A 57,671-nucleotide genomic window follows, 5' to 3' on the forward strand; every position below is an offset into this window, starting at 1 on the left:
CTGGACCTGGTCCGCCGGATCGAGGGCAACGAGCCGCACGGGCAGGCGCACGGACTGACCACGAACCTGCTCACCAAGGCCGACGGCACCAAGTTCGGCAAGACCGAGTCCGGCACGGTCTGGCTCGACCCCGAACTGACCTCGCCGTACGCCTTCTACCAGTTCTGGTTCAACGCCGACGACCGCGACGTCATCCGCTACCTCAAGGTGTTCACCTTCCTCTCCCGCGAGGAGATCGAGGACCTGGAGCGCCAGACTCAGGAGCGCCCCCAGGCCCGTGCCGCCCAGCGCACCCTCGCCGAGCAGCTGACCACTCTGGTGCACGGTGCGGAGGAGACCCGCAAGGTCAAGGAGGCCAGCCTGGCGCTCTTCGGCCGGGCCGACCTGTCCGAGCTGGACGGGCCCACCCTGGGGGCGGCCCTGGCCGAGGTGCCCAGGGCCGAGGTCTCCGGACCGGTCGGCGACCTGCTCGTCGTGGACCTGTTCGCCCAGAGCGGCCTGGCCCCCAGCAAGTCGGCGGCGCGCCGCGCCATCCAGGAGGGCGGTGCCTACGTGAACAACGTGAAGGTGACCGACGTCGAGGCCAGGCTCAGCGCCGACGATGTACTCGGAGGCGGCTTCGTCGTGCTCCGCAAGGGCAAGCGCAACGTCGGCGGTGTCGTTCTCCAGGGTTAGGCGCACCGAACAGTCGGGCGGCGGGGTGGTCGAACGGCCGAGTGCACCGGGTAGGTGTACTGGCCTGATCGGCCGGAACCACGGGCCGGCCCCTTCCGGGGGCCGGCCCTCGCTGTATCCGGTGCTCCCGTGGAGGGACCTGGTGTGCTCGGGGCTCGCCCGGAGGGGTCGGCGCCCGGACGCGGGTATCGGAGCTAAAGATCTGGTTTGGTCCTGGAATGATGCGGGCAAGATGGCTGTTGTCTGACAACAGCCGACGTAACAGCGCGATCCGGGTGTGAGGACCGCGTACGTCAGGGCCTTGAGAAGCCACCCGAACAGGGATGACTGAGGCCCGGATCGCCGAGACGGCATCCGATCCGGGTCCTGACTTGACGTCCACCCCCGCCTTGCCTATAGTTGCACGAGTCGCTGCGGGACGGCGGGCGGAGCCACTTCGGGGTTCCAGTCCGGAACCGGGCCGCGATCACAGACACCTCTTCCGAAACACGGTGGTTCGAGCGGTGCTCGGGGCATGTAAACTTCGGAGAGTCGCTTCAAAAGCCCGGCGGAAACGCAAAGGCAAACGGAGCACACGGGCTTTACCCCGATAAGGAATGACACAAACCGCCGATTTGGCGGGGCGCGAAACACCTGATAAAGTAAAGACACAACACAGCGAGAAAGCCGCAACAGCGGCCGGACCGCGACAAAGCCTTCCACGGAAGAGCAGCCGCAACGCAAGTTACGGCGCTTGTACGGGAAAAGCGATTGTTTCTTGAGAACTCAACAGCGCGTGTTTGATTTTCTTTAAGCCATGTTTGTTTTGGCCCCGACGCACCACGGTGCGTAGGGTTCCTTTGATTAACCAACGCGAGTTGGTTGGTCAGGATTTCTTCTAGGTTTACCCGTCCCAGGCAGACCCCCGGGTCGCCGGGTAGGGTTGTTTGACCTTTATGGAGAGTTTGATCCTGGCTCAGGACGAACGCTGGCGGCGTGCTTAACACATGCAAGTCGAGCGGTAAGGCCCTTCGGGGTACACGAGCGGCGAACGGGTGAGTAACACGTGAGCAACCTGCCCCTGACTCCGGGATAAGCGGTGGAAACGCCGTCTAATACCGGATATGACACACCATCTCCTGGTGGTGTGTGGAAAGTTTTGTCGGTCAGGGATGGGCTCGCGGCCTATCAGCTAGTTGGTGGGGTAAAGGCCTACCAAGGCGATTACGGGTAGCCGGCCTGAGAGGGCGACCGGCCACACTGGGACTGAGACACGGCCCAGACTCCTGCGGGAGGCAGCAGTGGGGAATATTGCACAATGGGCGAAAGCCTGATGCAGCGACGCCGCGTGGGGGATGACGGCCTTCGGGTTGTAAACCTCTTTTACCACCAACGCAGGCCCCGGGTTCTCTCGGGGTTGACGGTAGGTGGGGAATAAGGACCGGCTAACTACGTGCCAGCAGCCGCGGTAATACGTAGGGTCCGAGCGTTGTCCGGAATTATTGGGCGTAAAGAGCTCGTAGGCGGCGTGTCGCGTCTGCTGTGAAAGACCGGGGCTTAACCCCGGTTCTGCAGTGGATACGGGCATGCTAGAGGTAGGTAGGGGAGACTGGAATTCCTGGTGTAGCGGTGAAATGCGCAGATATCAGGAGGAACACCGGTGGCGAAGGCGGGTCTCTGGGCCTTACCTGACGCTGAGGAGCGAAAGCATGGGGAGCGAACAGGATTAGATACCCTGGTAGTCCATGCCGTAAACGTTGGGCGCTAGGTGTGGGGACTTTCCACGGTTTCCGCGCCGTAGCTAACGCATTAAGCGCCCCGCCTGGGGAGTACGGCCGCAAGGCTAAAACTCAAAGGAATTGACGGGGGCCCGCACAAGCGGCGGAGCATGTTGCTTAATTCGACGCAACGCGAAGAACCTTACCAAGGTTTGACATCACCCGTGGACCTGTAGAGATACAGGGTCATTTAGTTGGTGGGTGACAGGTGGTGCATGGCTGTCGTCAGCTCGTGTCGTGAGATGTTGGGTTAAGTCCCGCAACGAGCGCAACCCTTGTTCCATGTTGCCAGCACGTAATGGTGGGGACTCATGGGAGACTGCCGGGGTCAACTCGGAGGAAGGTGGGGACGACGTCAAGTCATCATGCCCCTTATGTCTTGGGCTGCAAACATGCTACAATGGCCGGTACAATGGGCGTGCGATACCGTAAGGTGGAGCGAATCCCTTAAAGCCGGTCTCAGTTCGGATTGGGGTCTGCAACTCGACCCCATGAAGGTGGAGTCGCTAGTAATCGCGGATCAGCAACGCCGCGGTGAATACGTTCCCGGGCCTTGTACACACCGCCCGTCACGTCATGAAAGTCGGCAACACCCGAAACTTGTGGCCTAACCCTTCGGGGAGGGAATGAGTGAAGGTGGGGCTGGCGATTGGGACGAAGTCGTAACAAGGTAGCCGTACCGGAAGGTGCGGCTGGATCACCTCCTTTCTAAGGAGTCTTTTGAAGGCCAACTTTTTCCTATCGTTGGTCGGACTCGAAAGTGGACCCGAGCGTGCTGGTCTTGATGGCTGGCAGGTGTTCGGGAGTGGCTGAAGGAAATGAAACTTAACCCCTGGTGACTAGAAGCATCGGGGGGCGCGCTGTTGGGTATCTGAGGAAGCAATCGTGGCCATCGGTCTTCACCATGGGTGGGGGCGGGTGGTCTGGTTGGTTCCCTGGACCACCCCTGAGAACTCCCAGCTGGTGCTGGTGTTGAGGTATCGGGGTTTGTGGTTGGTGTTTTGACTTGTGAATAGTGTGCGCGAGCATCTTATTATCTGTAGTGGCCAAGTGATAGTGGCACACGGTGGATGCCTTGGCATCAGGCGCCGATGAAGGACGTGGGAGGCCACGATAGGCCGCGGGGAGCTGTCAACCGAGCTTTGATCCGCGGGTGTCCGAATGGGGAAACCTAGCCCGAGTTGTGTCGGGTTGCCGCTACCTGAATGTATAGGGTAGTTGGTGGTGACGCGGGGAAGTGAAACATCTCAGTACCCGTAGGAAGAGTAAACAACAGTGATTCTCCTAGTAGTGGTGAGCGAACGGGGAAGAGGCTAAACCGTATGCGTGTGATAGACGGCAGTCGTTGCGTGTGCGGGGTTGTGGGGTGCATCTTTCCAGGTCTGTCGGCCTGGAGCGCTGATGGTTCTTCTAGCTGAATCCGTTGGGAAGCGGTACCGGAGTGGGTGAGAGTCCCGTAGGTGAAGGAAGAGTCTAGGTGTTGGTGTGTTCCCGAGTAGCGCGGAGCCCGAGAAATTCCGTGTGAATCTGGCAGGACCACCTGCTAAGCCAAAATACGTCCTGATGACCGATAGTGCACTAGTACCGTGAGGGAAAGGTGAAAAGTGCCCCGGTGAGGGGTCGTGAAATAGTACCTGAAACCGTGTGCTGTCAAGCCGTCAGAGCTGGGGCTTGTTCCTGGTGATGGCGTGCCTTTTGAAGAATGAGCCTGCGAGTCATGGTGTGTGGCAAGGTTAACCCGGGTGGGGTAGCCGTAGGGAAACCGAGTCTGAATAGGGCGGTTGAGTCGCATGCTGTGGACCCGAAGCGGAGTGATCTACCCATGTCCAGGGTGAAGCGGGGGTAAGACCTCGTGGAGGCCCGAACCCACCAGAGTTGAAAATCTGGGGGATGAGGTGTGGGTAGGGGTGAAAGGCCAATCAAACTCCGTGATAGCTGGTTCTCCCCGAAATGCATTTAGGTGCAGCGTCACGTGTTTCTTGCTGGAGGTAGAGCTACTGTTTGGCTGATGGGCCCGACAAGGTTACTGACGTCAGACAAACTCCGAATGCCGGTGAAGTGAAGCGTGGCAGTGAGACTGCGGGGGATAAGCTTCGTAGTCGAGAGGGAAACAGCCCAGATCATCAGCTAAGGCCCCTAAGCGTGTGCTAAGTGGGAAAGGTTGTGGAGTTGCCCAGACAACCAGGAGGTTGGCTTAGAAGCAGCCATCCTTTAAAGAGTGCGTAATAGCTCACTGGTCAAGTGGTTCTGCGCCGATAATGTAGCGGGGCTTAAGTACACCGCCGAAGCTGTGAAGTTCAGCCCGCAAGGGCTGGGTTGGTAGGGGAGCGTCGTGCATCCAGTGAAGCTGCCGAGTGATCGTGTGGTGGAGGGTGTGCGAGTGAGAATGCAGGCATGAGTAGCGAAAGCAACGTGAGAAACGTTGCCGCCGATTGACTAAGGGTTCCTGGGGCAGGTTAATCCGCCCAGGGTGAGTCTGGACCTAAGGCGAGGCCGACAGGCGTAGTCGATGGATAACGGGTTGATATTCCCGTACCCGTGCACGAGCGTCCAATACTGAATCAGGTGATGCTAACCACGCTGGATCTTGCAAAATCCTTCGGGAGATTGTTTGTATCTGGTCTGGGACCCGAGCTTGTAGTAGGTAAGTGATGGGGTGACGCAGGAGGGTAGCTCTACCCGGCGGTGGTTGTCCGGGGGTAAGCGTGTAGGCCGGGGGGTAGGTAAATCCGCCTCTCATCAGGGCTGAGACGTGATGCCGAGCCGTTTTTGGTGAAGTGAGTGATCCCATGCTGTCGAGAAAAGCCTCTAGCGAGTTCGTGTGTGGCCAGTACCCTAAACCGACGCAGGTGGTCAGGTAGAGAATACCGAGGCGTTCGGGTGAACCATGGTTAAGGAACTCGGCAAATTGTCCCCGTAACTTTGGGAGAAGGGGAGCCCTGTCTGGTGACGGTCTTTACGGCCTGAGCTGGGTGGGGTCGCAGATAGCGGGGGGAAGCGACTGTTTATTAAAAACACAGGTCCGTGCGAAGTCGTAAGACGCTGTATACGGACTGACGCCTGCCCGGTGCTGGAACGTTAAGAGGACTGGTTAGTTGGGGTTCGCCCCGGCGAAGCTAGGAATCTAAGCGCCAGTAAACGGCGGTGGTAACTATAACCATCCTAAGGTAGCGAAATTCCTTGTCGGGTAAGTTCCGACCTGCACGAATGGCGTAACGACTTCCCCACTGTCTCAACCATGGGCCCGGTGAAATTGCACTACGAGTAAAGATGCTCGTTTCGCGCAGCAGGACGGAAAGACCCCGGGACCTTCACTATAGCTTGACATTGGTGTTTGGGATGGTTTGTGTAGGATAGGTGGGAGCCGGTGAAGTCGTCACGCTAGTGGCGGTGGAGGCGTTGGTGAAATACCACTCTGACTGTTTCGGGCATCTAACTTTGGACCGTGATCCGGTTCGGGGACAGTGTCTGGTGGGTAGTTTAACTGGGGCGGTTGCCTCCCAAAGAGTAACGGAGGCGCCCAAAGGTTCCCTCAGCCTGGTTGGTAATCAGGTGTTGAGTGTAAGTGCACAAGGGAGCTTGACTGTGAGACGGACGTGTCGAGCAGGAGCGAAAGCTGGGACTAGTGATCCGGCACCGGCGTGTGGAAGCGGTGTCGCTCAACGGCTAAAAGGTACCCCGGGGATAACAGGCTGATCTTCCCCAAGAGTCCATATCGACGGGATGGTTTGGCACCTCGATGTCGGCTCGTCGCATCCTGGGGCTGGAGTTGGTCCCAAGGGTTGGGCTGTTCGCCCATTAAAGCGGCACGCGAGCTGGGTTTAGAACGTCGTGAGACAGTTCGGTCCCTATCCGCTGTGCGCGTTGGAGACTTGAGAAGGGCTGTCCCTAGTACGAGAGGACCGGGACGGACGAACCTCTGGTGTGCCAGTTGTCCTGCCAAGGGCATGGCTGGTTGGCTACGTTCGGGAGAGATAACCGCTGAAAGCATCTAAGCGGGAAGCTTGCTTCGAGATGAGGTCTCCTGCCTCCTTGAGAGGGTAAGGCTCCCTGTAGACGACAGGGTTGATAGGCCGGGTGTGGAAGCCTTGTGAGGGGTGGAGCTGACCGGTACTAATAGGCCGAGGGCTTGTCCGCTGCAGATAATTGGATGTTCGCGCACACTAGATTCACACGAAGCTTGCTCGTGGTCATCGTTCCCTCTTTTTGGGGTTGAGTGGTGGTTGTGGGTGTTTGGTTTCCGTGGTGGTTGTAGCAGGAGGGTCACACTCGGTCTCATTCCGAACCCGGTCGTTAAGTCTCCTTGCGCTGATGGTACTGCCCTGTGGTGGGGTGGGAGAGTAGGTCGCTGCCACGGTTTTTCTTGAAGAAAGAGGGGGTTGCTGTTATGGCGGCCCCCTTCTTTTTTGTGGTGGTTTGTGAACATGTGAAAAGCGGGGGTGGGGGAGGCCCGCTGTGGTGCGGGGCGGGTTCCCCGCCTGGCTGCGGTGGAGGGTTCTGCCCGGGTGGTGCCTTCAAACGGTTGGTGGTGGGGGTTCAGGACACCCCCCTTGGGGTGCTTGGGCCCGGTGTTCGTCCGGCTGGGCCCTGTGGGGGTTGGTGTGGGGCGTACTCGGAGGCCGCTACGCACCTCGCGGGACGTGTTTGATCTTGCTACGTCTGGGTCTGGAAAAGGGCGAGGCCCGTAGCTCGCCAACCCCCTGGACTACTGGTGTGTTCTGGAGACACGTGTCCCCACGTCTGGCGAAAACCCCCTGTGTCCGGGCGCCGCCCACCGTCCTACGGCCAACCCCCACCACCAGGGGAGGACAAGCAAGGTGCACGTTCTGTGACCCCCTGGGGTTGAGGGGGTTTGCGCCGTGCGGGTCACAACAGCGCCCAACGGAGGTTCACAACCCCCTGGGGTGCTGTGCTGTGGACAAGCACACCGTGGTGGGTTGCGGCTTTGGTGATGTGTGGACACACCATGTCGTAAGCTGGAGGATACGAGTACTTCTACGCGCTGCTACTGCTCAGGTGGCAGCGCTTTTGAATGTTGACGGACGGGTTGGATGACTGAGGACAGCCGATCGGGAGACCGCGAGGACTCCGGAGCAAACGACCACAGCGGTAACCGCTCCGGTGGGCCTGGCGGTCGCGGGCGCGGTGACGAATCCCGTCCCCGGTCTGGCTACAGGGGCTCCCGGGACGACAGGGGCAGCGGTGACCGACGCGAGCACCGTGGGAGCGACGACCGTCGTGGCGGGTTCCGTGGTGACCGCAACCGTGGCGAGGGCCGGCCGGGCGGCGACCGTCGAGGGGCTCCCGGTGGGGACCGTCGCGACGACCGTGGTGGGTTCCGTGGCCGCGATGACCGCCAGGGTGGTGACCGTGGCGGGTTCCGTGGTGACCGCAACCGTGGTGAGGGCCGGCCGGGCGGCGACCGTCGAGGGGCTCCCGGTGGGGACCGTCGCGACGACCGTGGTGGGTTCCGTGGCCGCGATGACCGCCAGGGCGGGTTCCGCCGGAATGATCGTGGCGGGCAGCGCGACGACCGTGGTGGTTACCGCGGCCGGGACGACCGTGACCGGCGTCCTCCGCGTGAGGACCGCGACCCGGCCGACATCGCTCCGCCGTTGCCCGACGAGGCCACCTACGGCCAGTTGGACAAGGAGACCAAGCGCGACCTGCACTCGCTGCCCAAGTCCCTGGCTGAGCTGATCGGCAAGCACATCGTGGCCGCGGGGCTGTTCGTGGACGAGGACCCGGAGCGGGCCTACAAGCACGCCGCCTACGCCCGTCGCAAGGCCTCCCGTCTGCCCAGCGTCCGTGAGGCCTCCGGCATCGCCGCCTACACGGTGGGCAAGTGGCAGGAGGCCCTGGCCGACCTGCGGGCGGCCCGTCGTATGAGTGGAAGGGACACCTTCCTGCCGGTCATGGCCGACTGCGAGCGCGGCCTCGGCCGCCCCGAGAGGGCCCTGGAGATCACCAACGACCCGGCGGGCAAGGAGCTGGACGCCGAGGAACGCATCGAGCTGCGGATCGTCGCGGCCGGCGCCCGTCGTGACATGGGCGATGTCAAGGCGGCCCTGGCCGAGCTCCAGGTACCGGAGTTGAAGGAGCGCCGGGCCCGGCCGTACGTGGCCCGGCTGTTCTACGCCTACGCCGACGTCCTGGCCGAACTCGGCCGTACCGAGGACGCCCGGGAGTACTTCGCGCGCGCCTCCTCGGTGGACCGCGAGGGTGTGACCGACGCCGATGAGCGCCTCGCCGCGATCGAGGGCGTCGAACTGGTCGACATCGACGTCGAGGACGGCATCGTCTGGACCGACGTCGAGGCGGAGGCGGACGAGGCCGCGGCCGAGGCTGCTGAGGACCGTAGCCGTCGGGAGGGTCGGGACTGACCCCCTCGGAACACGCGCCGTCGAGTGGCCCGGAGCCGCTCGGCGGCGCTGCCGTGTACCTGGGTGAGCTGCCCGAGGAGTACGACTCGGTGGTGTGCCTGACCTATGAGGGGGGACGCCTCCTGATGGTGCGTCACCGAAGGCGGGCCTGGGAGTTCCCGGGAGGGCACCGGGAGCCCGGTGAGGACCTGTACGCCACCGCGCGGCGCGAGGCACACGAGGAGGCCGGAGCCACCCTCGGCGAGGTCAGGGCCATGGGCTACTACGTGTTGTCCAGCGGGCACACCACCGTGGTCACGCACGCCGAGGTGAGTCGGCTGGAGCCCCTGAGCGGGGAGTTCGAGACCGTTGAGGTGCGGACTTTCGATTGTTTGCCCTCCGACCGGGAACTGTCCTGGGCGGACGGCCTGTACGCCTACCTGATCCGCGCCCTCGGGCTGCCCGGGGCGGACCCCAGCCGCTTGACGTAGGTGCTCTCGGTCCCGACGAGGCTGTATCCGATCCGGTTGTTGATGGCGAGCATCGGCTCGTTGGTCTCGTGGTTGCCGGTGTAGGCGTGGGTGAAGCCCCGTTCCCTGGCACGGTGCAGCGCCACGGCCTTCACGTAACCGCCCAGGCCGCGCCCGCGGTGCTCGCGTAGGGTGCCGGTCATCGCCGACTCCATGCGGGTGTCGTGGTCGGACATGTAGCGGGAGATCGCCACGGGGACGCCGTCGAGCAGGAGGGCGAGGCTGATCTCCGGGTCGGCCATCGGATTGTGCCACACCGCCTCGAGCCAGTCCCCGTAGGACATGAACTCCTCCGTCTGCTCGCCCGGCTCGTCCTGGTCGGCGGCCCTGTCGATCTCGTAGAGCGGCCGGGGGTCCTCGGCGAACCCCGACCACCGGCGCAGTTCGACCCCCTCGGGCGCCTTCGGGGGGTCGGGGAGCCTGTTCAGGTCCATGCCGAGGACGTGGTGGCTCTCGACCAGCTCGTAACCCCGGTCCAGGGCCGCCGCGCGGAACAGTTCGCCGTCGGCCTGGACGCCCTGTTGCGCGGCGGCGGTGCGCAGGACGGTCGCCCCCCTCTCGACCAGGCCGGCCTCGGAGGCGGCCAGGAGCCGGGCGGCGAGGTCCCCGCTCCGGTGCCGTTCCGCCATGGCCCCCAGGTAGGACCGGCCGTTGTCCGTGCGCAGCCTGCCCAGGACGTACCCGACCACGGTGTCGCCCTCCACCGCGACGAGGCGTGTGTCGTCGGCCCCGGGAACCGGGTGGTCGAACCGCCACCGCATGAGCTCCTCGGTGAGGACCATGCCGGGGAAGGCGTTTCTGAGCAGGGAGTGGGCCTGGGGGATGTCGTTCCTGTGCAGGGGACGAATCTGGGGAGCCATGTCCGGAGGCTACGGGGGCGGCCCCGGCGGCGCAGGTGGTTTTTCCGTTGCCGTCAGCTCCGCTCCCCGGCTTCCTTTCTGGCGTCCGCCTGCTCCTGGGCGAGCCTGTCCAGCCAGTGCACGATCCCGCCCACGTTGGCCTCCGGGCCGCTGAGCGTGTCCAGGACGGCCGCGGCCTCGGGGGAGGCGTCCGGGGGGAGCGGCCTGTACCGGGAGACCACCTTGTCGCGCACCATCGCGATGGCGTGGTCCAGGTCCCCTCCGGTGTCCCGGGAGTCGCGCACGGTCTCCACCCACAGGCGGAGCTCGCTCTCGGCGCGGTCGATGGTCTCGGCGACGAGGTCGTGTGCGCCGAAGTGGGAGAACATCAGCCGCTGGGCGCCGATGTCGCCGAACAGGCGCAGGGTGCGCAGGCAGGCGTCCATGTCGAAGTCCGGTGGCGGGGTGGCCGGGCGCAGGTCCCCGGTGAGCGGGTTGTACACGCCCAGGGCGTCACCGACGTACAGGTCGCCGGTCCCGGTGTCCACCAGGCCCATGTGGTGTTTGGCGTGCCCGGGGGCGTAGTGGGACACCAGTTTGCGGCCTGCGCCGAGGTCGATCTCGCCGGTTCCGGCCACCGAGCGGATGCGGGCCGCCTCGGTGGGGTGCATGTGCCCGAACAGGGTCTCCAGCCGGTCGCCCCACACCATCTTCGCGCTGGCCATCAGACGGCTGGGGTCGGCCAGGTGGCGGGCGCCGCGCTCGTGCACGACGATCTCCGCGTTGGGGAACAGCGCCGCCATGTCCCCGGTGCCGCCCGCGTGGTCCAGGTGGATGTGGGTGACCACGATGGTGGCCAGGTCCTCGGGCGCCAGTCCGAGCCGGACGACGGCGTCCCGCAGGACCGGGGCCGAACCGGCGGTGCCCACCTCGACGATGCAGGGCCGTTCGGTGCGGATCAGGTAGGCGGACACGACCCCGGGGTACCCGGCGAGCATCGTGTCGATGGCATAGATCTCGTCGCCCAGCGGGGTGATCCCCTCGGGCAGACCGCTGACGTCCACATCGTCGTGCACGGCAGACACCCCTCTTCCTCGCGTGGTGCGGTCCGGTCAGGACCGAACCCGACTCTAGGACAAGGATGTCATGGCAGCGTGTGGTGGGGGTCACCTAACCGTTTGGGGGTCTACCAGCCCAAGCCGGCCAGCGCCTCCGCCACGGAGGCGCTCCGGGGGTCGACCGAGCCGTCGGACCAGAGCGCGGTGCACAGGGCGCGCAGACCGTCCAACCGGTCACCGGTACCGGACAGGTGCACGGCGCCCGCGGTGACGGTGGCGGTCCAGTCGCCGCACACGGTCCGTGCCGTGTCCCCGTCGGTGCGGCGCACCGGGCCGGGGTGGGTCTCGTTCATCCCGGACAGGTCCCACGACAGGTAGCGGGGGCGCCGGTGGGCGGGGGCGGCCAGTACGTCCCTCGGGGTGGCGACCCCGGACAGGACCAGCAGGCCCGCGGCGCCGTGCGTGGCGGCCCCCTCGATGTCGGTGTCCAGGCGGTCGCCCACGATGAGCGGGTCGGCCGCGCCGGTGCGCAGCATCCCCTCCTCGTGCAGCGGGCGCATCGGCTTGCCCGCGATCACCGGTTCCACCCCGGTGGCGTACGCGATGACGCGCACGAAGGAACCGTTGCCGGGGGTGTTCCCCCACTCGGTGGGCGCGGTCGCGTCGGAGTTGCTGGCGACGAAGAACGCGCCGGCCGCGACCGCCAGGGTGCCCTGGTCGAGGAGGTCGCGGGAGACCGTCCGCGAGTAGCCCTGGACCACGGCCACCACCGACTCCCCGGCCACGGTGACGGGCCGCAGCCCCATCCTGCGGACGGCCTGGCGCAGCCCGGTGTCGCCGACCACCAGCACGTCCGACCCCTGCGGGTACCGGGCGGCGACCAGGCGGGCGGCGGCCTCCGCGGAGGTGACGACGTCCGCGGGGGCGGCGGGTACGCCCAGGTGGGTGAGGTGTTCGGCGATCCTGGCGGGGGTGCGTCCGGCGTTGTTGGTCACGAAGGCGACCCGGGCTCCGGCGGCGCGGGCCTTGGCCACCGCCTCGGGGGCGGCCGGGACGGCCTCGGCGCCGATGTAGACCACGCCGTCCAGGTCGAGGAGCATCGCGTCGTGGAGCTCGTTGAGCGGGCGGTCGGCGGCCTGCAGGGACATGGCGGAAGGTCCGATTCGGTGTGGCGGGAGAGGGTCCTCCCCAGATTAGGGCGCCGTGTCGTCCTGCGGGGTGTGGGCTCCGTCCCAGGGCCGGGGCGGACGGTTCCGGGCCAGCCAGGAGGTGGCGAAGGCGACGGCCTCGGCCAGGGGGAACAGGCGGGCGGTCGCCGACCCCACCGGGCCGGTGGTCACCGCGCCGGTGGCCTCGAAGGCCGTGCCCAGGGCGGGGAAGTCGGACTCGTCGAGGGCGACGCCGGTGTAGGTGACCCACTCCCGGCCGCCGTCGGGGGTGCGGACCGCGCAGGAGGAGGGTTCGGTGGGCGGGTCGGGTACCCGGTACTCGGCCAGGTGGAAGGCGGTGCAGGAGTCGTACCCGGCGCCCAGCAGCAGGACGCGGGCGCCCTCCTCCTCCAGCCGGGCCAGCGGGGAGCCCTCGCCCAGGGCGGATTCGAGGGGGTGGGGGTGCATGAGGCGGGCCGCGTGCGGGCCGAGCGCGGCGAAGGAGGTCTGCGGGTGGGCGCTGCGCACGGCGCCCGGCCAGGTGCGGATCCGCTCGGGTACGCGGCCCATGCGGACGCTGGGGGTGGTCGCGGGGTCGAAGGCGGGCGTTCGGGCGCGGATGGTCTCCCACCACGACTCCGGGACGGGCGGGTCGGCCCAGCCGGAGGGATCGCTGTTGTCGCCGGTCTGGGTGGGCACCACCAGGGTCCCGGCGGGGCCGACGGCGTCCAGGAGGGCATGGACCACCGTCTGGTCGCAATGCTGTTCAGTTAAGGGTTGTGGTGGTCCGTCAACCCTGACCCAGACGAAGAAGGGGCTCCCTGGTAGGACAGCTGTATCTCACCCCAGCTGTTCCCAAGGAGCCCCTTGCCCGACCATTGTGTCACGACCCGACAGACCCACCACGCACCCGGCGCCCTGGCCCCCGGCCACCTGGGAGAACTCACCCAGATCGTGCCTTTTGAGATGGTCGATTCCGTCCTGGAGGAATCCAACAGCCACCAACGACGCTCACGCCTGCTTCCCTCCCGCGTGGTCGTCTACCTCCTGCTCACAGCCGGACTCTTCACCCACTGCGGCTGGCCCGCCCTGTGGCGCAAACTCACCGCCGGGGTGAGCCTGTGCACCCAACCGGCCGCCTCCGCACTGTTCTACGCCCGCAAACGCCTGGGCCCAGCACCCCTCAAAGCTCTGTTCGAGCTGCTCTCTGGCCCCACCCACAGCGCCCACCGCTTCCACGGGCTGCTGGTGTGCGCCATCGACGGCACCCTGCTGGACGTACCCGCCACACAAGCCAACCGGGCCGTGCACCGCTCCAGCGGAGCCACCCGCTGGGCCGGGGCCGGCTACCCCCAAGTACGGTTGCTCGCCCTGGTCGCCACCGGATCCCGGGCACTGCTGGGCGCGGTCTTTGGACCCGTCACCCAGGGCGAGACCACCATGGCCGCCCGTCTGCTCCCAGCCATGGGTCCGGGCCAGCTCATCCTGGCCGATCGCGGGTTCGACGCCGCCGACCTGCTCAAAGATCTTCATACCAGCGGGGCCCAGCTCCTGGTTCGGATGGGCTCGCAGAGCAAACCCCGCCGCCTTCGTCGTTTGGGCGATGGCACCTGGCTGGTGCAGCGCGGCAAGGTACGGATGCGGCTCATCCAAGCCCAGATCACCATCGCCACAGACCAGGGCGAGCGCACCGGCTCCTACCGGCTGGCCACCACTCTGACCGATCCCGACCTGTATCCGGCCACGGGTCTGGTGGCGCTCTACCACCAGCGGTGGGAGATCGAGACCGCCTACTGCGAGCTGAAGTCGGCCCTGCTCGGGCGCCGGGTGCTGCGGGCCAAGGACCCCGAGGGGCTGGAACAGGAGGTGTGGGCGCTGTTGGCCACCTACCAGGTGGTGCGGTGCGCGATCGCTGACGCGCTGACCGCTACCGGGCACAGCCCGCTGCGGGCGAGTTTCGCGGTGGCGGTGGAAAGCGCCCGCGACCTGCTGGTGCGGGCCGAGAACGTCATCGCTGGCGAGCGCATCGACGTGCGGGGGTTGCTCGGGCGGCAGGTGTTGGCGAACCTGCTGCCCGAGCGGCGTCTACGCACAGTGCCTCGGGTGGTCAAACGCGCGATCTCCAAGTACCACGCCCGCTCCAACGGGGTGGATCGGACCACGTACAAGGCCACCGTGGACATCGCGGTGTTGACAGACCCTTGAACGCCTTAACTGAACAGCATTGCGTCTGGTCGGCGCCGCACACCCAGCCGAGCGAACGCAGGGAGGTGTGCACCAGGAGGGTGTCGCCGGGGGCCACCCCGAGCCCGGTCAGGTCCTCGGCCAGGTCGGGACGGGTCCGGGGGCGGTGCGTGTTCGGGAACGCGGCGGGCACGGGGCCTCCTCTCGCGGGTCGGGCCCGTCAGTATGGCGGGCGGGGCCGGGGACGGTCACCCGGTTTTCGGTTCCCGGACCGGAATCGCCGGGGAAAACGCCACCGGTCCTTCCGGGACGGCCCGCGAGGTGCTTGCATGGCGGTATGGGTGCCCACGAGTTCCTGACACTGGCCCTGGTGCTCGCTGTCGTGGCGGCGCTCGGCCTGGTGGGCAACCTGCTCCGCCAGCCCCTGATCGTCGTCTTCATCGCGGTCGGGATCATCGTCGGGCCGGTCGGGCTCGGTTGGATCTCCCCCTCGGGGACACTGGAGCTGTTGGCCCAGGTGGGTATCGCCCTGCTGCTGTTCCTGGTGGGTCTGCGGCTGGACCTGCACCTGATCCGGGCCACCGGTCCGGTGGCGTTGGCCACCGGCCTGGGGCAGATCGTGTTCACCTCTGCGGTGGGCTACGGGCTGGCCCGCCTGCTCGGTATGGACCCGCTGCCCGCCCTGTACGTCGCGGTGGCGCTGACCTTCTCGTCGACGATCATCATCGTCAAGCTCCTGTCCGACAAGCGTGAACTCGACAAGCTCCACGGGCGGATCGCCATCGGTTTCCTCATCGTCCAGGACATCGTCGTGGTCCTGGTGATGATCGCGCTGACCGCTTTCGGCCGGGCCTCCGGGGATTCGGTTCCCGCCGAGATGCTGCAGGTGCTGTGGGCCGGCGGCGGTCTGCTGCTGGGGTTGGCCCTGCTCTCCCGCTACGTCCTGCCCCGCCTGGTCCCCCTGGTGGCGCGTTCCCAGGAACTCCTGGTCCTGTTCGGGGTCGCCTACGCGGTGTCCGTGGCCGCGCTGAGCGAGTCGTTGGGTTTCAGCGCCGAGGTCGGCGCGTTCCTGGCCGGGGTTTCGCTGGCCTCGACCGAGTACAGGGACGCGCTCGGGGCCCGTCTGGTGAGCCTGCGCGACTTCATGCTGCTGTTCTTCTTCCTGGAGCTGGGCGCCAACCTGAACTTCGCGGACGCCGGGCGCCAGATCACCGAGGCCGCTGTTCTTTCGGTGTTCGTGCTCGTGGGCAACCCGCTCATCGTGCTGGTGATCATGGTGCTGATGCGCTACCCGGCCCGGGTCGGTTTCCTGGCGGGGCTCACCGTCGCCCAGATCAGTGAGTTCTCGCTGATCTTCGCGGCCCTGGGGCTGGGGCTGGGGCACATCGACGCCGGAACCGTCAGCCTGATCACGGTGGTCGGTCTGATCACCATCGGCGGCTCCACCTACATGATCCTCTACTCGCACCAGGTCTACCGGTGGCTGGGCCGCTGGCTGGACCCCCTGGACCGGCTCTTCCCCGACCGGCGCCACCGCGCCGAGCACTCCGCCAGGGACGTCGACGTGATCGTGTACGGGCTGGGGCGGTTCGGCAGGGAGGTCGTCACCCGGGTCGCCGCGGCCGGTTACCGCGTCCTCGCGGTGGACTTCGATCCGCAGAAGGTGTCCGCGGCCACCGAGCAGGACAACGTCACCACGGCCTTCGGGAGCGCCGAGGACCGGGACTTCCTGGAGACGCTCCCCCTGGGCCGCGCCCGGATGGTGCTCAGCGCGATCCCCTCCTCGCGGGCGGACCTGGTGCTCATCCACGGTCTGCGCCAGCACGGGTACGAGGGGTCGATCGTGCTGACCGCGCTCGACCCCGCCCTGGCCGAGCAGCTCCGTGAGGCCGGCGCCGACCACGTGGTGGAGCCCTACCGTGCTGGGGCCGAGAACCTGGTCGGGGAGCTGCGCGAACACATGGGGCCGCCGGGCCCGGCCGGGCCCGCGTGAGGACGGTTCACCGAAGGGCCCGCATGACCAGGCCGGTGCGCGGTTTGGGGCCGAAGGAGGTGGACTTGCGCGGGGTGAGCTCCCCGCGGTCGGCGACCGCGTAGACCTGGTCCACGCGCAGCGGCGGCACGATGACGGCGGTGCCCTTCTCGCCGCGGGCGGCGGCCGCGGCCTCCGCGGGGTCCTCGTGCACCATCCGCACCCGCTCCTCGGGGTAGTCCCACAGCGGCATGAGTACCTCGTGCAGTGCCGCCGTGGCCAGGTGGCGCCAGTCGGGGGAGCGGTCGGGCATCGCCCGTTCCAGGGCTCCCTCGTCGAACCCGCTCATGAGGTGGGCGTCGCCTCCGGCGGAGACCAGCAGCAGGGCCGGGGCGTCCACCCCGGCCAGGACGGCGGGGTCGGCGTTCGGGACCGGTTCCACCTCGGCCACCTCCCGGGCCGCCCTCAGCGCCCGGTCGGTGTCCAGCCCGGGCAGGACGCGGTGGATCGCCCCGAGCCGGGGCGGGTGGGTGTCGCTGTCCACGAGCAGGGCCAGGCCGTGGCTCCAGCCCGGATCGGTGTTCTCCCTGCGCAGGCGCAGGTAGGCGGCGTAGCGGTGGTGCCCGTCGGCGATCAGCGCGGAACGCGCGGCCAGGTCGGCGCGGACCTCCCGCTGCAGTTCGGGGTCGGTGATCGCCCACAGGCTGTGCCGGGCGCCGTCGCGGGTCCGGGCGCTGACCAGGGGTGTGTCCCGGGTGCCGGTCGCCTCGGTGGCGGCGGAGGCCGCCCCGCCCGCGCCGCGGTAGACGAGGAAGATCGGTTCGAGGTTGGCGCGGGCCACCTCCATCAGGCGGAAGCGGTCGCGTACCGGCGGGTCGGCGACGTCCTCGTGCGGGCGTACCGCCGGGGTACCCGCCTCGGGGCCCTGTTCCGGAAGTCCGAGGGCGCCCACGAGTCCCCTCTGGACCCGGCCGTCCGCCGCGGTCTGCTCGTACACGTACAGGGCGGGGGCCTCGTCCAGGGCGAGCACGCCCTCGTCGATCCAGTCACGCAGCAGGTCGGCGGCGGCGCGGTAGCGGCGGGAGGCGGTGTCCCCGCCCTGGGGCGCCTGCCGGGAGAGCTCGAAGGGCAGTGTGACCCTCGCCGCGTTGTGCGGGTCGGAGCGCTGGAGTTCGCGTGCCTCCTCCGCGTCGGGGATGTCGTAGGGCGGGGCCAGGAGGCGTGCGAGGTCGAAGCCCCCGTCGATGAAGCGGTCGACGTCGGGGGCCACGTAGCGCAGGCCGCGGAAGGGGGCCAGGTCGAGAGGTTGGCGGGGCATCCCAGCAAGGTACCCGCCGCCCGGCGGTGCCGGTGCGTTCCGGCCGGGGCGGGCGGTGGTCGGGCGGGGTCAGAGCAGGCGCCGCATCCGCAGCAGGTCACCGATGCTGGCGTCGACCTTCAGGCGCCGGCTGAACAGGGCCCTGGCCGGATCCAGCCGGTCCTCGGCCAGTTCCACCAGGTCGTCGCTGGAGACCGTCACCCGGACCTGGGGGGCGGCGGGTGCGTCCAGCGGTCGCGGGGTGACGTCGGTGAGGCCGTCGGCGGTCAGCCGCATGTCGAAGGCGGTGTCCAGGTCGGGGACGATCACGCGCACCGTGCGTTCGCGGATGTGTTCGCGGCGTTTGTCCAGCGGTTGGGCGAGGAGGCGCTCGTTCGCCCGGGCGATGCCCTCCAGGCAGGCGTTGATGCTGCTCATGGGCACATGATGCCCTATCCGACGGTATCTGTCCGAGCCGGGGCCAAGGGGGCGGGCGCGGACCAAGGGTGCGGTTCCGTCCGGGCGGGAGGTGCGGCGGGGCGAGCTCCGCCGTTTGCGTGCCAGGGGCGCCCGGTCCCCGGTAGCGTTGGCGTCGAACCCCCTGGAGCACGAGACCCCTCCCGCTCCGCGCCCTCTTCGTCATTTCCTCCTGCGGTCCCATCAAGGAGCACTTCATCATGGTCGTCGACGCGGTACGCACCTATCTGGACGCCGCCAATGGCCTTACCGAACTCTCGCGTAAGCAAGCCGTCGCGGCTGCCAAGACCCTGCTCAGGGCCGACGGGGCGGTGGCCCCCGCTCCTGCGGCCGCAGGAGGCGAGGCGCCTCCGCGGGTGGGGCAGAGCATCCAGACCCTGGCCGGGGAGCTGATCGAGACCAGCCAGGCCAACCGGGCGGCCGTCGCCGAGCTGGTCCGGGCCGAGGTCGGGCGCGCCCTGGAGCAGATGGACGTGGTGCCGCGCGCTGAGTACGAGCGGATGGCACGCCGGGTGGCGGAACTGGAGCGCCGGATGGCGGCCCGGCACGCGGTGGAGCGGGTGCTGGCGCCCCGGGGCGGGGCCTCCTCCGTGTTGCCCGCCGGGCAGGAGAGCGCTTCCGGGGCGGCCTCCCCGGAAGCCGGGCAGGTGCAGGAGGTGCCCGGGGGTGAGCGGCAGGGTGCCGGCGACGCGGAGTCCGGGGAGCGGCCCGAGGCCGAGGGCCCCGACGCGACGGGGGCCGGAGACGCCGACGGGGCCGGACCGGAGGCGGAGGAGTCCGCCCCGGCCGGGGACGCCGAGGAGAAGGGCGCTGACGGGGCCGCTGCCGCCGGGGCGGGCGCGGACACCGGGGACGGGCCCGAGTCCGGCACCGCCGCCAAGCGGACGGCCTCCCGTGGCAAGGGGAAGACCGCCGTCAAACCGCCCAGGTCGCGTTCGACGGCCAAGCGCCCCGCCAAGGGCAAGGGCGCGAAGAAGTAGGGTCCGTCCCGGCGGCCGAGTGAAGGGAGGAGGCTCCATGGACCGGAGCGAACAGGCCGAGGCCCTGGCTGAGCGGACCCTCGACGCCACGAGGGAACGGCTGGCCGGCCTGGACGCGCTGCCCACCGCGGAGCACGTCGCGGTGTTCGACACGCTGCACCAGGAACTCTCCGGTGTTCTGGGCGCTCTGGGGCAGAGCCCCCAGAGTCCTCGATAGCGGCCGGTACCCTAGGTGACCATGGCAAAACGTAGTCGGCTCGACGCGGAACTGGTCCGCCGCGGTCACGCACGCTCCCGGGGCCACGCGGCCGAGATCATCGAGAACGGTTTCGTCCGTGTGGCGGGCATGGTGGCCTCCAAGGCCGCGACCCAGATCGGAACCGACCAGCCCATCGTGGTGCGCACCCCCTCCGAGGAACCGACCTACGTGTCCCGGGGCGCCCACAAGCTCGTCGGGGCGCTGGACGCCTTCGGGCTGGCGGTGCGGGGACGCCGGGCGCTGGACGCCGGGGCCTCCACCGGGGGCTTCACCGACGTGCTGCTGCGTCGCGGTGCGGCGCACGTCACGGCGGTCGACGTCGGGTACGGGCAGCTCGCCTGGGCGTTGCGCAGCGACGAGCGCGTACGGGTGATGGAGCGCGTCAACGTCCGGGAACTGACCCCGGAGCAGATCGGTGAGCCCCGCCCGGACCTGGTGGTCGGCGACCTGTCGTTCATCTCCCTCAAACTCGTGCTCGGCGCGCTGCGCGACTGCACGGCCCCTGACGCCGACTTCGCGATGATGGTCAAACCCCAGTTCGAGGTCGGTAAGGCGCGTGTCGGCGCGGGTGGTGTGGTCCGCGAACCCGCCCTGCGGGCCGAGGCCGTCTCCGAGGTCGCGGCGCACGCCCTCACCCTGGGGCTGGGTGTGGTGGGGGTGACCGCGAGTCCCCTGCCCGGGCCCTCGGGGAACGTCGAGTACTTCCTGTGGATGCGGGCCGGCGCCCCGCCCCTGGACCCCGCCGCGTTGGAGCGTGCGATCCAGGAGGGGCCGTCCTGAGCGCGTGGCCTCCTGTCGCAGGAGTCCGGTAACGTGACCCGGCCGGGTGCGGTCGAGTACCCGGTCAGCAGCAGGCTTCCCGCGGGGGAGTGAACGTAAGGGGACGGCGATGACCAGCGGACGCAGTGTTCTCCTGCTGGCCCATACCGGCCGGCCCGCGGCGGTGCGCAGCGCGGAGTTGGTCCACGGCCGCCTCAGTCGGGCGGGGCTGACCGTGCGCATGCTCCGGAGCGAGGTCGAGGACCTGGCCGCCGTGGGTTGCACCCTGGCCCCGGTCGAGGCCGTCGAGGCGGCGGAGGCCGCCGAGGGTGTGGAGCTGGTCATGGTGCTCGGCGGTGACGGGACCCTGCTCAGGGCCGCGGAACTCGCCCGGCCGGCCGGTGCTCCGCTGCTCGGTGTCAACCTGGGGCACGTCGGTTTCCTGGCCGAGGCCGAACGCGAGGACCTGGGCGCCACGGTGCGCAGTGTGGTCGACCGCGACTACGTCGTCGAGGAACGCATGACCCTCGACGTGGCGGTCTTCAACGGAGGGCGCGGTGACGGGGCGCCCCCCGTGCGCTCGTGGGCGCTCAACGAGGCGACCCTGGAGAAGGCGGAGTCCCGCCGCATGCTGGAGATGGTTCTGGAGGTGGACGGGCGCCCCCTGTCCAGTTGGGGCTGTGACGGTGTGGTGTGCGCGACTCCCACCGGATCGACCGCGCACGCCTTCTCGGCGGGCGGCCCGGTGGTGTGGCCGGACGTGGCGGCGCTGCTGGTGGTGCCGATCAGCGCGCACGCGCTGTTCGCGCGCCCCCTGGTGGTGGGGCCCGAGGCCACGGTGGCGCTTGAGGTGCTGCCGGACACCACGCCGGGCGTGCTCTGGTGTGACGGACGGCGTATGGTCGAATTGCCCGCGGGGGCACGAATCGAGATCACTCGTGCTGATACGCCGGTCCGGCTGGCCCGGTTGCACCGCGCCCCGTTCACCGACCGCCTGGTGGCCAAGTTCGGTCTGCCGGTCAGCGGTTGGCGGGGGCGGGCCGAAGACAGGCGCTGAACGCCGTCACATGCAGAGGTCGTCAACTATCAGGAGAGGGATCGGTGCTCGAAGAAGTCCGTATCCAAGGCCTCGGTGTCATCGACGACGCCGTGTTGGAGTTGTCACCGGGCCTGACCGTCGTCACCGGTGAGACCGGCGCGGGCAAGACCATGGTCGTCACCGGGCTGGGACTGCTCTTCGGTGGGCGCGCCGATCCCCAGCGGGTTCGTCCCGGGGCCGACCGCGCGGTGGTCGAGGGGCGGCTGACCGTTCCGCGGGGCGGTCGGGTGGCCGACCGGGTCCTGGAGGCCGGCGGCGACATCGACGACGACGTCCTCATCCTCACCCGTGCGGTGTCGGCGGAGGGGCGTTCGCGGGCCACCATGGGCGGCCGTTCGGCCCCGGTGAGTCTGCTGGCCTATCTGGCCGACGACCTGGTGGCGGTGCACGGGCAGTCCGACCAGCAGCGTCTGCTGCGCGCGGACCGTCAGCGCTCCTCCCTGGACCGTTTCGCCGGCGAGGAACTGGCCAGGGAGATGAAGCGGTACAGCTCCGCCTACCGCCGCCACCGGGAGGTCTCCGCCGAGTTGGCGGAGTTGGTCGAGCGGGCGCGTGAGCGCACCCAGGAGGCCGACATGCTGCGGTTCGGGGTGGAGGAGATCGCCGCCGCGGAGCCGCTTCCGGGGGAGGACGCCGAGCTTCTGGCGGAGGAGACCCGGTTGGCGCACGCCGACGGGTTGCGGGTGGCGTCGACCACCGCGCACGAGGCGCTCACCGGCGACCCGGCCGCCGCCGAGGTGCAGGCCGACGTGGTGGGGTTGTTGTCGGCCGCCCGCCAGGCGGTGGGGGCGGTGCGTGAGCACGACGAGGACCTGGCGGCCATCGGGGACCGGCTGGACGAGGCGTCCTACATCCTCACCGACGCGGCCACCGAGCTCGCCTCCTACGCGGAGTCGGTGGACGCCGACCCGGCTCGCCTGGCCGCGGTCCAGGAGCGCAGGGCCCTGCTGACCCAGCTTTCGCGCAAGTACGGTGAGACCACCGACGAGGTGTTGGCCTGGGCGGAGAACGCGACCAAGCGGCTGGCCGACCTGGAGGGCGACGACGAGCAGATCGACGCCCTGCGCGCGGAGGCCGAGGAGCTGCACGCGCGGATGGACGAGGCCGCCACCGAGCTGACCCGGATCCGCTCCGCCGCGGCCGAGCGTTTCGGCGCGGCGGTCACGGAGGAGCTGACCGCGCTGGCCATGCCGCACGCGCGGGTGAGTGTGCGCATCACCACGGGTGAGGAGTTCGGGCAGCACGGGCGGGACGAGGTCGAGCTGTTGTTGGCCCCGCACCCGAGCTCTCCGCCGCTGGCCCTGCACAAGGGGGCCTCGGGCGGTGAGCTCTCCCGGGTGATGCTGGCGATCGAGGTGGTCTTCGCCGGAGCCGATCCGGTCCCCACCTTCGTGTTCGACGAGGTGGACGCCGGGGTGGGCGGCAAGGCCGCGGTGGAGATCGGGCGACGGCTGGCCCGGCTGGCCCGGCGCGCCCAGGTCATCGTGGTCACGCACCTGCCGCAGGTGGCCGCCTTCGCGGACGCGCACCTGGTGGTGGAGAAGTCCACCGAGGGGCTGGTCATCGAGAGCGGTGTCGTCCGGTTGGACCGGGGCGGGCGGGTCCGTGAGCTCTCGCGGATGCTCGCCGGGTTGGAGGACTCCGAGCTGGGCCGGGCCCACGCCGAGGAGCTGCTGGGCAACGCCGATCCGGAGCGCGCCTACCCGGCGGCCTGATCCCTTCCTGACGGTGCCCGTGCCGGTCCGGCGCGGGCACCGTTGGCGTTTTGCCCCGAAAACGCCGATCGCCCGCCTGTTGTGACACAGGGTTATCGAGTTCTGACATTATGCCACCGATGAAGGTATCGGATGCGCTCAGAGCCACAATGCGATTCCGCCGCTCGGGGGCGGAAGCTCCCACCGGTTTGGTCGCTCCCGTTCGTTCGGACCGTCGCACCAAGAACCTGACCAAACGGCTGCGCCCCGGCGACATCGCGGTGATCGACCACGTCGACCTCGACCGGGTCAGTGCCGAGGCCCTGGTGGGGTGCGGGGTGTCGGCGGTCCTCAACGTCGCCCGCAGCATCAGCGGCCGCTACCCCAACCAGGGGCCCGAGATGATCGTGGCCGCGGGCATCCCCCTGGTGGACGACGTCGACCCCGAGGTCCTCACCCGGGTCCGTGACGGGGAGCGCCTCCGGCTCCAGGGGGCCACCCTCTACCGGGGCGGTGAGGTCGTGGCCCGCGGTGTCCGGCAGGACAAGGACACGGTGGGCGCCGCCATGGCCGAGGCCCGTGCCGGGCTCGCCGCCCAGCTGGAGGCCTTCGCGGCCAACACCATGGCCTACCTCCAGCGTGAACGCGACCTCCTCCTGGACGGCGTCGGCATCCCGGTGATCGGGACCGCGGTGGAGGGCCGCCACGTCCTCATCGTGGTGCGCGGCTACCACTACCGGGAGGACATCGCCGCGCTCAGGCCCTACATCCGCGAGTTCAGACCGGTCATCGTCGCGGTGGACGGGGGAGCCGACGCGGTGATGGAGGCCGGATACCGGCCCGACATCATCGTCGGCGACTTCGACTCGGTCTCCGACAGGGCGCTGAGCAGCGGTGCCGAACTCGTGGTGCACGCCTACCGCGACGGCCGGGCCCCGGGGCTGCGGCGGCTGACCGACCTGGGCCACGAGGCCGTGGTGTTCCCCGCGACCGGCACCAGCGAGGACGTGGCGATGATGCTCGCCGACGGTTCGGGCGCCAGCCTCATCGTGGCCGTGGGCACCCACGCCACCCTGGAGGAGTTCCTCGACAAGGGCCGCTCGGGCATGGCCAGCACCTTCCTCACCCGGTTGCGGGTCGGCGGCAAGCTGGTGGACGCCAAGGGGGTGAGCCGCCTCTACCGGTCCCGTATCTCTCCGTGGGCGCTGCTCGGCCTGGTGGCCGCCTGCCTGCTCACCATCCTGGTCGCCGCCTACAGCTCACCGGCCGGGCAGGTCTATCTCACCTTTCTCGCGGCGCGCTGGGACGCGTTCGTCTACTGGATGACGGGGCTGTTCACGTGATCGACTTCCGCTATCACCTCGTTTCCATCGTCGCGGTGTTCCTCGCGCTGACCGTCGGGCTCGTCCTGGGCACCACGATGCTCCAGGACCCGCTGCTCAACACGCTGCAGTCCGAGACCGCGGACCTGCGCGGGCAGAGCGAGGAACTGCGTGCCGAACGCGATGACTCCGAACTGCGCAACGCCGGTGCCGACCAGCTGGCCGACGCCGTGGCCGGGGACGTCCTGGAGGACCGGCTGCTCGGCCGGGACGTGGTCCTGGTCGCGGTCCCCGGGACCGACGAGGACCTCGTGCACGCCCTGGGCGGGCGTGTCGAGGAGGCGGGCGGAGGGGTCGTGGGGCAGCTCGTGTTCGAGGAGGCGTTCCTGGACCGCGCCGACTCCGCCTTCGTCGACGAGCTCGCCCTCCAGGTCTGGTCCGGTTCCGAGGAGCTCTCCGGCAGCCCCTACGACAAGGCCGGGGTCGTGCTGGGCCGGGCGCTGGCCGCCGGGGACGGCGGCGACGGGGACAGCGAGGCCGCCGAGGGCTCCGATGACACCCGGGACGAGGAGGCCGCCGGGGGTGACGCCGAGGACGGGGACGACGCCGAGGGCGGCGGGCAGCGGGGCTCGGGCCAGGACGCGGAGGCGGTACTGTCCGCCTTCGCCGAGGGCGGACTGCTCTCGGTCGAGGGTTCCGTGGCCCGCTCGGCCGACACCGTGGTCGTGGTCGCCCCGGACGCTCCCCCCGAGAACGGTGCGGAGGAAGCCGGCGCCGCCCTGATCAGCCTCACCACGGCCCTGCACGAGGAGGTCGGGCCCGCCGTCCTGGCCGGGAAGGCCGCCTCGGGGCGGGGCGGCGGACTCGTCGCCCGGGCCCGGGCGCAGGAACCGCCCTTCGCCACGGTGGACGTGGCCGGACGGCCCACCGGCGACCTGGTCGTGGTGCTCGCCCTGGCCGAGTCCCTCACCGGATCGGGCGCCGCCTACGGCATCGGTGAGGGTGTTTCCGGTTACCTCCCCGATCCGCTCCCCGCGCCCGTCGAGCGTTCGGTGGCCGACGGCGAGGGGCAGGACCCGTCCGGCGACGGGGACGGCGACGGCGACGGGGACGGGGACCGCCGGGCCGCGCCCGGGAGCGGGGAGTGAACCCGGTGCGAGAGCCCCACGCCCTGCTCCGGGCAGGCCAGGGACTGGCCGGAGCGGCACTCGGTGCCCTGGCCGCCCGCTCCGCCTACCGGCTGCTGACCCGGGCCCGGGACGCCCCGCCCTCCGGGGCCGCCGGCGACCCCGACCGTCCGCAGACCTGGCAGCGCACCAACTTCCGCGGCCGTACCGTCACCCTCCAGGAGGGGCCCGCCCTGGCCTCGGGGGTGTGCGCGGCCTGTGCGCTCTGCCCGGGGCTGACCCCGCGCGTGCGCGCGGCCGCGGTCCTGGCCGCCGCCGGTTCCGCCGCCTTCGGCGCCTACGACGACCTCGCCGGGTCCGCGCGGGCCAGGGGGCTGCGCGGACACCTGGGCGCCCTGTCCCGCGGCGAGGTCACCACGGGGGCGGTCAAGATGGCGGGTATCGGGGCGACGGGTCTCGCCTGCGCGTTCATGCTGCGCAGGGGTCCGTGGGACACGCTGGCGGACGGGGCCCTGATCGCGGCCAGCGCCAACCTGGTGAACCTCTTCGACCTGCGCCCCGGGCGTGCGGTGAAGTTCGCCCTGCTCGCCGCGGCGCCCGCCCTGGCCTCACCGGCCGCGCCCCTGGTCGGCCCCGTGCTGGGGGCCGCGCTCGCCCTGCTGCCCGACGACCTCGCCGAACGCTCCATGCTCGGCGACGCCGGGGCCAACGCGCTGGGCGCCGCCCTGGGGGCGGCTGCCGCGGCCCGGGCCCCGCGGCCCGTTCGGCTGGCCCTGCTCGGCGGGGTGGTCGGGCTGACCCTGGCCAGTGAGCGCACGAGCTTCTCCCGGGTGATCGACGGCGTTCCCGTCCTGCGCCGCCTGGACCGGTGGGGCAGGGCCCTACCGGAGGAGTCCGCCGGGGGCGGGCCGAGGCGTGTACGGCGGGCGGTCCGGCGCAGGGGAGGGGCCGAGCCGGAGCCGGCCCCCGGGTGACTCGGGGGGTCGCCACGGCGGCGGCGCTCATCGCGGTGGTCACCGTGGGCGCCCGGCTGGCCGGATTCGGCCGCACGGTCGTCTTCTCGCAGACCGTCGGCGACACCTGTCTGGGCACCGCCTACGTCACCGCGAACCAGCTTCCCGCGGTGCTGTTCGAGATCGTCATCGGCGGCGCCCTGACCGCGATGGTGGTGCCGGTCCTGGCCGCCGCGGTCGAGCGCGGCGACCGGGAGCAGGTCCGGCACACCGCCTCGGCGCTGGTCACCTGGGTGCTGCTGCTGTCCCTGCCGCTGGCCGCCCTGCTGGCGTTGGTCTCGGTCCCGGCGATGACCCTGATGCTGGGCGCGGGCACCGGCTGCCAGGGCCGGGTCCTGGTGGAGCTGGCCGCGCGCATGCTGGTGGTGTTCGCCCCGCAGATCGTCTTCTACGGGTTGGCGGCCGTGCTGTACGGGGTGCTCCAGTCACACCGCCGGTTCCTGGGACCGGCCCTGGCGCCGCTGGTCTCCAGCCTCGTGGTCATCACCGTCTACCTGGTGTTCGTGCCGCTGGGCGCCGACCACCGCCAGGACATCGACGCCCTGCCGCTGTCCGCCGAGCTCACGCTCTCCCTCGGTACCACCGCAGGGGTGGCCGCGCTCTTCCTCACCGTCCTGGGGCCCGCCCGGGGGCTGCGGATCCGGCTGCGCCCCCGGTTCACCTTCCCGCCGGGGGTGGGTGAGCGGGTGCGGTCCCTGGCCGCGGCCTCCCTGCTGCCCCTGGTGGCGATGCAGGTGTCCCTGCTGCTCTCGGTGGCCCTGGCCAACTGGGGCGGGGGAGCGGGCGCGGCCGTCCTCTACAGCTACGCCTGGGCACTGTTCACCCTGCCCTACGGGGTGATCGCGGTGCCCATCGCGACCAGTGCGTTCACCGCGCTGGCGGTCGCCGACGCCGAGCAGGACCGGGCCGGGTTCGCCCGGTTGCTGTCGGTGAGCGCGCGGGCCGGCGTGGTGGTCACGGCCGGGGTCGGTACGGCTCTGGCCGCGGCTGCGGGCCCACTCGCCGCGGTCTTCGCGCAACTCGATCCGCTGCCGTTGGAGCGGGCACTGCTCGCCTACGCTCCGGGGGTGGTGGGCTTCGCTCTGCTGGCCCTGCTGAGCCGCGCGCTGTACGCCTCCCACCACGGGCGGAGCGCCGCCGCCGCCCAGGTCGTGGGCTGGCTCGCGGTGATGGTGTGCGCCTCCGCCCTGGTCTGGGTACTGCCTGCGGGGTGGGCCGTCGCGGGGCTGGGTACGGCGACCACGGTCGGGCTCACCCTGGCCGCGGCCCTGTTGTGCGCGGGGGTGGTCCGCGCCCACGGCCGTGACTGCCTGGCCGGGCTGGGGCGGTCCCTGGTCGCCGCGGTCCTGGCCGGTGGTGTCGGCTGGGCGGTGGGGCGAGCGGCCGCCTCGGGGCTGGCGGATCCCGCGCGGGGCTGGGGGGTCTGGGGGTCGGTGCTGGCGGCCGCTGGAACGGGTGCGGTGGCGCTGGTGGTCTTCGGCGCGGTCGCGGTCGCGGTGGACCGCGGTGCGTGGGCCGCGGTGGCCGACCGGGTTCGGAACGTACGTGAACGTAGGAGGGGGACACGGTGAACGGCAGGGTCGCGTTGGTCGTCGGGACCGTCAGCGGAGGGGTGGGCCGCCACGTCCGCTCGTTGGGGGAGGGGCTGCTGCGGCGGGGCTTCCAGGTGGCGGTGGTCGGACCGGCCTCGGCCGAGCGGGAGTTCGGGTTCTCGGAGGCGGGGATGCGTTTCGCGCCGGTGCAGATCGGTTCCTCGCCCTCGGCGGGGGACGCCGGGGCGGTGCTGCGGCTGCGGGCCCTGCTGCGAGGGGCCGACGTGGTGCACGCGCACGGGTTGCGGGCCGGCGCGGTGTGCGCGTTGGCGGGTGCCGGACCGCTGGTGGTGACCGCGCACAACGCCCCGCCCGTGGCACCGGGGCCGATGGGCGCGGTCTACCCGGTGCTGGAGCGGATCGTGGCGCGTCGGGCGCGGGTGGTCCTGGGGGTCTCCGGTGACCTGGTGCGTCGTCTGCGCCGGGCGGGTGCGCGGGACGCCCGGATGGCGGTGGTGGCGGCTCCGGAGACGGGGCGGCCGTTGAAGGGCAGGGAGGCCACCCGGGCGGATCTGGCGGTGGAGCCGGACCGTCCGCTGCTGCTGACGGTGGCACGGCTCGCGGAGCAGAAGGGCCTGGGGATGCTGCTGGAGGCGGCACCGTCGATCGCCGACCGCGTCCCCGAACCCGTGGTCGCGATCGCGGGGGACGGCCCGCTGTGGGGGGAGCTGCACGACACCGCGGCCGAGATGGACGTGGACGTGCGGATGCTGGGGCACCGCGGCGACGTCGCGGACCTGTTGGCCGCGGCGGACGTGTTCTGCCTCACGAGCTGGTGGGAGGGGCCCTCCCTGGTGATCATGGAGGCGCTCCGTGCCGGGCTGCCGGTGGTCGCCACCAGGGTGGGCGGGATCCCCGACCTGTACGCGGACACGGTCCTGATGGTGCCGCCCGGGGACGCCGGTGCGTTCGCGGCCGAGGTGGGCCGGGTGCTGGACGACCCCGCCCTGGCCGCCGACCTGCGGGCGCGGTCACGGGAGGCGGCCCGGGGGCTGCCCGCCGAGGAGGACGCGGTGGAGGCCGCGTGCTCGGTGTACAAGGCGGTGGCGCGCGGGTGAGCGGGTCCGGTGCGGGCCCGGGGGGCCGTCGGACGGTGTCCGGGGGGTGTGCGGGACGTGTCCTCGCGGTGCGGTGGCCACCGCCGCGCGGGTGACTTCCACAGAGAGGTCTTCGATGGCATGCTGAGGAACGGCTCGGATGGCGTAACCTGTTCTGGTGCGCTTCATGCGCCTGCTTCACCACGTGAGGGGAGTATCCCTGTCGCGGCGGTGCCGTCATCACGGAGTACAACGGCGTTCTCCCGGTTCCGTCGGTTCACACCGTTCCGGTGTGAGCGGGAGAGACCTCCGGTCTACTGCCGTGCGTGCAAAACGCTCGCGCGCACCAACCGGAGGAGAGTCCGTCCGTGAACGTTCCCCTGTGGGTCTGGGCTGCCACGATCGCTGCCATGGTTCTGATCCTGGCGCTGGATCTGGTGATCGTCGACCACCCGTGGAGTAAGACCAAGGGTCCCAAGGAGTTCGGGATGAAGCAGGCCGCCTGGTGGGCGGTCTTCTACATCGGCATCGCCGTGTTGTTCGGCTTCGGGGTGATGTACTTCGGCGGTGTGACCTCGGGCGCCGAGTACTTCGCCGGGTTCGTCACCGAGAAGAGCCTGAGCATCGACAACCTCTTCGTGTTCTACCTCCTGATGACCGCCTTCGCGGTCCCCAAGAAGTACCAGCACGAGGTCCTGCTCGTCGGCGTCGTCATCGCGATCGTCATGCGCGGCATCTTCATCGTCCTGGGCGCCCAGGTCATCAACGCCTGGAGCGAGGTCTTCTACCTCTTCGGCGTCTTCCTCATCTACACCGGGTACAAGATCGTCCGGGACCACCTGAAGGGTGACGAGGAGGACAAGGACTTCACGCAGACGCCGGTCGTGCGCATGGTCAAGCGGTTCTGGCCGGTGACCGACGACTACCACGGCCCCCACCTGACCGTGAAGCTCGACGGCCGCCGCCACGTGACCCCGATGCTGCTGGTGATCGTCGCGATCGGCGTCATCGACCTGGTCTTCGCCGTCGACTCCATCCCGGCCATCTTCGGCCTGACCCAGGACGCCTACATCGTCTTCACCGCCAACGCCTTCGCCCTGATGGGGCTGCGCCAGCTGTACTTCCTGCTGGCCGGCCTGATGGACCGCCTGGCCTACATCAGCTGGGGCCTGTCGGCGATCATGGTGTTCATCGGCGTGAAGATGATCCTGCACGCCCTGCACGAGAACGGGGTGCACGTCGTGGACATCGGCATCGGCGCCTCGCTGACCGTCATCCTCGGCATCATGACCGTCACCATCATCGGCAGCCTGGCCAAGTCCCGTTCCGTCGGTCCGGGGCGCTCGGGATCCGGTGGCGACCGGGACGAGCGGGACGCGACGGCCGACCGCTCCTGAACCCGGCCCGCCCGGCCCGCGGTGCGGGCGGTGCGGGCGCGGGGGATTGTGGAAACCCGCCTCCTTCGAACGTCTGTTCGCCTATAGTGGTGGTGTCCTGGCGCGTGAGCGCCACGGGCACCACCACTTCTGCGTGGTGGAAGAAACCGTCACGGGCGATCGTTAGTCTTGTCGGGTGGGGAGGCACGTCGTCCTCCCCCGTCCCTTCAGCGGCCCGGTTCCGGGGCCGCCGCGGCCCCGGGGGCCAGCGACCGCCGTACCGCGAATCCGCACACGGGTCAGCCGACGTCACGCGACGTGGTCCACGTCCTGTGCTTCAGAGCCGAAGGATGTCTCACTCGATGGTCGAACAACTCGTGGTCCGTGGAGCACGGGAGCACAACCTCAAGGACGTGTCCCTGGACCTGCCGCGCGACTCCATGATCGTGTTCACCGGCCTGTCCGGTTCGGGCAAGTCGTCGCTCGCCTTCGACACGATCTTCGCCGAGGGGCAGCGCCGCTACGTCGAGTCCCTGTCGGCGTACGCCCGCCAGTTCCTCGGGCAGATGGACAAGCCCGAGGTCGACTTCATCGAGGGGCTCTCGCCCGCGGTGTCCATCGACCAGAAGTCGACCAGCCGCAACCCCAGGTCCACGGTCGGCACCATCACCGAGGTCTACGACTACCTGCGCCTGCTCTGGGCCCGCGTGGGCGTTCCGCACTGTCCGCAGTGCCGCCGCGAGATCGCCCGGCAGACGCCGCAGCAGATCGTCGACCGGGTCATGGAGATGACCGAGGGCACCCGCTTCCAGGTGCTCGCGCCCGTCGTGCGCGGCCGTAAGGGCGAGTACGTCGAACTCTTCAAGGACCTGCAGTCCAAGGGCTACACCCGCGCCGTCGTGGACGGCCGGGCGGTCCGGTTGGACGAGGCGCCCAAGCTCGGCCGCTACGACAAGCACGACATCGCCGTGGTCGTCGACCGGCTCAGCGTCAAGCCCGGCTCCCACGGGCGGCTCACCGACTCGGTCGAGACCGCGCTCAAGCTCGCCGGCGGCACCATCGTCCTGGACTTCGTGGACCTGGCGGCCGACGACCCCGAGCGCGAGAAGGTCTTCTCCGAGCACCTGTACTGCCCCTACGACGACCTCTCCTTCGAACAGCTCGAACCGCGCTCCTTCTCCTTCAACGCCCCCTACGGCGCCTGCGACGACTGCTCGGGTCTGGGCACCCGGATGGAGGTCGACGCCGAACTGCTGGTCCCCGACCCCGAGAGGACCCTGGCCGAGGGCGCCATCGCCCCCTGGTCGAGCGGGCCCAACGGCGGCTACTGGGAACGCATCCTCAAGGCCCTGGGCGAGGCCGTGGGCTTCGACACCGACACCCCCTGGGAGCGGCTGCCGCGCCGCGCGCGCAAGGCGATCCTGGAGGGGCACGACACCCAGGTCCACGTCAGCTACCGCAACCGGTACGGGCGCAGCCGCTCCTACTACACCGAGTTCGAGGGCGTGGTGCCCTGGGTCAAGCGCCGCCACTCCGAGGTGGAGAGCGACCACACCCGGGAGCGGCTCGAGGGCTACATGCGCTCGGTGCCCTGCCCGACCTGTGACGGCACCCGCCTCAAGCCGGTCGTGCTCGCGGTGACGGTGGGCGGCAAGTCCATCGCCGATGTGGCCTCGATGGCGCTCAGCGAGAGCGCGGCCTTCCTGGCCGACCTCAAGCTCTCCGACCGCGACATGGTCATCGCCGCGCAGGTGCTCAAGGAGATCAACGCCCGACTCGGTTTCCTGCTGGACGTCGGGCTCGACTACCTCAGCCTGGCCCGGTCCTCCGGCTCGCTCTCCGGCGGTGAGGCCCAGCGCATCCGGCTGGCCACCCAGATCGGCTCCGGGCTGGTGGGCGTCCTGTACGTCCTGGACGAGCCCTCCATCGGCCTGCACCAGCGCGACAACGCCCGGCTCCTGGAGACCCTCCAGCGGCTGCGCGACATCGGCAACATGCTCATCGTGGTCGAGCACGACGAGGACACCATCCGCGCCGCCGACTGGGTCGTGGACATCGGCCCCGGCGCCGGCGAGCACGGCGGGCACGTCGTGGTCTCGGGCATCGTCGACGAGCTGCTCACCTCGACCGACTCGCTGACCGGTGACTACCTCGCCGGGCGGCGGGTCATCGAACTGCCCCCGCAGCGGCGGCCGCTGACCCGGGGACACGAGCTCGTGGTCCGGGGCGCGCGGGAGAACAACCTCCACGGCATCGACGTGTCCTTCCCGCTGGGCGTGTTCACCGCGGTCACCGGTGTGTCCGGTTCGGGGAAGTCCACGCTGGTCAACGAGATCCTGTACAAGGCCCTGGCCAAGGAGCTCAACGGCGCGCGCAGCGTGCCCGGCCGCCACCTGAGGGTCAACGGCATGAACAAGGTCGACAAGGTGGTGCACGTCGACCAGAGCCCGATCGGCCGTACTCCGCGCTCCAACCCGGCGACCTACTCCGGTGTCTTCGACCACGTGCGCAAGCTGTTCGCGCAGACCACCGACGCCAAGACGCGCGGCTACCAGCCGGGCCGGTTCTCCTTCAACGTCAAGGGCGGCCGCTGCGAGGCCTGCTCCGGTGACGGCACGCTCCGCATCGAGATGCAGTTCCTGCCCGACGTGTACGTGCCCTGCGAGGTCTGCCACGGGGCCCGGTACAACCGGGAGACCCTCCAGGTGAAGTACAAGGGCAAGAACATCTCCGAGGTGCTCGACATGCCCATCTCGGAGGCCCTGGAGTTCTTCGAGCCGGTCAACGCGATCCGCCGCCACCTGCAGACCCTGGCCGACGTGGGGCTGGGGTACGTGCGGCTGGGGCAGCCCGCCACCACGCTGTCGGGTGGTGAGGCCCAGCGGGTCAAGCTCGCCGCCGAGCTCCAGCGCCGCTCCACCGGCCGGACCGTGTACGTGCTGGACGAGCCCACCACCGGCCTGCACTTCGAGGACATCCGCAAGCTGCTGGGCGTCCTCAACCGGCTGACCGACACCGGGAACACGGTGATCGTCATCGAGCACAACCTCGACGTGATCAAGACCGCCGACCACGTCATCGACATGGGCCCCGAGGGCGGGTCCGGCGGCGGCACGCTCGTGGCCGAGGGCACCCCCGAGGAGGTCGCCGCGGTCGCCGAGTCCTACACCGGGCAGTTCCTGGCCAAGCTGCTCTAGGGGCCGTCCGCACGGCGCCCGCGGAGCCCGCGCCCCGTCCGCGCGGCGCGGGCTCCGCGGGACCCACCCCGGTACGGGGCACCCGGCCTGGCCTACTACATTGTGTAGTGGAATTCAGGCGCAGGTGAGGAGCGTTCGGTCGTGGCCGGAAAGAGGACATGCGGGTGCGGGGTGAGCAGGCGGCGTCTGCTCGGTTCGGCGGGGGCGGCGGCCGCCGTGTCCGCCGTGAGCGCCTGCGGAGAGCCTCCCAGCCCGCAGGAGGTCCGGCGCGGGCACGTGGTCGGCCAGACCACGGACGTGCCGGAGGGCGGCGGGGCGGTGTTCAGCCACAGCAAGCTGGTGGTGACCCAGCCCGAGGAGGGCGAGTACAGGGCCTTCAGCGCGGCCTGCACCCACGGCGGCTGCACGGTCCAGGAGGTCGAGGACGAGGTGATCCGCTGCCTGTGCCACGGCAGTGAGTTCGACATGGCCTCGGGGGAGCCGCTGGCCGGACCGGCCAAGGAACCCCTGGAGTCCTTCACCGTCACGGTCGACGGAACCGACATCATCCTCGACTGAGCACACGAGCGGGAAACGACGGAGCCCCGCCGAGAACTTCTCGGCGGGGCTCCGTCGTCTGCGTCGTCTGCGACCCGGTCGGGCTCAGACCTCTTCCGGGTTGCCCGCCCGGGCGGACCCGTTGGTGCTGGCTTGGGCCGTGCCCGAGGCGGCGGCCCGGCGGAACGCCGAGGTGGGGAACTGCGCGGCGTAGTCGGAATCGTCGTTCCCGGCACCGGTGACGAACTCGGTGCGGCTGCGCGGCAGCGACTCCGGGTAGTTGGTGGCCAGCCAGGTGATGAGGTGCTCGCGGATCTCGCAGGCGATGTTCCACTGGTCGCCGGTGTCGGCGGCGGTGGCGACCACGCGGACCTGGACCTCACCGGTTCCGCTGATGTCCACGACCTGGCAGGACCAGCTGCGGCCGTCCCAGTGCCTGCTGCCGGTGATCAGGTGCCCGGCCTCCTCGCGGAGCTCGCTGATGGGCACCTCCCAGTCCAGGGGGAGCACCACCTTGGCGGTGATGTTGGTGCCCGACTTCGTCCAGTTCTCGAAACTGGTCGTGGTGAAGTTGACGACCGGTACGACCAGGCGGCGCTCGTCCCAGATCTTGATGGTGACGTTGACCAGGCTCAGTTCCTCGACCCGGCCCCACTCGCCCTCGACCACGACCACGTCGCCGATGCGCAGGGCGTCGCTGAAGGCCAGCTGGAGCCCGGCGAACAGGTTGCTCAGGGTCGACTGGGCGGCAACACCGGCGACGATACCGATCACACCGGCGGAGGCCAGGAGCCCGGCGCCCAGCGCGCGTACGGCGTCGAAGGTGAAGAGGATGGCGGCGATCGCCAGGACCACGATGATGGAGGTGATCACCCGGCGCAGCAGGCGGACCTGGGTCTGCAGCCGGCGGGCGCGGCGGTCGGCGTCGCCGTTCTTGGCCGACAGCCGCTGCAGCACCATGTCGGTCGCCGCGTAGGCCAGGCTGATGCCCAGGGCCGTCAGCGTGCCGATCATCAGGATCTGCATCGCGTGCTGGATGACCTGGTAGGTGTTCCAGCTCACGTCTTCGCGGTCGGGCAGGGCCAGGTTGGCGCCCAGGACGGCGGCCGCGGTGTAGGCGGTCACGGCCGAGCGCGAGACCACGTAGCGCGCGTTCGGCCACACCTTGCCCAGCTTGTGGGTGAGCAGCCAGTGCACCACGAAGACCAGGGTCATGGAGACCGCGACGGCGACGCCGATCGCGATCCAGGGCGTGATGCTCACGGCGGGGAGCCCCCTTATCGTTTATTCCGGGAAGTTGCGGCGGTACCAGCCCAACCTAGACTACGCAGATATCCAATCGTGACGTTTGATTGAACGAATATCCGGGGGTGAGCTGCCCCACCGGCGGACGTGAGCCGTACAGGTGGCCGTCCGTCCTTCGGACCCACCAGAATGGGGTCATGGCTGCGACTCCTCACCTGCGCCCCGCGCCCGGATCGATCCCGACCGAACCGGGTGTCTACCGGTTCCGGGACGCCTCCGACCGGGTCATCTACGTGGGCAAGGCCAAGAACCTGCGAGCGAGGCTGTCCTCCTACTTCCGGGACTTCGCCGGGCTGCACCCCCGTACCCAGCAGATGGTCTCCACCGCCGCCGACGTGGACTGGACGATCGTCGGCACCGAGGTCGAGGCGCTCCAGCTGGAGTACTCGTGGATCAAGCAGTACAACCCGCGGTTCAACGTCAAGTACCGCGACGACAAGAGCTACCCCTACCTCGCGGTGACCCTCCAGGAGGAGTTCCCGCGGGTGCAGGTGATGCGCGGCGCCAAGCGCAGGGGCGTGCGCTACTTCGGCCCCTACTCGCACGCCTGGGCCATCCGCGAGACCGTCGACCTGCTGTTGCGGGTCTTCCCGGTGCGCACCTGCTCGGCCGGGGTCTTCCGGGGCGCACGCAACAGCGGCCGTCCCTGCCTGCTCGGCTACATCGGCAAGTGCGTGGCGCCGTGCGTGGGCAGGGCCACGCCGCAGGAGCACCGCGCCCTGGCGGAGGACTTCTGCTCCTTCCTGGCCGGGGACACCGGGCGCTTCATCCGGGAGCTGGAGAACCGGATGAGCGAGGCGGCCGGGGAGATGGAGTACGAGCGGGCCGCGCGGATCCGTGACGACATCGAGGCGCTGCGCGCCGCCTTGGAGAAGCAGGCCGTGGTCCTGCCCGACTCCACTGACTGCGACGTCATCGCCATGTCCGAGGACCCCCTGGAGGCGGCGGTCCAGATCTTCCACGTGCGCGGCGGCCGGATCCGCGGCCAACGCGGCTACGTGGTGGACAAGGTCACCGACGCCGACTCCGGTGAGCTCATGCAGACCTTCCTGCGCCAGATCTACGGCGCCCTGGACGGCGAGGAGGAGACGGCGGGCACCGGTACCTCCGTGCCCCGCGAGGTCCTGGTCTCCCACGAACCGACCGACCGCGAGGCCGTCGCCACCTGGCTGTCCGAGCACCGCGGGTCGGCGGTGGACCTGCGGGTGCCCCAGCGGGGCGACAAGAAGTCCCTGATGGAGACCGTCGACAGGAACGCCCGTGAGGCTCTGGCCCGGCACAAGACGCACCGCGCCGGGGACCTGAGCACCCGCGGCCGCGCCCTCAACGAGATCCAGGAGGCGCTGGAGCTGCCCGAGGCGCCGCTGCGCATCGAGTGCTTCGACATCTCCAACCTCCAGGGCGAGCACGTCGTCGCCTCGATGGTGGTCTTCGAGGACGGCCTGGCCCGCAAGTCCGAGTACCGGCGCTTCTCGGTCCGCGGCAGCGGCGCCGGGGGAGCCGAGCAGCATGACGTCGCCGCCATGTACGAGGTGGTCAAACGGCGTTTCCGCCGCTACCTGGAGGAGAGTTCGCGCTCCGGTGAGGTGGCGCGGATGGGCGGCGGGCCGACCGGCCCCGGGCCCGAACCCGACCCCGGGGCCGCCCCCGGGGCCGAGCCCGCGCCCGGCAAGTTCGCCTACCCGCCTAACCTGGTGGTGGTGGACGGTGCCCGGCCCCAGGCCGCGGCGGCCCGGCGTGCGCTGGAGGAGCTCGGGATCGAGGACGTGGCGGTGTGCGGTCTGGCCAAGCGCCTGGAGGAGGTGTGGCTGCCCGAGGACGAGGACCCGGTGATCCTCCCGCGTGCCGGTGAGGGCCTCTACCTGCTCCAGCGGGTGCGCGACGAGGCGCACCGCTTCGCCGTCCAGTACCACCGGCAGAAACGGGCCAAGGCGCTCACCGGCAGCAGCCTGGACGAGCTGCCGGGTCTCGGTCCGACGCGCAGGACGGCGCTGATCAAGGAGTTCGGTTCGGTGAGACGACTGGCCTCGGCGAGCGCCGAGGAGATCGCCGCGGTGCCCGGGATCGGTCCCAAGATGGCCGAGGCCGTGCACGCGCACCTGTCCGGCGGCCCCGGTCGGCAGGGCGGGGACGACGGGGCGACGGCAAGGCAGAGCACAGACGGGGGAGGAGACACATGACGGTCGAACTGGGCGGGGAACTACCGCCCGAGGTGGTCATCGTCACCGGTATGTCCGGTGCGGGTCGCAGCACGGCGGCCAGGGCCCTGGAGGACCTGGACTGGTTCGTGGTGGACAACCTGCCACCGGGCCTGCTGCCGACGATGATCGAGCTGGCGGGCCGCACCCACGGAGCGGTCCCCCGGGTCGCGGTGGTGGTGGACGTGCGTTCGCTCGCCTTCACCGAGGACCTGCTGTCCACGGTCGAGGAGCTGCGCAAGCGCGACATCACCGCGCGGGTGCTCTACCTGGAGGCCTCCGACGAGGCACTGGTCCGCAGGTTCGAGAGCGTCCGCCGTCCGCACCCCCTCCAGGGGGACGGCAGGGTGACCGACGGTATCTCCCGTGAACGGGAGACCCTGTTCGCGGTCCGGGGTGAGGCCGACCTGGTCATCGACACCTCCCAGCTCAACGTGCACCAGCTCAAGGCCCGGGTGATCGGGTTCTTCGGGGAGAGCGACGAGGTGCGCCCCCGCGCCAACGTGGTCTCCTTCGGTTTCAAGCACGGGCTGCCGGTCAACGCCGACCTGGTCCTGGACTGCCGTTTCCTCCCCAACCCGCACTGGGTTCCCGAGCTCAGGCCGATGAGCGGCCGCGACGAGCCGGTCCGTGACTACGTGCTCTCCCAGGACGGCGCGAAGGAGATGCTGGAGGCGTACTCGGAGGTCCTGAAGCTGACCACCGCCGGCTACGAGCGCGAGGGCAAGCACTACATGACCCTGGCGATCGGCTGTACCGGCGGAAGGCACCGCAGCGTGGCGATGGCCGAACAGTTCGCCGGGCGCCTGCGCGGACAGGGCGTGGACGTGAACGTCGTCCACCGGGACGTGGAAAGGGAATAGTCCGGAGGCGGCCCGCTGGTGAACCGAATCGCCAAGAGCGGCGTCTTCCCTTACATTGGCCCGGTCATTATTGGTGCCGGTCCGGAGGGGGCAGGCCAGAGGCATGTCGAAGAGCACCGCGTCGGACGGGGACGACCTCGGGCGTCCGCCCCGGGTGGTGGCGCTGGGGGGCGGGCACGGCCTGCACGCCTCGCTTTCGGCGCTGCGCAGGGTGACCACGGACGTCACCGCGATCGTGACGGTCGCTGACGACGGGGGTTCCAGCGGTCGGCTGCGGGAGGAACTGGGCGTGCTGCCGCCCGGTGACCTGAGGATGGCCCTGGCGGCGCTGTGCGGGGACGACGAGTGGGGGCACACCTGGAGCCAGGTGCTCCAGCACCGGTTCCGCTCCGAGGGCGACCTGCACGGCCACGCGGTGGGCAACCTGCTGATCGTCGCGCTCTGGGAGCTCCTGGGCGACTCGGTGGCCGGGCTGGACTGGGTGGGCCAGCTCCTGGGCGCCCACGGCAGGGTCCTGCCGATGTCGTCGGTGCCGTTGGAGATCTCCGCGGAGGTGTCGGGGATCGACCCGGCCCGGCCCGAGGAGCTCACCACGGTGCGCGGCCAGGTGGCCTGCGCGAGCACCAGCGGCCGGGTGCGCTCGGTCTCGCTGCTCCCGGGGGACCCTCCGGCCAGCCCGCAGGCGGTCAAGGCGGTGCGTGAGGCCGACTGGGTGGTGTTCGGCCCCGGTTCCTGGTTCACCAGTGTGCTGCCGCACCTGCTGGTGCCCGAACTCGCGCACGCCCTGGTCACCACCCGGGCCAAACGGCTGGTCGCCCTGAACCTGTCGCCCCAGCGGGGGGAGACCGACGGTTTCCGGCCCGAGACCTACCTGGAGGTGCTGCGCGAGCACGCGCCCAAGCTTGGGGTGGACGTGGTGCTGGCCGACTCCGGAACCGTGGAGGACGTCACCCCGCTCATGTCGGTGGTGGGTGAGCTGGGCGGCCGTCTGGAGCTGGCCGAGCTGAGCCGTGACGACGGCACGCCCCGGCACGACGCCGACCGGCTCGCCACCGCCCTGGAGCGGATCCTGGGGCCCGAGGGCCGCTGAAGGGGCTGCGGGCCGTCGTTTCCCTCCCGGGGGTTTCCCCGTGGCCCGCGTCCGGGAAAGGTGGCCCCATGGACGCTCACCGTATCCACCTGGAACGTGTCTACGACGAGGTGCGCGCGCAGGAGCACCCCGGGCAGGAGGAGGTCCCGCCCGGGAGCCGGTTCCTCGTGGACCGGCTCTGGCCCCGCGGCGTGCGCAAGAGCGCGCTGGCGGAGGGCCGGTGGATCAGGGACGCCGCGCCCAGTTCCGGACTGCGTACCTGGTTCGGGCACGACCCGGGCCGCTTCGCGGAGTTCGCCGGGCGCTACCGCGCCGAGCTGGAGGAGCACCCCGAGGTGCTCGCCCCGATTCTCTCGGCGGCGCGTTCGGGGCCGGTGACCCTGCTGTACGCGGCCAAGGACACCGAGCACAACCACGCGGTCGTGCTCCGGGACCATCTGGAGTCCCTTCTGTCCTCCTCCGGCCCCGGGAGCAATTGACCGCACAACGCCACGAAGACCGACACGCCCCCTGTGAGCAGGGAAGGGGGATCGGCAACACGCCGTGCGGGGGTCGGTGTGAGAGCCCGCGTCACGTAGTCTGCACCGAGAAAGCCGCCCGTGGCCCGGCCCCGTGGCGGCACCCCGGCACCGGGTGTGCGGTGTCGGAGTTCTGCCAGTTCAAGGGGAGGATCGCAGCGATGGCGATGACCGGCGTGGTGAAGGACGAGTTGAGCCGTCTGGCGATTCTCAAGCCATGCTGCCGCAAGGCGGAGGTGTCCACCATCCTGCGTTTCACCGGAGGACTCCACCTGGTGGGCGGGCGGATCGTGATCGAGGCGGAGCTCGACACGGGGGCCGCCGCCCGTCGGCTGCGCAAGGACATCTCGGAGGTCTTCGGGCACGAGTCCGAAGTGGTGGTGCTCTCCCCGAGCGGGCTGCGCAAGGGCAACCGGTACGTGGTGCGGGTGATCAAGGACGGGGAGTCCCTGGCCCGCCAGACCGGTCTGGTGGACAACAACGGGCGTCCGGTGCGCGGCCTTCCCCGGCACGTCGTCGCGGGAGGCGCCTGCGACTCCGAGTCCGCCTGGCGCGGTGCCTTCATCGCGCACGGCTCCCTGACCGAGCCGGGCCGTTCGATGTCGTTGGAGGTCACCTGCCCGGGTCCCGAGGCGGCGCTGGCGCTGGTCGGCGCCGCCCGTCGGCTGAAGGTGCACGCCAAGGCGCGCGAGGTGCGCGGCGTGGACCGGGTGGTGGTGCGCGACGGTGACTCGATCGGTGCGCTGCTGACCCTGCTGGGCGCCCACCAGAGCGTTCTGACCTGGGAGGAGCGCCGGATGCGCCGGGAGGTACGGGCCACCGCGAACCGGCTCGCCAACTTCGACGACGCCAACCTGCGCCGCAGCGCCCGAGCCGCGGTCGCCGCGGGCGCGCGGGTGGAGCGGGCCCTGGAGATCCTGGGCGAGGACGCCCCCAAGCACCTGGTGGCCGCCGGTCAGCTGCGGCTGGCACACAAGCAGGCGTCCCTGGAGGAACTGGGCCAGCTGTCGGTTCCGCCGTTGACCAAGGACGCCATCGCCGGGCGTATCCGCAGGCTGTTGGCCATGGCCGACAAGCGGGCCAGTGATCTGGGCATCGAGGGCACAGAGGCGAACCTCACTCCGGACATGCTCGTTCCCTGACCCCGGGTGGGGCCGAGCGGAACGGAACGCGGACGCAACACGGATGTTCGGCTTTGTTAACTGCGAAAACTCCGGGATAACTTCCGAAAATGGTATAGACCTCTTCGCTTTGCGGTGCCAGGATGGTCGCGAAACCGCGAGGGGTCGAAGAGCTGTCGGACACGGGGTGGGAACTGCTCCCCGCCGACACTCCGCTAGGCTCTCTGTGAACACCTGTTATGCGTTCACGCTGCTCAACACCGGTGGCTCCGGCCGTACCAGTCCGGATCCCCGGAGCGGCCGGACGCCCGGGTGAAAATGATGTGCGACAAATGAGGAGATTGGTTCCGTGACCATCCGTGTAGGCGTCAACGGCTTCGGTCGGATCGGCCGCAATTTCTGGCGCGCGGTCGCCGCTGGCGGCAGCGACATCGAAATCGTCGCGGTCAACGACCTCACCGACACCAAGACGCTCGCGCACCTGCTCAAGTACGACACCGTGCTCGGCACCCTCGAGGGCAACCTCGAGGTCGGTGAGGACTTCATCCGCGTGGGCGACCAGACCATCAAGGTCCTGGCCCAGCGCGACCCCGCCCAGCTGCCCTGGGGCGAGCTGAACGTCGACGTCGTCGTCGAGTCCACCGGTATCTTCACCAAGGCCGAGGACGCCAAGAAGCACATCGCCGCCGGCGCCAAGAAGGTCATCATCTCCGCCCCGGCCAAGGGCGAGGACATCACCGTCGTGATGGGCGTCAACGACGACAAGTACGACGCCGCCAACCACGACGTCATCTCCAACGCCTCCTGCACCACCAACTGCGTGGCGCCGATGGCGAAGGTGCTGCTGGACAACTTCGGTGTCCAGCAGGGCTTCATGACCACGGTGCACGCGTACACCAACGACCAGGTCATCCTGGACCTCCCGCACAAGGACCTGCGTCGCGCCCGCGCGGCCGCGCAGAACATCATCCCGACCAGCACGGGTGCGGCCAAGGCCACGGCCCTGGTCATCCCCGAGCTCGCGGGCAAGCTGGACGGCATGGCCATGCGCGTCCCGGTCCCGGACGGCTCCGCCACCGACCTGGTCGTCACCCTGGACCGCGAGGTCACCAAGGACGAGGTCAACGCGGCGTTCAAGGCCGCGGCCGAGGGCCCGCTCAAGGACGTCCTGGTCTACACCGAGGACCCGATCGTCTCCTCCGACATCGTCGGCACCGCGCCCTCCTGCACCCTGGACGCCGGGATGACCATGGTCTCCGGCAACCAGGTCAAGATCCTGGGCTGGTACGACAACGAGTGGGGCTACTCCAACCGCCTGGTCGACCTGGCCAAGCTGGTCGGCTCCAACCTGTAGCCGGTCCGCCGACCCCATGGTCGCGAACGCGTGACCCGGCACCCCCTCCGCCTGCGCGCGGTGGGGGTGCCGTCGCGTGCGCACCCTTCCCGGCCCGCCGCCCGGGACCCCCAGACCCCAACACCCCAACGAGGAGACCAGCATGCGGACGATCGAGGACCTCGACGTCTCCGGAAAGCGCGTGTTCGTCCGGGCCGACCTGAACGTGCCCGTGGACGGCGACCGCATCACCGACGACGGTCGCATCCGCGCGGCCCTGCCCACCATCACCAAGCTCCGTGAGCGCGGCGCCCGCGTCATCGTCGCCGCGCACCTGGGCCGCCCCAAGGGCGCACCCGACCCCCGGTACTCCCTGCGCCCCGTCGCCGCCCGCCTGGGCGAGCTGCTCGGTACCGAGGTCGCCTTCGCCACCGACACCGCCGGCGAGTCCGCCCGAGCCACCTCCGCGGCCCTGGCCGACGGGGAGGTCGCGCTGCTGGAGAACGTGCGCTTCGAGCCCGGTGAGACCAGCAAGGACGACGCCGAGCGCGGCGAGCTCGCCGACCGCTTCGCCCAGCTCGCCGACCTGTACGTGGGCGACGCCTTCGGTGCGGTGCACCGCAGGCACGCCAGCGTCTACGACCTGCCCGGCAGGCTCCCGCACGCCGTCGGCGGCCTGGTCCTGACCGAGGTCGAGGTCCTGCGCAAGCTCACCGCCGACCCCCAGCGCCCCTACGCCGTGGTCCTCGGCGGTTCGAAGGTCTCCGACAAGCTCGGTGTCATCGACAACCTCCTCGGCACCGCCGACCGCCTGCTCATCGGCGGCGGCATGGTGTTCACCTTCCTCAAGGCCCAGGGCTACGAGGTCGGCTCCAGCCTCCTGGAGGCCGACCAGCTCGACACCGTCCGCGGCTACCTGGAGCGCGCCGAGCGCGAGGGCGTGGAGATCGTCCTGCCCGTGGACGTCGTGGCCGCCGAGAAGTTCGCCGCCGACGCCCCGCACGCCGAGGTCGGCGTCGACGCCATCCCGGCCGACCGCATGGGCCTGGACATCGGCCCCCGGAGCCGGGTGCTCTTCGCCGAGAAGCTGGCCGACGCCAGGACCGTGTTCTGGAACGGCCCCATGGGCGTGTTCGAGATGGAGCCCTACGCCGGCGGCACGCGCGCCCTGGCCCAGGCGCTCATCGACTCCGACGCCTTCACCGTGGTCGGCGGCGGCGACTCCGCCGCGGCCGTCCGCGCCCTGGGCTTCGACGAGGCCTCCTTCGGCCACATCTCCACCGGCGGCGGAGCCAGCCTGGAGTACCTGGAGGGCAAGGACCTCCCCGGTATCGACGCCCTCGCCTAGGGGCCGTGTTCCTCCCGGGCACTCGAACACCCCCGGGCCCCGGGGAGGAACGCCTCCCGGGACCGGGGCACCACGCTCAGCACGCCCTCTCCGACGAAACGAAGTGAGTCAAGGATGACCAAGCGCCAGCCGCTCATCGCGGGCAACTGGAAGATGAACAACAACCACCTGGAGGCCATCGCTCTCGTCCAGAAGCTGGCCTTCGCCCTGAACGACAAGGACTACGAGGCCGCGGAGGTCGTCGTCCTGCCGCCGTTCACCGACATCCGCAGCGTGCAGACGCTGGTGGACGGGGACAAGCTGCGGATCAGGTTCGGCGCCCAGGACATCTCCGCCCACGACAAGGGCGCCTACACCGGCGAGGTCTCCGGTGCGATGCTGGCCAAGCTGGAGTGCTCCTACGTCCTGGTCGGCCACTCCGAGCGCCGCGAGTACCACGCGGAGGACGACGCCCTGGTCAACGCCAAGGTCAAGGCCGCCTACAAGAACGACATCGTCCCCCTCCTGTGCGTGGGCGAGGGCCTGGAGGTGCGCAAGGCCGGGAATCAGGTCGAGCACGTCCTGGCCCAGCTGGACGGCGCCCTCAAGGAGGTCCCGGCCGAGCAGGCGGAGCGGATCGTCATCGCCTACGAGCCGGTGTGGGCGATCGGCACCGGCGAGGTCGCCACCCCGGAGGACGCGCAGGAGGTCTGCGCCGCGATCCGCGGGCGCCTGGCCGAGCTGTACTCCTCCGAGGTCTCCGGCGCGGTCCGCGTGCTCTACGGCGGTTCGGTCAAGGGGGACAACGCCCCCGGCATCATGGCCAAGGAGGACGTCGACGGCGCCCTGGTCGGCGGTGCCTGCCTGAAGGCCGACGAGTTCGCCAAGGTGATCCGCTTCGGTGAGAACGGCTGACCAAACGTCTTGCGAAACCCCGCCCGTCACTCTCTGATGTCCAAGTGTGACGGGCGGGGTGCCCGACAGGTGCCCTGTTCGGGCTAGACTTCGCTGTGGGGATTCCCGTGCCTCGTGGTTTCCCCTCCCGTGCCGGCGACGGCACGGTAAAATCCGAAAACGTCCCCGGTCTCCTCCTTCCGCGACCCGCTCTCAGGTCGGTGCCCTCATGCCGACGCTGTCAGGGGTGGGGAAAGGGGGCCGAGGTGTCCATCCCCCCGCTGCGGGGTCGAGCTACGGGTGAGCGTGTGATCCTCGGTCTGTCCATCTTCGTGATGCTTCTCAGTGTGCTGCTGGTCCTCCTCGTGCTGATGCACAAGGGCAAGGGCGGTGGCCTGTCCGACATGTTCGGCGGTGGTGTCACGTCCTCGCTCGGCGGATCCTCCGTTGTCGAACGCAACCTCGACCGGATGACCGTCGGCATCGCGGTCACGTGGATCGTGGCGATCGTCGTTCTCGGCCTGTTGATCAACCGGGGAATGTAGCGCGCCGATCGGCCGTAGGCCCCCCGTCCAAGTCAATCTCGTCCGAGTCAGTCGGCGAGTTCGCCGAAGGAGTTTTTCGTGGGTAGTGGCAGTGCCATCCGTGGCAGCCGAGTCGGAGCCGGCCCTATGGGCGAGGCGGAGCGGGGCGAGGCCGCTCCCCGCGTCCGGGTTCCGTTCTACTGTGCGAACTTGCACGAGGTCATCCCCAGCTTCGCCAGCGAGGCCGCTGTGCCCGACGAGTGGGACTGCCCGCGCTGCGGGTTCCCCGCGGGCAAGGACAAGGCCAACCCGCCGTCGCCGCCGCGCACCGAGCCCTACAAGACGCACCTGGCGTACGTGAAGGAGCGCCGCAGCGAGGAGGAGGGCAAGCTCATCCTCGATGAGGCCCTCGCAAAGCTCCGCGCCGACCGCGCCGCGGTCGAGGCCCACATGAAGGCCTCCCAGAACTAGGCTTCCCGGTCTGCCCGTCGGGGCCCGCCGTCAGTCACCCCGGTCGCTGGCGTCGGGCCCCGACGCGTGTGCGGGGGCGGGCCCGCCCGGACACGCGACTCCGCCGTACGTGAGGAAGAGGCGCATCTTCTCATTCCCGCGACTGGTGTTGCTGGTGGGAAATACGATGACCGACACACCCCCGAAGCCCCCTTCCTGAGGAGTTGGTGTCGATGTCAGCGTGCCCTACCGGCGGGGACCACGACTGGATCCTCGGCGACGACCGCAAGTTCCAGTGCGCCAAATGCGGAGCTCAGAGCGCCAGGCGGTTCTGAAGCACCTCGCCCGGCCGAGCGGTCCCCCGCGCCTCCGGTTCGTTCTTGGCCCTGGCCCGCCACGTCACCGGACGCCCCAGACTCTCCGCCACACCCTTGGCCCAGCGCTCCAACGGCGCGAACCGCTCCGCCCCCTCCTCGTCGAGCATCGTCCGCCCCCGGTAGACGATCCCCCCGACGACCAGGACCTCACCGTCCACCAGGAGCGCCGTCTCGTACTCACGTGTGCTGCGCCTCATGGGACAGGACTGTAGCGCTGTGCGCCGACGGACATCAGCCGTTTACCGGGATTGACCGCACACGGCCGCGCATCGACGACGAACCGGGGTGAGCCACCGCACCGAGCACCCGCAGGACTTGGAAGAATGGGGACATGGCCTCCCCCGAACCACCTGACGTCCCCCCTGACGCGCGGGGGGTCCCCTCGGACCTGACCCGACCACCCGCGAGCGTGTCCCACCTGCGCCGCTACGTCAGTCTGCGCGGCCCCAACACACGCATGTGGATGACGGCCGCCTACTTCTCCGGGGCCCTCACCCTGGGGTTCCTCGTGGTGGTGGGGTCCATGTTCTGGCACGTGCTGCGCCAGGAGACCACGGTCGGCTCCGTCACGCTGTGGGCGTCCGCCGGGCTGGTCATGTTCTTCATCGGCCCCGGGAGCAACGTCTTCCTGGTGCGGGGACTGCCCCAGCGCATCACCCGCCAGGGCATCAGCGCCGACAGTGACGGCATCACCGTCCTCCAGGAGCGCAAGTGGTGGTTCCCCGGAGAGGGGACCTTCATCGCCTGGCCGGAGATCCGCCGTATCCGCGAGGTGCACACCGGGGGCCGCAGGCTCACCTACTTCATCGAGTTCGCGCTGGACACGCCCCGGACCGACCCCGAACTGCCCAGCTGGGCGGAGACGGCCGAAAGCCTCGACCTCGACGCCGACCCCGAGGCCGCCACCCAGTTCTACGTACAGGTGCCGCGCAACCGGAAGGAGCACATCCTGAGGATGGTGGAGCGCACCGCGCCCCTGCCGGCCGTCGTCGAGCGGACCCCGCCGCTACGTCGCCGGTGATCCCGACCGGCCGCTCAGCCTGCGGGTGAGCTCGCCCGCCGCGTCCCGGACCCGCGCGGCCAACGCCTGCGGGGTGACCGGCCGCGCGCTGGGAACCGTCAGACTGATCGCCGCCGCGGGGCGCCCGTTGTGGTCGGCCGCGGCCGCCGCCACCGAGACGAACCCCTCGGTGACCTGGCCGCTTTCGATCGACCACCCCTGCCGGCGCTCCTCGGAGAGCAGCGTGCGCAGTTCCCCCGGGGCGGCGGGCCCGCGGCCGGTGCGGTCGGTGAAGGCAGCCCTGTCCGGGTACAGGGCGCGCACCTGGGCGCGCGGCAGCCGGGCGAGCATCGCCCGCCCCGAGGCGGTCAGGTGCGCGGGCAGGCGCACCCCCACCCCGGTGATGAGCGTGGGCGCGTGCGGGGGCTGTTCCTTGAGCAGGTACAGGGTGTCCGAGCCGTGCAGCACCCCCAGGTGGGCGGTGGCCCCGGTGGTCTCGGTGAGCTGGTGCAACAGGGGGCGGGCCAGCCGCTCGATCCCGTCGTGGCGCAGGTACGCCGACCCGATCTCGAAGGCCGCCACCCCCAGCCCCCACCGCCGCTCCTCGGGCAGGTGCGTCACGAACCCCTCCTCGGCCATCGCCTCCAGGAGCTGGTAGACGCTGGAACGGGGCAGCCCGAGCCCGTTCGCGATCGCCGAGGCCGACACCGGGCCCGGCCGGGAGGCCAGGAAGCGCAGCAGCCGCAGCGCACGCGTGGCCGCCGGGACGAGACTCATGCCCCGATGATCCCACAGTCCGTTCCTGCACCGCTGTAGCGCTCGGTCGGATGCCTTCCACTGCTGGTCACGCTTGCTTCTCCTCGTCCCCGGGGACGCCTGGGGTGCGGCTGCGCCGGGGCTCAGACGCGAGGTGCGGGTGATCCGGTAGGGGGACCGGGGCGGCTGTCTGAGATATCGGACAGAACCCACGTGTTGGCACTTCCCGCAGGACCCCGGGAGCGGTGCAATGGGGGCATGTCCACAGCAGTTGCTTCCGTTTCCGTCGGCGGTGCCCCGCTCACCCCGGCCCAGGTCCTCGCCGTCGCCCGCGACGGCGCCCCCGTCACCCTCAGCGAGGAGACCCGCAAGGCCGTGCGCCACGGCCGCGAACGGGTCGAGGTGCTCGCCCGGGGCGAGGTACCCGCCTACGGGGTCAGCACCGGGTTCGGCGCCCTGGCCACCCGGCACATCGCCCCCGACCTGCGTGCCCACCTCCAGCGTTCGCTCATCCGCTCGCACGCCGCCGGAGCCGGACCCGAGGTGGAGGCCGAGGTCGTCCGCGCCCTGATGCTCCTGCGCCTGCGGACCCTGGCCTCAGGCAACACGGGCGTGCAGACGTCCACCGTCGAGACCCTCGCCGCCCTGCTCAACGCGGGTGTCACCCCGATCGTCCACGAGTACGGCAGCCTGGGCTGCTCCGGCGACCTGGCACCCCTGTCCCACGTCGCCCTGGCCCTGATGGGCGAGGGACGGGTCCGCGACGCCGACGGCGAGCTCAGGGACGCCGCGGACGCCCTGGCCGCGGCGGGCATCCGGCCGGTGGAGCTCGGCGCCAAGGAGGGGCTGGCCCTCATCAACGGCACCGACGGGATGCTCGGCATGCTGGCCATGGCCTGCATGGACCTGGAGCGCCTGCTCAAGGTCGCCGACATCACCGCGGCCATGAGCGTCGAGGCCCTGCTCGGCACCGACCGGGTCTTCGCCGAGGAGCTCCAGCGCCTGCGCCCGCACCCCGGGCAGGCCGCCTCCGCCGCCAACCTGCGCGCGATGCTCGCGGGCTCGCCGATCGTCGCCTCCCACCGGGGTCCGGACTGCAACCGCGTCCAGGACGCCTACTCGCTGCGCTGCGCCCCGCAGGTCGCCGGCGCGGCCCGCGACACCCTGTCCCACGCCCTGCTCGTGGCCGGGCGCGAACTGGACAGCGTCATCGACAACCCCGTCGTACTCGACGACGGGCGGGTGGAGTCCAACGGCAACTTCCACGGGGCGCCGGTCGCCTACGTACTGGACTTCCTCGCTGTGGCCGTCGCCGACACCGCCTCGATCGCCGAGCGCCGCACCGACCGCATGCTCGACGTCTCCCGCTCCCACGGGCTGCCCGCCTTCCTCGCCGACGACCCAGGTGTGGACTCGGGCCACATGATCGCCCAGTACACCCAGGCCGCCATCGTCTCCGAGCTCAAGCGCCTGGCCGTGCCCGCCAGCGTCGACTCCATCCCCAGCTCGGCCATGCAGGAGGACCACGTGTCCATGGGCTGGTCGGCCGCCCGCAAGCTGCGCCGCGCCGTGGAGGGGCTCACCAACGTGCTGGCCGTGGAGCTGCTCACCGCCGCCCGCGCCCTCGACCTGCGCTCCCCGCTTGAGCCCGGTCCCGCCACCGGCGCCGTCCTGCGCACGGTACGCGAGCGGGTCCAGGGGCCCGGCCCCGACCGCTACCTCGCCCCGGAGATCGCCGCCGTGGCCGCCCTGGTCGCCGACGGCTCGGTCGTCGAGGCCGCCGAGTCCGTCACCCCGCTCGCCTGACCCCCCCGGAGGAGAGAACCCGATGAGCAACCCACGCACCGTCCGCGCGGCACGCGGCCTCACCCTGTCTGCCAAGGGCTGGCAGCAGGAGGCGGCCCTGCGCATGTTCCACAACAACCTCGACCCCGAGGTCGCCGAGCACCCCGAGGACCTGGTGGTCTACGGCGGCACCGGCAAGGCGGCACGGGACTGGCGCAGCTTCGACCGGATCACCGCCTCCCTGCGCGACCTGGAGGGCGACGAGACCCTCCTGGTGCAGTCCGGGCGTCCGGTGGGGATCATGCGCACCCACGAGTGGGCCCCCCGGGTGCTGCTGGCCAACAGCAACCTGGTGGGGGACTGGGCCAACTGGCCCGAGTTCCGCCGCCTGGAGGCCGAGGGCCTGACCATGTACGGGCAGATGACCGCCGGTTCGTGGATCTACATCGGTACCCAGGGCATCCTCCAGGGCACCTACGAGACCTTCGCCGCCGTGGCCGCGAAGAGGTTCGGCGGTTCGCTGGCCGGGACCATCACCCTCACCGCCGGGCTCGGCGGCATGGGCGGCGCCCAGCCGCTGGCCGTCACCATGAACGACGGCGTGGCGATCGTGGTCGAGTGCGACGGCAGCCGGATCGACCGCCGTATCGAGCACCGCTACCTGGACGTGCGCGCCGACAGCCTGGACGAGGCCCTCGACCTGGCCGTGCGCGCCCGCGACGAGCGCCGGCCGCTGTCCGTCGGCGTCCTGGGCAACGCCGCCGAGGTCTTCCCCGAACTCCTGTCCCGGGGCGCGCCGATCGACATCGTCACCGACCAGACCTCGGCCCACGACCCGCTCGCCTACCTGCCTGCGGGCGTGCCGTTCGGAGACTGGAAGGGCCTGGCGGCGGCCAAACCCGAGGAGTTCACCGTCCGGGCCCGCGAGTCCATGGCCGCGCACGTGGAGGCGATGGTCGGCTTCCTGGACGCGGGCGCCGAGGTCTTCGACTACGGCAACTCCATCCGCGACGAGGCCCGTGAGGGCGGGTTCACCAGGGCCTTCGACTTCCCCGGGTTCGTGCCCGCCTACATCCGGCCCCTGTTCTGCGAGGGCAGGGGCCCGTTCCGCTGGGCCGCGCTCTCCGGCGACCCCGCCGACATCGCCCGCACCGACCAGGCCGTCCTCGACCTGTTCCCCGACAACGAGCACCTGACCCGGTGGATCCGGATGGCCCAGGACCGGGTCGCCTTCCAGGGCCTGCCCGCCCGCATCTGCTGGCTGGGCCAGGGCGAGCGCGCCGCCGCCGGGCAGCGCTTCAACGAACTGGTGGCCTCCGGTGAGGTCTCCGCGCCCCTGGCCATCGGCCGCGACCACCTGGACACCGGTTCGGTGGCCTCGCCCTACCGCGAGACCGAGGGCATGAAGGACGGCTCGGACGCCATCGCCGACTGGCCGCTGCTCAACGCCCTGGTCAACACCTCCTCGGGCGCCTCCTGGGTGTCCATCCACCACGGCGGCGGCGTGGGCATGGGCCGATCCATCCACGCCGGTCAGGTCAGCGTCGCCGACGGCACCGAACTGGCCGCCGCCAAGCTCGACCGGGTCCTGACCAACGACCCCGCCATGGGCGTCATCCGCCACGTGGACGCCGGGTACGAGGAGGCCGAGCGCGTCGCCGGCACCCACGGCATCCGGGTGCCCATGAAGGAGGGGGAGTGAGCTTCGACCGGCTCTGGGCCGAACTGGCCCCCGTCGGGCGCTCCGCGGACAGCGGCGGCTACCACCGGTACACCTGGGCGGGCGCCGACACCGACGCCCGCGCCTGGTTCACCGAGGCGGCCGCCGCCCGCGGCCTGGACGTGCGTACCGACCGCAACGGCAACCTGTGGGCCTGGTGGCCCGCACCCGGTCCCGGGGCCGTGGCCACCGGTTCCCACCTGGACTCCGTACCCGACGGCGGCGCCTTCGACGGACCGCTCGGGGTGGCCAGCGCCCTGGCCGCCGTGGACGAACTCCGCTCCCGGGGGTTCACCCCCGCACGGCCGCTGGCCCTGGGCGTGTTCGTCGAGGAGGAGGGCGGCCGGTTCGGTGTGCCCTGCCTGGGCAGCCGCCTGAGCACCGGGGAGGTCGACCCGGCGCGCGCCCGGACCCTCACCGACGCCTCCGGCACCACCTGGGCGCGGGCCATGGCGGACGCGGGACTGGACCCGGAGGGCATCGGACCGGACCCCGAACTCCTGGCCCGGCTGGACGTCTTCGTCGAACTGCACGTGGAACAGGGGCGGGCCCTGGAGGAGACCGGGCACCCGGTCGGAGTGGCCAGTGCGATCTGGCCGCACGGGCGGTGGCGGATGGACTTCACCGGCCGTGCCGACCACGCGGGCACCACCCGCCTGGAGGACCGCAACGACCCCATGCTGCCCTTCGCGCACACGATCCTGGCCGCCCGCGCCATGGCCGAGAAGCACGACGCCCGGGCCACCGTGGCCAGGAGCCTGGTCGCCCCCAACGGAACCAACGCCATCCCCTCACTGGTCAGCGCCTGGCTGGACGCCCGGGCCGCTGACCAGGACACCCTCGCCGCGGTGGTGGACGGTGTGCGCGAGGCTGCCGAGCGGGCCGCCCGCGACCACGGGGTCGCCCACACCATGGCGGCCGAGTCCACCACGCCGCTGGTGGAGTTCTCGCACGACCTGCGCGACCGGCTGGCCGCGATCGTGGGGACCCGCGCCGCCGAGTCCGCCGGGCCGGTCCCGATCCTGCCCACCGGGGCAGGGCACGACGCCGGGGTGCTCTCCGCGCACGTGCCCACGGCGATGCTGTACGTGCGCAACCCGACCGGGGTCTCGCACTCGCCGCAGGAGTGGGCCCGCCCCGAGGACAGCCACGCCGGGGTCACCGCCCTGGCCGACGTCCTGGCCGACCTGCTCTCCGTCCCGGGAGGGGCCTCTTGAACACACGCTCCCGGGAACGCCGGTACTGGTGCGAGTGGGCGTGGCTGGGCGGCGACGCACCCGAGCCCGGGGTGCTCCTGACCGTCGACGCGCGGGGCCGGCTTGCCTCGGTCGCGGCCGTGGACACGCCCCCGGCCGACGCCGAACGCCTCACCGGGCTGACCCTGCCCGGTATGGCCAACGCCCACTCGCACGCCTTCCACCGGGCCCTGCGCGGACGTACCCACGCCGGTGGCGGATCCTTCTGGACCTGGCGCGAGGTGATGTACCGGGTGGCCGAACGCCTCGACCCGGACTCCTACCACCGTCTGGCCCGGGCCGTCTTCGCGGAGATGGCCCTGGCCGGGGTGGTCTGCGCGGGCGAGTTCCACTACCTCCACCACGGCCCCGGCGGACACCGCTACACCGACCCCAACGCCATGGGCCACGCCCTGGTGGCGGCCGCGGCCGACGCCGGGATCCGGCTCACCCTGCTGGACGTGTGCTACCTGTCCGGCGGGCTCGGCGAGGACGGCGCGCACCTGCCGCTGTCCGGACCCCAGCTGCGCTTCGGCGACGGCACCGCCGGGGCCTGGGCCGACCGGGTCGCCGCGTTCACCCCCCGGGGCGCGCACGCCCGGACCGGTGCGGCCGCGCACTCGGTGCGCGCGGTACCCGCCGCCGACCTGCCCCGGGTGGCGGAGTTCGCGGAGGGGAGGGGGCTGCCCCTGCACGTGCACGTCTCCGAACAGCCGGCCGAGAACGCCGCCTGTCTGGCCGCCCACGGGCTCACCCCCGTGCGGGTCCTGGCCGAGGCCGGGGCGCTCACCGAACGCACCACCCTGGTGCACGCCACCCACCTGACCGACGCCGACGTGGACACCGTCCGCGAGCACGGGTCGGCGGTGTGCCTGTGCCCGACCACCGAGCGCGACCTCGCCGACGGCCTGCCGCGCACCGGTGACCTCGTTGCAGCCCCGCACCGGGTCCCGCTGAGCCTGGGCACCGACCAGCACGTCCAGTCGGACCTGTTCGAGGAGGCCCGCGCGGTGGAGCTGCACGAACGCCTGCGCACCCACCGCCGGGGAACCCTGGGCAGCGGTGCCCTGCTGCGGGCCGCCACCGCCGCCGGACACGCCGGGCTCGGCTGGCACGACGCCGGTGCCCTGCTCCCCGGCGCCCGCGCCGACCTGGTCAACGTCTCCCTGGACAGCGTGCGTCTGGCCGGGGCCGCCCCCGAACGCGCCACCGACGCCGTGGTCTTCGCCGCCACGGCCGCCGACGTGCGCCACGTGATGGTGGACGGGGAGTGGACCGTCCGGGACGGGGCCCACACCCGTCTGCCCGACACCGCCAGTGAACTCGACTCCGTGATCAAGGAGCTGCTTTGACCGAGAACGAAACCGCCTCCGGGGGGCCCGGGACGATCCTCGTCGACGCGATCGGCACCCTGGTCACCAACGATCCGGCCCTGGGGCGGGGACCGCTCGGGGAGATCGCCGACGCCGCCCTGGTCATCGAGGACGGCCGGGTGGCCTGGGCGGGCCCCCGCGACCGGGCGCCCGCCGCCGACGCACGGGTGGACGCCGCCGGGCGCTGTGTGCTGCCCGGTTTCGTCGACAGCCACTCCCACATCGTCTTCGCCGGGGACCGCAGCCGTGAGTTCGCCGCCCGGATGAGCGGGCAGCCCTACTCGGCGGGCGGCATCCGCACCACGGTGGCCGCCACCCGCGCGGCCACCGACGCCGAACTCCTCGACGGCGCCCGGAGGTTCGTCCGCGAGGCGCACGGTCAGGGCACCACCACCCTGGAGGTCAAGTCGGGCTACGGGCTCACCGTCGCCGACGAACGGCGCTCCCTGGAGGTCGCCTCCCGCGTCACCGACGAGGTCACCTTCCTCGGCGCGCACGTGGTCGCCCCCGAGTACGCCGACGACCCCGCCGCCTACGTCGACCTGGTGACCGGGCCCATGCTCGACGCCTGCGCGCCGCACGCCCGCTGGGTCGACGTGTTCTGCGAGCGCGGCGCCTTCGACGAGCAGGCCTCGCGCCGGGTGCTCACCGCGGGCATGGAACGGGGCCTGCTGCCCCGCGTCCACGGCAACCAGCTGGGCGAGGGGCCCGGCGTCCGGCTGGCGGTGGAACTGGGGGCGGCCTCGGTCGACCACTGCACCTACCTGAGCGCCGAGGACGTCGACGCTCTGGCCCAGGCGGCCGAGCGCCCCGAACCCACGGTGGCCACCCTGCTGCCCGGGGTGGACTTCTCCACCCGCCAGCCCTACCCCGACGCCCGCGCACTGGTGGACGCCGGTGCGCTCGTCGCCCTGGCCAGTGACTGCAACCCCGGGTCGTGCTTCACGTCGAGCCTGGCCTTCTGCATCGCGGTGGCGGTGCGCGACATGGGGCTGACCCCGGACGAGGCCGTGTGGGCCGCCACCCGGGGCGGGGCCCGGGCGCTGCGCCGCGAGGACGTGGGCCACCTGGCCCCGGGGGCACGCGCCGACCTCACGATGCTCGACGCCCCGAACCACCTCTACCTGGCCTACCGGCCCGGCGTCCCCCAGGTCGCCGCGGTGTGGAAGGACGGGGGACTGGTATCCGGGCGACCCTAGCCCCCGCTCTCCCGGGCCCCTGTCAGGAACTACCCCTGGCGGGGGCCGGCCCCGTGCCCGGGGTTTGCTCCACCCGCTCGCGGACCCTGCGCGCCGCACCGCCGTCCCGTGCCCGGCCGGCCAGCCGGTGCGCGGCCCGGCGGAGCATACCGCGCACGACGACGGGGTGCAGCTGCCGGACCACGGCCCAGTACATCCGTCCGCGCCGGTTCTTCAGCCGCACCACCGTGGTGAGCGTGACCGACCGTTCGCGGACCAGGAGCGAGACGCGGAAGTCGAGATGGCCCGAGTCGGTTCCGAGCAGGACCTCCTCCGGACGCGAGGAGAGGGTGTCGAAGGCGGACCGGCCCGCGCGTTCGATGCCGACCAGCCCCACCAGCGCCTCGCGCAGGTACAGGAGGGCGAGGACCCAGCGCGGCGGATCCCGGAAGACCGCGTCCGCCCACTCCTGCGGATCGGTGCTGACACCGGGGCGGTGCTCCACCGTGAAGGCGCCGGTGTGGTGGGGGTCGTCGAACGCACCGCGCGCGAGCCGGGCGTCCTCCGGGACCGGGCAGGGTCTGGTGCGCGGCCGTTCGGCGATCCGCAGGAGGCGCACCCACGCCGACCAGCGGGCCGGTCGGGGCGGCCGTGCCGCGAAGGCGCGCTCGGCGTTGTCGAGCAGGTCCTCGACCACCGCGTCGTGCAGGGGGCGGACCGCGAGGGGCCACAGCAGGCGCATGGCCCCCCGGGGCGCGGCCTCGACGTGGTGGCGCAGCAGGGCCCTGCCGTCGGGGAGGGGTTCGACCACGAGTTCGTGGAAGCCGTGGAGCCCCGTCCCCGGGTGGAAGGTGAAGCGCACCCGGCGGCCGGGCTCGTACGCGCTCACCCGGTAGCGGATCGGCCCGTGCCCGCCGTCGGCACCGACGGACAGCGGCCGGTCCAGGCGCATCGGGGGCCAGGCCGGGTTCGGCCACAGGCGGTCCCCGTCGCCGCCGAGCGTGGCGAGCAGCTCGCCGACCGCTTCGGCGGAAGCGGGGACGACGCGTTCGTGGGTGTTGCGGACGAGTCCCATGGTGACCTCCGTCGACCTCACCATACGCAACCGTATGGTTCTTTTCCATACGGTACCGTACGGGGATGGCGAACGAGAAGACCCGTAGACGGCTCACCGCGGGGGACTGGGCCCGCGCGGCCCTCACCGCGATCGGGGACGGTGGGATCGCGGCCGTGGCCGTCGAGCCGATCGCCGCGCGGCTGGGCGCGACGAAGGGGAGTTTCTACTGGCACTTCCCGAACCGCGACGCACTCGTGGAGGCGGCGCTGCGGCTGTGGGAACAGCAGCACACCGAAGCCGTCATCGCCAGGGTGGAGGAGGAACCGGACGCCCTTGCCAGGCTGCGCCGTCTGTTTCTCGACGTGACCTCAGGGGAGACCGAAGCGGTCGAGAACCGCATCGAGGTCGCGCTGCTCGCCGCCGCCGCGCACCCGCTCGTGGCCCCCGCCGTCGGCCGCGTCACCGAGCGGCGCATCGCCTACGTCGCCGATCTCTACGAGGAGCTGGGCGTGCCCCCGGCATCGGCCCGACACCACGCACTGCTCGTCTTCACCACCTGGATGGGGCACACCCAGCTCGTGCACGCGGCCCCCGGGGTACTGCCGACCGGCGGGGACGCCTCGGCCTATCTGAACTTCGTGCTCGACAGCCTCGTCGACACGGCAGAGCGCTCCTGACGTTGCTCCTGCTCGGCGGAGGCCCGTGGTCCGGGCCGGACCCTCTTCCGCGGCGGTTGACGATAACGGGGCGTAACGCGGTTTCTCCGGACGACACACCGAACTCAACGGGCGCCTAACCCCCGCGAAACCTCGGGCCGCCACAGTGGAACCACGTCGGTGCGCGTACCTCCGCCGCCGCACAGTGCCGTGGAGCGGCGGAGGGTGCCGCCCGCGCTGCGCGAGGAGGTCGCCCGTGAGCCTGTGGCGTGTCCGTACGGCGGTCGAGGACCGCCCCGGCGGCCTTTCGGAGGTCGTCAACACTCTCGCCGAACACGGCGGGAACATCGTCGGCCTGTCCGTGCACACCGACGTCCGCGGTGTGGTCGACGAATTGGTCGTGGACTTTCCGCGAAGCCCCGACGCCGCTGTCCGGGAGCTGTCCGGACAGTGTCCCGCCGGTACCGTGACGGCCGTCGCCGCCCGGCGGCGCGAGGTCGGCGACGACGTCACCCGGGCCCTGCTGCTCACCGCGCGGCTGCGCTCCCACCCGAACCGGCTCCCCGGGGCACTGGCCGAACTCCTGCTCGCCGACGCCGCCCGGTGGACCAACCTGGCAC

45 protein-coding genes, 3 rRNA genes and 2 pseudogenes (2 of these 50 only partly in view) are annotated in these 57,671 nt (G+C 70.6%); 39 read left to right on the plus strand and 11 right to left on the minus strand.

The annotated features are described in order from the left end of the window. The 6 genes from tyrS to AC0VYD_RS09165 all read left to right on the plus strand — a co-directional run. Nucleotides 1–675: the 3' portion of a tyrosine--tRNA ligase gene (gene tyrS / locus AC0VYD_RS09140; protein ID WP_475479458.1), read on the plus strand. The gene continues 624 nt to the left of window position 1, outside the view; only the last 675 of its 1,299 coding nucleotides appear in the window; its start codon lies beyond the left edge, outside the window; its stop codon occupies nt 673–675. Between the two features lie 932 nt (nt 676–1,607). Continuing rightward, nucleotides 1,608–3,140: ribosomal RNA gene (locus tag AC0VYD_RS09145) — 16S ribosomal RNA — on the plus strand. Between the two features lie 335 nt (nt 3,141–3,475). Next, nucleotides 3,476–6,570, plus strand: a 23S ribosomal RNA gene (locus AC0VYD_RS09150). Between the two features lie 103 nt (nt 6,571–6,673). Then, nucleotides 6,674–6,789 (plus strand): 5S ribosomal RNA (gene rrf / locus AC0VYD_RS09155). The 16S, 23S and 5S rRNA genes sit together here, the layout of an rRNA operon. A gap of 1,258 nt (nt 6,790–8,047) precedes the next feature. After that, nucleotides 8,048–8,815 (plus strand): tetratricopeptide repeat protein, encoded by a 768-nt coding sequence (locus tag AC0VYD_RS09160; RefSeq protein WP_475479459.1) that lies wholly within the window; start codon nt 8,048–8,050, stop codon nt 8,813–8,815. Between the two features lie 53 nt (nt 8,816–8,868). Next, on the plus strand, nt 8,869–9,285 hold the full coding sequence (locus tag AC0VYD_RS09165) for an NUDIX hydrolase (protein ID WP_475479460.1): 417 nt from the start codon (nt 8,869–8,871) through the stop codon (nt 9,283–9,285). Here the strand turns inward: AC0VYD_RS09165 and AC0VYD_RS09170 are convergent. From AC0VYD_RS09170 to AC0VYD_RS09185, 4 genes and pseudogenes are all read right to left on the minus strand, one after another. After that, on the minus strand, nt 9,231–10,184 hold the full coding sequence (locus AC0VYD_RS09170) for a GNAT family N-acetyltransferase (protein ID WP_475479461.1): 954 nt from the start codon (nt 10,182–10,184) through the stop codon (nt 9,231–9,233). The two genes, AC0VYD_RS09165 and AC0VYD_RS09170, sit on opposite strands and share 55 nt — an antisense overlap. Nucleotides 10,185–10,237: 53 nt before the next feature. Further along, complete coding sequence (locus AC0VYD_RS09175) at nt 10,238–11,239, minus strand: MBL fold metallo-hydrolase (RefSeq protein ID WP_475479462.1); 1,002 nt, start codon at nt 11,237–11,239, stop codon at nt 10,238–10,240. Nucleotides 11,240–11,349: 110 nt separating this feature from the next. Continuing rightward, nucleotides 11,350–12,369 carry an HAD-IIA family hydrolase gene (locus tag AC0VYD_RS09180; protein WP_475479463.1) on the minus strand — a complete coding sequence of 340 codons (1,020 nt, stop codon included), beginning with the start codon at nt 12,367–12,369 and terminating at the stop codon, nt 11,350–11,352. Nucleotides 12,370–12,414: 45 nt separating this feature from the next. Continuing rightward, a pseudogene (locus AC0VYD_RS09185) lies at nt 12,415–13,125 on the minus strand (AAC(3) family N-acetyltransferase); the annotation flags it as partial. A 111-nt stretch (nt 13,126–13,236) separates the two neighbouring features. On the opposite strand from AC0VYD_RS09185, the gene AC0VYD_RS09190 reads away from it, so the two are divergent. Further along, on the plus strand, nt 13,237–14,574 hold the full coding sequence (locus AC0VYD_RS09190; RefSeq protein ID WP_475477818.1) for an IS4 family transposase: 1,338 nt from the start codon (nt 13,237–13,239) through the stop codon (nt 14,572–14,574). A 25-nt stretch (nt 14,575–14,599) separates the two neighbouring features. On the opposite strand, the pseudogene AC0VYD_RS09195 reads toward AC0VYD_RS09190, so the two are convergent. Then, a pseudogene (locus tag AC0VYD_RS09195) lies at nt 14,600–14,746 on the minus strand (AAC(3) family N-acetyltransferase); the annotation flags it as partial. A 144-nt stretch (nt 14,747–14,890) separates the two neighbouring features. On the opposite strand from AC0VYD_RS09195, the gene AC0VYD_RS09200 reads away from it, so the two are divergent. Next, entirely contained in the window at nt 14,891–16,546 is a 1,656-nt protein-coding gene (locus AC0VYD_RS09200; RefSeq protein ID WP_475479464.1) for a cation:proton antiporter, read from the plus strand. A 7-nt stretch (nt 16,547–16,553) separates the two neighbouring features. Here AC0VYD_RS09200 and AC0VYD_RS09205 read toward each other — a convergent pair whose 3' ends face one another. Both AC0VYD_RS09205 and AC0VYD_RS09210 read right to left on the minus strand, forming a co-directional pair. Continuing rightward, complete coding sequence (locus AC0VYD_RS09205) at nt 16,554–17,843, minus strand: DUF1015 domain-containing protein (RefSeq protein WP_475479465.1); 1,290 nt, start codon at nt 17,841–17,843, stop codon at nt 16,554–16,556. 69 nt (nt 17,844–17,912) lie between these two features. Further along, nucleotides 17,913–18,260: an SCP2 sterol-binding domain-containing protein gene (locus AC0VYD_RS09210; protein WP_475479466.1), complete on the minus strand. Its 348-nt coding sequence runs from the start codon at nt 18,258–18,260 to the stop codon at nt 17,913–17,915. Nucleotides 18,261–18,499: 239 nt separating this feature from the next. Here AC0VYD_RS09210 and AC0VYD_RS09215 point away from each other — a divergent pair, with 239 nt between their 5' ends. The 13 genes from AC0VYD_RS09215 (at nt 18,500) to AC0VYD_RS09275 (ending at nt 34,312) form a co-directional block, all read left to right on the plus strand. Further along, complete coding sequence (locus AC0VYD_RS09215) at nt 18,500–19,279, plus strand: membrane fusogenic activity family protein (RefSeq protein WP_475479467.1); 780 nt, start codon at nt 18,500–18,502, stop codon at nt 19,277–19,279. Nucleotides 19,280–19,316: 37 nt separating this feature from the next. After that, nucleotides 19,317–19,496 carry a hypothetical protein gene (locus AC0VYD_RS09220; RefSeq protein WP_452548453.1) on the plus strand — a complete coding sequence of 60 codons (180 nt, stop codon included), beginning with the start codon at nt 19,317–19,319 and terminating at the stop codon, nt 19,494–19,496. Between the two features lie 21 nt (nt 19,497–19,517). Beyond that, nucleotides 19,518–20,318 carry a TlyA family RNA methyltransferase gene (locus AC0VYD_RS09225; protein WP_475479468.1) on the plus strand — a complete coding sequence of 267 codons (801 nt, stop codon included), beginning with the start codon at nt 19,518–19,520 and terminating at the stop codon, nt 20,316–20,318. Between the two features lie 109 nt (nt 20,319–20,427). Continuing rightward, nucleotides 20,428–21,354, plus strand: coding sequence for an NAD kinase (locus AC0VYD_RS09230; RefSeq protein ID WP_475479469.1), 927 nt, complete (start codon nt 20,428–20,430; stop codon nt 21,352–21,354). Nucleotides 21,355–21,398: 44 nt separating this feature from the next. Further along, nucleotides 21,399–23,111 (plus strand): DNA repair protein RecN, encoded by a 1,713-nt coding sequence (gene recN, locus AC0VYD_RS09235; RefSeq protein WP_475479470.1) that lies wholly within the window; start codon nt 21,399–21,401, stop codon nt 23,109–23,111. Between the two features lie 149 nt (nt 23,112–23,260). After that, nucleotides 23,261–24,433, plus strand: a complete 1,173-nt coding sequence (gene steA / locus AC0VYD_RS09240; RefSeq protein ID WP_475479471.1) for a putative cytokinetic ring protein SteA — start codon at nt 23,261–23,263, stop codon at nt 24,431–24,433. After that, entirely contained in the window at nt 24,430–25,560 is a 1,131-nt protein-coding gene (locus tag AC0VYD_RS09245; RefSeq protein ID WP_475479472.1) for a copper transporter, read from the plus strand. Before steA ends, AC0VYD_RS09245 begins: the two co-directional genes overlap by 4 nt. 5 nt (nt 25,561–25,565) lie before the next feature. Beyond that, nucleotides 25,566–26,513, plus strand: coding sequence for a hypothetical protein (locus AC0VYD_RS09250; RefSeq protein ID WP_475479473.1), 948 nt, complete (start codon nt 25,566–25,568; stop codon nt 26,511–26,513). Next, nucleotides 26,510–28,123, plus strand: a complete 1,614-nt coding sequence (gene murJ / locus AC0VYD_RS09255) for a murein biosynthesis integral membrane protein MurJ (RefSeq protein WP_475479474.1) — start codon at nt 26,510–26,512, stop codon at nt 28,121–28,123. Before AC0VYD_RS09250 ends, murJ begins: the two co-directional genes overlap by 4 nt. After that, nucleotides 28,120–29,202 carry a glycosyltransferase family 4 protein gene (locus AC0VYD_RS09260; RefSeq protein ID WP_475479475.1) on the plus strand — a complete coding sequence of 361 codons (1,083 nt, stop codon included), beginning with the start codon at nt 28,120–28,122 and terminating at the stop codon, nt 29,200–29,202. The genes murJ and AC0VYD_RS09260 overlap by 4 nt, the downstream gene beginning before the upstream one ends. 347 nt (nt 29,203–29,549) lie before the next feature. Next, the gene (locus AC0VYD_RS09265) at nt 29,550–30,578 is read left to right on the plus strand and encodes a TerC family protein (RefSeq protein WP_475479476.1); all 1,029 of its coding nucleotides are present in this window, start codon (nt 29,550–29,552) and stop codon (nt 30,576–30,578) included. Nucleotides 30,579–30,919: 341 nt separating this feature from the next. Beyond that, nucleotides 30,920–33,754 carry an excinuclease ABC subunit UvrA gene (gene uvrA / locus AC0VYD_RS09270; RefSeq protein WP_475479477.1) on the plus strand — a complete coding sequence of 945 codons (2,835 nt, stop codon included), beginning with the start codon at nt 30,920–30,922 and terminating at the stop codon, nt 33,752–33,754. A gap of 171 nt (nt 33,755–33,925) precedes the next feature. Beyond that, a complete protein-coding gene (locus tag AC0VYD_RS09275; protein ID WP_452548433.1) occupies nt 33,926–34,312 on the plus strand; it encodes a Rieske (2Fe-2S) protein in 387 nt (128 codons plus the stop codon). Nucleotides 34,313–34,396: 84 nt separating this feature from the next. Here AC0VYD_RS09275 and AC0VYD_RS09280 read toward each other — a convergent pair whose 3' ends face one another. Then, a complete protein-coding gene (locus tag AC0VYD_RS09280; protein ID WP_475479478.1) occupies nt 34,397–35,554 on the minus strand; it encodes a mechanosensitive ion channel family protein in 1,158 nt (385 codons plus the stop codon). 179 nt (nt 35,555–35,733) lie between these two features. Here AC0VYD_RS09280 and uvrC point away from each other — a divergent pair, with 179 nt between their 5' ends. The 10 genes from uvrC to AC0VYD_RS09330 all read left to right on the plus strand — a co-directional run bounded on the left by uvrC (nt 35,734) and on the right by AC0VYD_RS09330 (nt 45,935). After that, the gene (gene uvrC / locus AC0VYD_RS09285) at nt 35,734–37,776 is read left to right on the plus strand and encodes an excinuclease ABC subunit UvrC (RefSeq protein ID WP_475479479.1); all 2,043 of its coding nucleotides are present in this window, start codon (nt 35,734–35,736) and stop codon (nt 37,774–37,776) included. Further along, on the plus strand, nt 37,773–38,657 hold the full coding sequence (gene rapZ / locus AC0VYD_RS09290; RefSeq protein ID WP_475479480.1) for an RNase adapter RapZ: 885 nt from the start codon (nt 37,773–37,775) through the stop codon (nt 38,655–38,657). The genes uvrC and rapZ overlap by 4 nt, the downstream gene beginning before the upstream one ends. Before the next feature lie 103 nt (nt 38,658–38,760). Further along, nucleotides 38,761–39,747, plus strand: coding sequence for a gluconeogenesis factor YvcK family protein (locus AC0VYD_RS09295; RefSeq protein ID WP_475479481.1), 987 nt, complete (start codon nt 38,761–38,763; stop codon nt 39,745–39,747). A 68-nt stretch (nt 39,748–39,815) separates the two neighbouring features. Beyond that, nucleotides 39,816–40,226 (plus strand): DUF488 domain-containing protein, encoded by a 411-nt coding sequence (locus AC0VYD_RS09300; RefSeq protein ID WP_475479482.1) that lies wholly within the window; start codon nt 39,816–39,818, stop codon nt 40,224–40,226. Between the two features lie 200 nt (nt 40,227–40,426). Then, nucleotides 40,427–41,407 (plus strand): DNA-binding protein WhiA, encoded by a 981-nt coding sequence (gene whiA, locus AC0VYD_RS09305; RefSeq protein ID WP_473040979.1) that lies wholly within the window; start codon nt 40,427–40,429, stop codon nt 41,405–41,407. 328 nt (nt 41,408–41,735) lie between these two features. Next, nucleotides 41,736–42,740, plus strand: a complete 1,005-nt coding sequence (gap, locus tag AC0VYD_RS09310; RefSeq protein ID WP_473040504.1) for a type I glyceraldehyde-3-phosphate dehydrogenase — start codon at nt 41,736–41,738, stop codon at nt 42,738–42,740. A gap of 142 nt (nt 42,741–42,882) precedes the next feature. Continuing rightward, the gene (locus AC0VYD_RS09315) at nt 42,883–44,067 is read left to right on the plus strand and encodes a phosphoglycerate kinase (RefSeq protein ID WP_475479483.1); all 1,185 of its coding nucleotides are present in this window, start codon (nt 42,883–42,885) and stop codon (nt 44,065–44,067) included. Between the two features lie 114 nt (nt 44,068–44,181). Next, nucleotides 44,182–44,961 (plus strand): triose-phosphate isomerase, encoded by a 780-nt coding sequence (gene tpiA, locus AC0VYD_RS09320; protein WP_191271491.1) that lies wholly within the window; start codon nt 44,182–44,184, stop codon nt 44,959–44,961. Nucleotides 44,962–45,248: 287 nt separating this feature from the next. After that, nucleotides 45,249–45,485: a preprotein translocase subunit SecG gene (gene secG / locus AC0VYD_RS09325; RefSeq protein ID WP_191271489.1), complete on the plus strand. Its 237-nt coding sequence runs from the start codon at nt 45,249–45,251 to the stop codon at nt 45,483–45,485. A gap of 78 nt (nt 45,486–45,563) precedes the next feature. Then, nucleotides 45,564–45,935, plus strand: coding sequence for an RNA polymerase-binding protein RbpA (locus AC0VYD_RS09330; RefSeq protein ID WP_083927594.1), 372 nt, complete (start codon nt 45,564–45,566; stop codon nt 45,933–45,935). A gap of 292 nt (nt 45,936–46,227) precedes the next feature. Here the strand turns inward: AC0VYD_RS09330 and AC0VYD_RS09335 are convergent, their stop codons facing one another. After that, nucleotides 46,228–46,488, minus strand: a complete 261-nt coding sequence (locus tag AC0VYD_RS09335) for a hypothetical protein (RefSeq protein WP_475479484.1) — start codon at nt 46,486–46,488, stop codon at nt 46,228–46,230. A 134-nt stretch (nt 46,489–46,622) separates the two neighbouring features. Here AC0VYD_RS09335 and AC0VYD_RS09340 point away from each other — a divergent pair, with 134 nt between their 5' ends. Then, nucleotides 46,623–47,312: a hypothetical protein gene (locus AC0VYD_RS09340; RefSeq protein WP_475479485.1), complete on the plus strand. Its 690-nt coding sequence runs from the start codon at nt 46,623–46,625 to the stop codon at nt 47,310–47,312. On the opposite strand, the gene AC0VYD_RS09345 is transcribed toward AC0VYD_RS09340, so the two are convergent. After that, the gene (locus AC0VYD_RS09345) at nt 47,298–48,068 is read right to left on the minus strand and encodes an IclR family transcriptional regulator (RefSeq protein WP_475479486.1); all 771 of its coding nucleotides are present in this window, start codon (nt 48,066–48,068) and stop codon (nt 47,298–47,300) included. The genes AC0VYD_RS09340 and AC0VYD_RS09345 overlap by 15 nt on opposite strands. A 237-nt stretch (nt 48,069–48,305) precedes the next feature. Here AC0VYD_RS09345 and hutH point away from each other — a divergent pair, with 237 nt between their 5' ends. The 5 genes from hutH to hutI are packed head-to-tail and all read left to right on the plus strand — an operon-like array spanning nt 48,306 to nt 55,359. Beyond that, entirely contained in the window at nt 48,306–49,853 is a 1,548-nt protein-coding gene (hutH, locus tag AC0VYD_RS09350; protein ID WP_475479487.1) for a histidine ammonia-lyase, read from the plus strand. A gap of 22 nt (nt 49,854–49,875) precedes the next feature. Beyond that, nucleotides 49,876–51,534 (plus strand): urocanate hydratase, encoded by a 1,659-nt coding sequence (gene hutU, locus AC0VYD_RS09355; RefSeq protein WP_475479488.1) that lies wholly within the window; start codon nt 49,876–49,878, stop codon nt 51,532–51,534. Next, nucleotides 51,531–52,769, plus strand: coding sequence for an allantoate amidohydrolase (locus AC0VYD_RS09360; RefSeq protein WP_475479489.1), 1,239 nt, complete (start codon nt 51,531–51,533; stop codon nt 52,767–52,769). The genes hutU and AC0VYD_RS09360 overlap by 4 nt, the downstream gene beginning before the upstream one ends. Continuing rightward, a complete protein-coding gene (locus AC0VYD_RS09365) occupies nt 52,766–54,139 on the plus strand; it encodes a formimidoylglutamate deiminase (protein WP_475479490.1) in 1,374 nt (457 codons plus the stop codon). The genes AC0VYD_RS09360 and AC0VYD_RS09365 overlap by 4 nt, the downstream gene beginning before the upstream one ends. Continuing rightward, complete coding sequence (gene hutI, locus AC0VYD_RS09370) at nt 54,136–55,359, plus strand: imidazolonepropionase (RefSeq protein WP_475479491.1); 1,224 nt, start codon at nt 54,136–54,138, stop codon at nt 55,357–55,359. Before AC0VYD_RS09365 ends, hutI begins: the two co-directional genes overlap by 4 nt. 22 nt (nt 55,360–55,381) lie before the next feature. Here hutI and AC0VYD_RS09375 read toward each other — a convergent pair whose 3' ends face one another. After that, the gene (locus tag AC0VYD_RS09375; protein ID WP_475479492.1) at nt 55,382–56,437 is read right to left on the minus strand and encodes a DUF2867 domain-containing protein; all 1,056 of its coding nucleotides are present in this window, start codon (nt 56,435–56,437) and stop codon (nt 55,382–55,384) included. 41 nt (nt 56,438–56,478) lie between these two features. On the opposite strand from AC0VYD_RS09375, the gene AC0VYD_RS09380 reads away from it, so the two are divergent. Continuing rightward, a complete protein-coding gene (locus tag AC0VYD_RS09380) occupies nt 56,479–57,072 on the plus strand; it encodes a TetR/AcrR family transcriptional regulator (protein ID WP_475479493.1) in 594 nt (197 codons plus the stop codon). 235 nt (nt 57,073–57,307) lie between these two features. Next, nucleotides 57,308–57,671 carry the beginning of a GNAT family N-acetyltransferase gene (locus AC0VYD_RS09385; protein ID WP_475479494.1) on the plus strand. It continues 719 nt past the right edge of the window, so only the first 364 of its 1,083 coding nucleotides appear in the window; the start codon lies at nt 57,308–57,310; the stop codon falls past the right edge of the window.

This window comes from Nocardiopsis sp. iso_40, assembly GCF_056173285.1.

Coding starts and splice junctions, on each gene's coding strand:
- AC0VYD_RS09170 (WP_475479461.1), bottom strand. CDS start 10,184: ATGGCTCCCCAGATTCGTCCCCTGCACAGGAACGACATCCCCCAGGCC.
- AC0VYD_RS09180 (WP_475479463.1), bottom strand. CDS start 12,369: ATGTCCCTGCAGGCCGCCGACCGCCCGCTCAACGAGCTCCACGACGCG.
- AC0VYD_RS09200 (WP_475479464.1), top strand. CDS start 14,891: ATGGGTGCCCACGAGTTCCTGACACTGGCCCTGGTGCTCGCTGTCGTG.
- AC0VYD_RS09205 (WP_475479465.1), bottom strand. CDS start 17,843: ATGCCCCGCCAACCTCTCGACCTGGCCCCCTTCCGCGGCCTGCGCTAC.
- AC0VYD_RS09210 (WP_475479466.1), bottom strand. CDS start 18,260: ATGAGCAGCATCAACGCCTGCCTGGAGGGCATCGCCCGGGCGAACGAG.
- AC0VYD_RS09215 (WP_475479467.1), top strand. CDS start 18,500: ATGGTCGTCGACGCGGTACGCACCTATCTGGACGCCGCCAATGGCCTT.
- AC0VYD_RS09220 (WP_452548453.1), top strand. CDS start 19,317: ATGGACCGGAGCGAACAGGCCGAGGCCCTGGCTGAGCGGACCCTCGAC.
- AC0VYD_RS09225 (WP_475479468.1), top strand. CDS start 19,518: ATGGCAAAACGTAGTCGGCTCGACGCGGAACTGGTCCGCCGCGGTCAC.
- AC0VYD_RS09230 (WP_475479469.1), top strand. CDS start 20,428: ATGACCAGCGGACGCAGTGTTCTCCTGCTGGCCCATACCGGCCGGCCC.
- steA (WP_475479471.1), top strand. CDS start 23,261: ATGCGATTCCGCCGCTCGGGGGCGGAAGCTCCCACCGGTTTGGTCGCT.
- uvrA (WP_475479477.1), top strand. CDS start 30,920: ATGGTCGAACAACTCGTGGTCCGTGGAGCACGGGAGCACAACCTCAAG.
- uvrC (WP_475479479.1), top strand. CDS start 35,734: ATGGCTGCGACTCCTCACCTGCGCCCCGCGCCCGGATCGATCCCGACC.
- rapZ (WP_475479480.1), top strand. CDS start 37,773: ATGACGGTCGAACTGGGCGGGGAACTACCGCCCGAGGTGGTCATCGTC.
- AC0VYD_RS09295 (WP_475479481.1), top strand. CDS start 38,761: ATGTCGAAGAGCACCGCGTCGGACGGGGACGACCTCGGGCGTCCGCCC.
- AC0VYD_RS09300 (WP_475479482.1), top strand. CDS start 39,816: ATGGACGCTCACCGTATCCACCTGGAACGTGTCTACGACGAGGTGCGC.
- whiA (WP_473040979.1), top strand. CDS start 40,427: ATGGCGATGACCGGCGTGGTGAAGGACGAGTTGAGCCGTCTGGCGATT.
- AC0VYD_RS09315 (WP_475479483.1), top strand. CDS start 42,883: ATGCGGACGATCGAGGACCTCGACGTCTCCGGAAAGCGCGTGTTCGTC.
- tpiA (WP_191271491.1), top strand. CDS start 44,182: ATGACCAAGCGCCAGCCGCTCATCGCGGGCAACTGGAAGATGAACAAC.
- AC0VYD_RS09335 (WP_475479484.1), bottom strand. CDS start 46,488: ATGAGGCGCAGCACACGTGAGTACGAGACGGCGCTCCTGGTGGACGGT.
- AC0VYD_RS09340 (WP_475479485.1), top strand. CDS start 46,623: ATGGCCTCCCCCGAACCACCTGACGTCCCCCCTGACGCGCGGGGGGTC.
- AC0VYD_RS09345 (WP_475479486.1), bottom strand. CDS start 48,068: ATGAGTCTCGTCCCGGCGGCCACGCGTGCGCTGCGGCTGCTGCGCTTC.
- hutH (WP_475479487.1), top strand. CDS start 48,306: ATGTCCACAGCAGTTGCTTCCGTTTCCGTCGGCGGTGCCCCGCTCACC.
- hutU (WP_475479488.1), top strand. CDS start 49,876: ATGAGCAACCCACGCACCGTCCGCGCGGCACGCGGCCTCACCCTGTCT.
- AC0VYD_RS09375 (WP_475479492.1), bottom strand. CDS start 56,437: ATGGTGAGGTCGACGGAGGTCACCATGGGACTCGTCCGCAACACCCAC.
- AC0VYD_RS09380 (WP_475479493.1), top strand. CDS start 56,479: ATGGCGAACGAGAAGACCCGTAGACGGCTCACCGCGGGGGACTGGGCC.